The following is a 47,676-nucleotide window of genomic DNA, read 5'->3' on the forward strand; positions in this document are numbered from 1 at the left end:
GCCCAACCCCCAGCCCGCCTCCCAGGCCGGCTCCGGGTGAGCACCTGCAGGCCGGTTCAGGGACAGCCGAGGGCGCATCAGCCAGGCCTTCAGCACCTCCCCCCAAGCCCAGCCCCCCTGACGACGGTCAGCCGCCAGCCGCAACCTCGCGATAGCCGCGGCGACGGCCGCAGCCCAAGCACAGCGACATTCTCACGTGGGTGCAACCGCAAACGCTGGGGCGGCAACAAGACCCGTCAGGGCGCGGACACAACCGCGGTCATCGCCTCGCCGCTTTGCACCGCGACCCAGCAACACCTCGACCCCATCGGGGTGTTCTCCGTGAACCTCACTGGGCCTGAGCGGCGGAGAGGAATGACAGTGCGCCTACGCGCGGCGGCTAGTCGGACCCGACACGCCGGCCTCTACCTTCGCGCGCAGCCACAGTGACGCCGAGGACGGTGCCACCGTCACCCGAACGACATCCATTAGCTCCTCGGCTACGTGGTGGAGGTCGGTCTCTGACCGCAACGCCGCACCGAACGCCTCGACCGCTTTCCTAGCGTCGTAGCGAGCACGGTTGAACCGTCGGTCAACCACGGTCTGAAGGCGACGACGGAGCGGCTGGAACGCCGCGGCCGCGGCCAGCGTGGACGCAGCCACCGCCAGCTCCGACCCGCCGCCGACAAGAGGAGCCAGGAGCAGGTTCCCGCGACGTAGATGGCCGCGAGCGCCCGCGGACAGCAGCGCGTACGACACCGTCCTCGACAGAATCCGGTCGATCTCGTACAGCCGGTGTCGCAGGACGGCCACGGCGATGGACGCCGGAAGCAGGCATCAGGCTGGCCTCGCTCAAGAACGCGGTCCTGAGACCCACGAACCGTCCCAGAAGTTCTGCTGCCAAGAAGCCACCAAAGACCAGTGGAGCGCTGAGACCGACCCACTTCAACTGCAGCCGTTGGACCGGCACGGCTTTGTACCGAACGAGCACGGAGACGACGCCCGCGATGCCCGACACGGCCGCACCCGCCGTGCGTCCAGTGTCAGGATCAACCTCCCCTGGCCCAATGCCAGCGTAGTCCACGTGCTTTCGCCGCGGTACACACCGCGGCACCCAACGCGGTCGGGCGCGCCGAGCAACGAGTTCAGTGGCGGCTGCGTCGGGCGGGCTTGCGTCGGGGCAGTCCTCGACGGACGGCGGGCGGGTCGGCGGTGCTGCGCAGCGTCGTCGGCCGCAGCAGGCCATCGCGCACGAAGGGTCGCAGAGCCGTGTCGACCACGGCGGGCGTGGGTGTGTTGACGTGCGGGCTCGACGCACTGGTCGCCAGGCGGGCGCGCCCCGCGTCGCGCAGGTCGAACAGCGCCGCCGTCATCTCGGTGAGCCGCGCCAGGTCCTCCTTCTGCGCAGGCCGCAGGCGAAACGCCAGCGTGTGCCACCCCCCGTGCTCGAGCAGCGCACCCATCACCGTGGCCCCCGGCGGCAGCCCGGCACGTCGTCGTCGGCGGTGACCGCGGCGACGCCTCGCGACTCAGCTCCAGTACGCCCTCGACAGCCGCATCGTCGTCGAGCAGGCGAAGGGCATCCGAAGAAGCGCGGCCGCGGAGGTGTAGGAGGCGGACGCGGGCGGGAACGGCTACTGCCTCCCGACTCCCATAGGGAGACACCCATGGCACAGGCGCTGCGTGAGATCATGGCCCAAGACCTGCAGACGCTGCCCGCGACCGCGACGGTCGACCAGGCAGCACGGACGATGCGGAACGCCGACGTCGGCGACATCATCGTCGTCGACGACGACGGCACCGTGCGCGGCATCGTCACCGACCGCGACATCACGATCAGGGCGGTGGCGGAGGGCCGCGACCCCTCCACGTTGAAGCTCGAGGAGATCGCCAGCGAGGACCTCGTCACCGTCGAGCCGGACACCGACATCACCGAGGCGGCGCGCATCATGCGCGAACGCGCGATCCGGCGACTGCCCGTGACCGAGGGCGGCAAGCCCGTGGGCATCGTGTCCATCGGCGACCTCGCCATCGAACGCGACGACGACTCGGCGCTGGCCGACATCAGCGCCGCGCCGGGCGACGCGTAGGCCGCCGCTCAAGCGCCACGACGGGGCGTGGGTCGGGTGACCGGCGAGGGGTGACGGCGCGCGCCGGCGCCCCTGCCTGCTCGGTTACACTTCAGCGACACGCTGTTCTCGACGGAGGATCTCCATGGCGAAGCGCCTGCTGGGCGTGATCATCACCGCGTTGCTGCTGTGCGTGGGGGCGCTGCCCGCCCTGGCGGTCGAGCCGGACGACGAGGAGATGGAGGTCGAGCACGAGGAGCTGCCGAGCTACGAGGAGATCGGCAGCGGCAGCGAGATCTCCCAGGAGTTCCGGCCCGAGCCCTACGAACAACCGACGGTGTTCGCCGGCATGCTCTATCCCCTGCTGTTCATCGCTGGCGTCGCGGTGCTCGTCGTCCTCGGGCTGTACCTTCTGTGGCAGCCGCGCTTCGCTCAGGAGCGGGAAGCGAAGAAGCGGCGGTGACGTGACGGTCGAGCCGACCCCCTCCGCGGTGGAGCCGCTCGCGGACTGGGCTCTCGCCGCTCGCGTCGCCTGGCTCGTCGCCTCACGCCCGACGGCAGGGGCCCCGCGCGGTGCGCGCCAGGAGGCGCCCGTCTCCCGGGAGGACGTCGAGGGGCTGCGCGAGGATCTCGTCGGCGTGGTGCGCCGCGCCGACGACCTCGCGCGCCAGGCGACAGGGCTCGGCCAGGACCTGCCCCCCGCCGACGTCCGCGTCGTCGGCCGGCGCGCCTGGATCGAGGCGAACATCGCGAGCATCGCCGACCTCACGAACCCCCTCGCCGAGCAGCTCATGAACCGCAGCGGCGCGGCGCGGGCGACGGCGCGCAAGGCGCTCGGGCTCCAGCTCGGCCTCGTGTTCGGCTACCTCGCTACCCGGGTGCTCGGCCAGTACGAGGTCTTCCTGCCCGGCGGGGAGACGCCCGGCCGCCTCACCCTCGTCGGTCCGAACCTCCTGCACGTCGAGCGGTCGCTGCTCCCGGGCAGCGACGTGAGCGCCGGGGACTTCCGTCTCGGACTGTGCCTGCACGAGATCGCCCACCGCCTCCAGTTCGAGGCCGTCCCGTGGCTGCGCCCGCACCTGAGAGGGCTCCTCGACACCTACCTCGCGGAGACGCGCCTCGACCCGGACCGGGTCAGGGAGGCCATCGGCCGCGCCGCCGAGCTGCTGCGCGACCCGGGCCGCCTCGGCGACCCCCAGGTGCTGCTCGAGGTCGTCCTCACCCCGCGTCAGGCGGCGGTCATCAAGCGCGCCCAGGCGCTCATGTCCCTGCTCGAGGGCCACGGCAACGTCGTCATGGACTGGGGCGCGGAGGTGGCGGCCGCGCACAACGGCAACGGGCTCGACCCCGCCCGGGTGCGCGAGCTGCTCAACCGGCGCCGCAGCAGAGCCCTCGATCAGGCTATGCGGCGTGCGCTCGGCCTGTCGCTGAAGGCCCAGCAGTACCGCGTCGGCGAAGCGTTCATCCTCGCCGTCGCGGAGCGTCACGGGCGGGACGTGTTCAACCGTGTGTGGGAGCACCCCGACCACGTGCCCACCGAGGCCGAGCTCGACGACCCTGACCGCTGGGCCGGACGGGTCGCCACCGAGTCGTGACCAGCCCGCGCCCGACACTGCCAGGAGCGCGGCGCTGATCGGCGCACTCCCACCGGACCAGTCCCGCGCCGCGTTGCTCGACGAGGTGCGCCGCGCGCTGGACGCGGCCCTCGACGCCCACGCGAGGGTGGTGGTGGCGGTCTCCGGCGGACCGGACTCCACGGCGCTCGCCCATCTCGTCACGGAGGCCCGTCCGGACCTCGCCGCCTGCGTGGGCCACGTGCGCCATGGTCTGCGTGACGACGCGGAGGACGCCGCGGTGACCGCCGCCCACGCCCGGGCGCTGGGGCTTGCCTACCACGAGCGGTCGGTGCGGGTGCGGCCGGGCGGGCAGGGACTCGAGGCGGCCGCCCGTGAGGCCCGCTACGCGGCGCTGTGCCGGATCGCACGGACCGTCGACGCCCGCGCCATCGTCGTCGGCCACACCGCCGACGACCAGGCCGAGACGGTGCTCCTCAACATCGCTCGCGGCACCGGCCTGCGCGGCCTCGCGGGCATGGCCCCGTCCCGATCGGGGGAGGCGGACGAGGTGCACGGGGTGCGCATCGTGCGTCCCCTGCTCCGGCTGCGGCGAGCCGATGTGCACGCGTTCGTCAGGGGTGAGGGGCTGCGCTTCGTCAGCGACCCCACGAACAGCGACCCCGAGCAGCGGCGGGCCCGCGCGCGCTTCGAGCTGCTCCCGGCGCTCGCCGGCCTGTCCGGTGGCGGGGGCGACCCCGTCGCGGCGCTGACCCGCCTCGCGGACCTCGCCCGAGCCGACGCCGACGCGCTCGACGAGCTCGCCGCGGCGCACGCCCGGCGGATCGTCGTGGCCTGGGGTCCCGCACGGGCGGTGCGCACGGACGCGCTCGGGGGGCTGCCGGGCGCGCTCGCGAGCCGCGTCGTGCGCCTGCTGTTGCGCGGCGTGCGCGGCGGCGCCGAGGTGCCTGCCCTGACAGTCTCGGCCGTCCTCGCGCTGCGACCCGGGCAGGCGGTGCACGGCCCGGGCGGGGTGTGGGTGACCTCCGGCGGTGGCTGGGTCGCCGCAGTGCCCCCGGACGTCGCGGCCCTGCCCGGGCGGCGACTGCACGCGCCGGGGGCCGTCGCGCTGCCCGAGCTCGGCCTCGTCGTACGCGCCGACCACCCGGCGAGCGACCCGCCCCTCGACCCGGGGGTGGCGCATCGGCCTGGCGAGCCGGCCCCCCGCCCGCTCGCCGACGGTCCGCCGGGCACGAGGGGACCGGCGTGGGCGGTGCTGCCGGGGACGGACGGCCCCCTTGTCGTGCGCGGACCCCGGCCCGGCGACCGCTTCGGTGCCGAGAACCTCGCCGAGGCGCTCGGTGCGGCGGGCGTCCCCCGCGCGCTGCGGGCCCTCCTGCCCGTGGTCGCCGACGCGACCGGGGTGGTCTGGGTTCCCGGCCTCGAGCCGCCACCGGCACCGGCCAGCCCCGCCGCCGGCGAGCCCGGCGCCCGGGTCCGGCTGTGGCTCGCGCCCGCGTGATCGGTGATCGGGGTGCCGGTGCTAGCATCCCCACCCGTGGAGAACCCCGCGCCCGCCTCGGCGCTCGACGCCGACATCGACGAGGTGGTCGTCTCCTCCGAGCAGATCCACGAGCGGCTCGCGGAGCTCGCCGCCGAGGTTGACCGCGACTACGCCGGCTGCAACGTCCTGCTCGTCGGCGTCCTGAAGGGCGCTTTCGTCCTCATGGCTGACTTCGCCCGGTACCTCCGCACGCCCGTGGAGTTCGACTTCATGGCGGTGTCGAGCTACGGCTCGGCGACCCAGACGTCGGGCGTCGTCCGCATCCTGAAGGACCTCGACCTCGACATCGCCGGGCGCCACGTCGTCCTCGTCGAGGACATCGTCGACTCCGGCCTCACGCTCAACTACCTCTTGCGCAACCTGCGGGCCCGGGGGCCGGCGTCCCTGGAGGTCATGGCGCTGCTCTCCAAACCGGGCATGATCCGCGTCGACATCCCCATCCGCTACCACGGCTTCGCCGTCCCCGACGTGTTCGTCGTCGGGTACGGCCTCGACTACGCCGAGCGCTACCGCAACCTGCCCTACGTCGGGACCCTGAAGCCGGAGATCTACGCCGGGGCCGGGTAGGGGCGGTCCGTTCGACCGGTCCGGCGCGGCGGGCCGGTGCTACAGTGACCGCATGAAAGCGCGACGCTTCCTGCGGAGTCCCTATGTCTGGATCGTCCCCGTAGTCGTCGCGGCCTTCATCGTGCTGTCGACGATGGCCGGCGGCGACGACGAGCCGCTGCGCTTCGACGAGTTCATGAACCGGCTGGAGGCCGGCGAGGTGGAGACCGTCGAGGACTTCGCCCGGGACGGGCGCCTCCAGGGCAGCTTCACCGACGGCACCGAGTTCGAGACCTACTACAACGTCAACGTCGACGGGGAGCGCCTGGGCGCCGCGCTCGACGAGGCGCGCCGGGACGGCACGCTCGACGAGCGCCGGGTCGACAACCAGTCGGGCAACGTCTTCCTCCAGTTCCTGTTCTCCCTGCTGCCGTTCCTGCTCATCTTCGGGCTCTTCTTCTTCCTCATGACCCAGATGCAGGGTGGCGGCCGGGGGGTCATGAGCTTCGGGAAGTCGAAGGCCAAGGCGATCTCCAAGGACGCCCCGAAGGTCACGTTCGCCGACGTCGCGGGCTCGGACGAGGCGGTCGAGGAGCTCCGCGAGATCAAGGACTTCCTCGCCAACCCCGCGAAGTTCCAGTCGATGGGCGCGAAGATCCCGAAGGGCGTGCTCCTCTTCGGGCCGCCGGGGACCGGCAAGACCCTGCTCGCGCGGGCGGTCGCGGGCGAGGCCGGCGCCCCCTTCTTCTCGATCTCCGGCTCGGACTTCGTCGAGATGTTCGTCGGGGTCGGGGCCAGCCGGGTGCGCGACCTGTTCGAGCAGGCCAAGGCCAACGCCCCCGCGATCATCTTCATGGACGAGATCGACGCGGTCGGACGCCATCGGGGCGCCGGCATGGGCGGCGGCCACGACGAGCGTGAGCAGACCCTGAACCAGCTGCTCGTGGAGATGGACGGCTTCGACGTCAAGACCGGCATCATCCTCATCGCCGCCACGAACCGTCCCGACATCCTCGACCCCGCCCTCCTGCGCCCCGGCCGCTTCGACCGCCAGATCGTCGTCGACCGGCCCGACCTCGTCGGGCGCCAGGCCATCCTCGAGGTGCACGCGCGCGGCAAGCCGCTCGCCGACGACGCCGACCTGTCGGTCATCGCGCGCCGGACGCCGGGGTTCACCGGCGCGGACCTCGCGAACCTCGTGAACGAGGCGGCGCTCATCTCCGCCCGCCGGGACCGCACCGACATCACCATGCAGGCGATGGAGGAAGCCATCGACCGGGTCATCGCCGGCCCGGAGCGCAAGACCCGGCTGATGGGCGAGGCCGAGAAGCGCGTCATCGCCTACCACGAGGGCGGGCACACCATCGTCGGGCACGCCCTGCCCCACGCCGACCCGGTTCACAAGGTGTCGATCATCCCCCGTGGGCAGGCCCTCGGATGGACGCTGACGCTGCCGACCGAGGACAAGTACCTCGTGTCGCGCGGTGAGCTCATCGACCAGCTCGCCATGATGCTCGGCGGCCGCGTCGCCGAGGAGCTCACCATCGGCGACTTCACGACGGGGGCGGCCGACGACATCTCGCGCGCCACCCAGACGGCGCGCAACATGGTCACCCAGTACGGCATGAGCGCGACGCTCGGGCCGATGACCTTCGGGCAGAAGGACTCGCAGCCGTTCCTCGGCAAGGAGTTCGGGCACGCGCCCGACTACTCGGCCGAGGTGGCGTTCGAGATCGACCGCGAGGTGCGGGCCCTGATCGACGAGGCACATGACGAGGCCCTCGAGGTGCTCGTCGCCAACCGCGAGGTGCTCGAGGAGCTGGCCGACGCGCTCATGGAGCGCGAGACGGTCGAGCGCGACGAGCTCGCCGCGGTCCTTGCGAAGGTCGACAAGCGGCCGTCGCGCAAGATCCAGCCGCTCATGAACGGCGGCGGCAGCCCGGTGTCGGGTCAGGCGGTGGTGAGCCAGCTGCGACGGGCCGAGCAGCCGGCGGCTATGGCGCGCGCCGCCCGCGCGCAGCAGCGCCCCTCGTCGACCCAGTCTGACTGAGGCACCACGACTGACTGACGGAGCGGGGCGATGACCGACTCGGCGACGGGCGCCGGGATAAGGCGCCCGCCGGTGCTCGACGCCGACTCCCGCGTCCGGGCGGCGACCAGCCTCGTGCCAAGCGGGGGATTCGACCACGACAAGATCCGCGCGGGTGTGCGGCTCCTCCTCGAGGGGCTCGGCATCGACGGCGACGCAGTTGGCGTGCGCGACACCCCCGAGCGCGTCGCGCGGATGTGCGACGAGATCTTCGCGGGCCTGCTCGTCGATCCGGCCGACGTGCTCGACGTCGTGTTCGAGGAAGGCCACGACGAGATCGTCATGGTCCGCGACATCCCGCTGGCGAGCGTCTGCGAGCATCACCTCGTGCCGTTCGTCGGCAAGGCCCACGTCGGCTACCTGCCCAACGTGAGCGGCCAGGTGACCGGGATCAGCAAGCTGGCCCGGCTTGTCGACCTCGTGGCGAAGCGCCCCAACCTCCAGGAGCGCCTCGGCAACACCATCGCCGACACGCTCGAGAAGGCCCTTGCCCCACGCGGCGTCTTCGTCATGATCGAGGCGGAGCACACCTGCATGACCATGCGGGGAGTCCGCAAGCCGGGGGCGATGACCGTGACGAGCGCCGTGCGCGGCCTCATGCGCGACGACCCGCGCACGCGAGCGGAGGTTCTCCAGCTCGTGGCCATGGGCGGCGGTCGGTGAGACCTCTGGTCCGCGTCGTCGACGCGGGCCTCGGCGCGGGCGCGCACGTCCGCGTCGTCGTCAGCCGCGTGAGCGACCCCGCGCGACTGCGCTCCACGTGGGCCTCGTCGGGCGCGACGGTCGAGGATGTCGGGGGGCGACTGCACGCCACCACGACTGTGGAGGCGCTGGCCCGCGCCGCGGGTCGCACCTTCGAAGCCGACGAGGCGGGTGCGCTCGACCGGTCGCTCCGGGAAGCGGTGGCCGCCTGGGCCGGGCCCGCCCGCGAGGTTCCCCTGCCGAAGGGGGCGCTGCCGACGGGCCGGCGACCCCTCGTCATGGGCGTCGTGAACGTCACGCCTGACTCCTTCTCCGACGGCGGCAAGCTCTACGGCTCGGGGCGGCCTCATCCGGACACCGCGCGCGACCACGCGCGCCGGCTGCTCACCGAGGGCGCCGACGTCATAGACGTGGGGGGCGAGTCCACCCGCCCCGGTGCGCAGCCCGTAAGCGAGCACGAGGAGCTCCAGCGCGTGCTGCCCGTCATCGAGAGCCTCGACGGTGGCGCGGTCGTGAGCATCGACACGACGAAGCCGGCGGTCGCCCGCGCCGCGGTCAACGCGGGCGCGGTGATCGTGAACGACGTGTCCGGCGCGACGAACCCGGAGCTGCTCGAGGTCGTCGCCGACACCGGAGCGGCGTACGTCCTCATGCACGCCCGGGGGGCCCCCCGCGACATGCAGTCGAGGGCCCGGTACGACGACGTGGTCGCCGAGGTTTACGAGTACCTCACCGACGGCCTCCTGCGCTGCGCCGAGGCCGGCATCTACACCCAGCGCATCCTGGTCGACCCGGGGCTCGGCTTCGCGAAGACCGCCGAGCACAACGTCGCCCTGCTCCGGGCGCTGCGCCAGTTCCGGGGCCTCGGCCGGCCTGTGGTCATCGGGGCGAGCCGCAAGAGCTTCCTCGGCGAGCTCCTCGATGGCGCGGACGCCGCGGGCCGCCTCGAGGCAAGCCTCGCGTGCGCGGTGGTCGCCGTGGAGGCCGGTGCGTCGGTGATCCGCGCGCACGACGTCGCGCCGACCGTGCGGGCCACCCGCGTGGCGCAGGCGATCAGCCGGCGGGTGGACGACTGGCGGTGACCCCCGCGCCGGGGTCCCTCGAGGCCGCGAACGACGCGTTCTACGCCGCCTTCGAGTCGCTCGACCTCGACCGCATGGACGTGCTGTGGGACCACGGCGAAGACGTCTTCTGCGTCCACCCGGGCAGCGAGCTCATCGCCGGCTGGGGGCCGGTGCGCCGGTCGTGGGCGGCGATCTTCTCCGCCACCGACTATCTTCAGTTCATCGTCACGGATGTGCGCGCGCGGGTCGAGACGGGGGTCCTCTCCTGCGTGGAGAACATCCTCACCCCCGGCCCGGACGAGGGCGGGCGCGGCTTCGGGGCCGGCCGGGCGGTGGCGACGAACGTCTTCTCGTGGCGCGAGGGGCACTGGCGGATGACCGCGCACCACGCGTCGCCGATCCTGCGCCCCGCCGCGTCGTAGGCGACGGAAGTGCACCCGCCACGCAAGGACGACGTCGGCGCCGAGGCCTTCTTCGCGCTCGACCTGCGGGTCGGACGGGTCACCGCTGTGGAGGAGTTCCCGCAGGCACGCAAGCCCGCATGCAAGCTCACGGTGGACTTCGGGCCCGCGGTCGGCAGCCTGCGCACGAGCGCGCAGGTCACCAACTACAGCGCCGAGGAACTGACGGGGCGGCTCGTCGTCGGCGCGATCAACCTGGGCCGCAAGACGATCGCGGGGTTCCGCAGCGAGTTCCTCGTCCTCGGGGCGATCCAAGCCGACGGGACGGTCCGCCTGCTCCAGGTGGAGGACGGCGTGGAGCCCGGCGCGCCGATCGCCTGACGTCGCTTCGGGCACAGCCACCGCCGCCCTCCGGGGGGCGCTGCGCTCGGGAGAAGCCCCCCGGGCGGCGGTGGCCCGTCGCCGGTGTGGGGGCCGGCGCCTCGCGGATATGCTGCGCAAGGCCATGGACCGCATCGAGATCTCCGGCCTTCGCGCGTTCGGCCGCCACGGCGTGCACCCCGAGGAGCGGGAGCACGGCCAGACGTTCGAAGTCGACCTCGTCGTCGAGTGCGACCTGTCGGCCGCTGCCGTGTCCGACAGCCTGGTGGACACCGTCGACTACGACGCGCTAGCACGCCGGGTCGCCGAGGGGGTCACAACGACCCGTTTCGCACTGCTCGAGGCGCTCGCGGCCCACCTCGCCGGCGTCGTCCTGGCCGAGCCTGCCGTGTCCGCGGTCGAGGTGCGCGTCTCGAAGCCGGACCTTGTCCTGCCCGTGGAGGTGGGCGACGTGTCCGTCGTGCTGCGCCGCGCGCGGTCGGGGGCGCCGGGGCCCCCGTGAGCGCGGTCATCCCGCCGATCGGCCACGAGGAGGTCGCCTACATCGGCCTGGGCAGCAACCTCGGCGACCGCCTCGACCACCTCCAGCGGGCCGTCGAGCGCCTGCACGCCGACGCGCGAACGGCCGTCGTCGCCGTCTCGAGCGTCTACCAGACCGACCCCGTCGCTGGTCCCGAGGACCAGGAGCCCTACCTCAACATCGCGGTGCGCGTCGCCACGCGCCGCTCGCCGGCGCGGCTGCTGCGCCTGTGCCACGACGTCGAGGCGGCAGGGGGCCGCACGCGGGGCGTCCGCTGGGGGCCGCGGACCATCGACGTCGACATCCTGCTCTACGGTCCGCGCACGGTCGTCACGCGAAGCCTCGAGATCCCCCACCCGCGCCTGACCGAGCGCGCGTTCGCGCTCGTGCCGCTCATCGAGGTCGCGCCCGGCGAGGCGCTCCCCGACGGCACGACCCTCACGACCGCGCTCGCGCGTCTCGCGCCGATCACCGGCGTGACGATGGTCGGGAGCCAGGTCCGCACCCCGTGAAGCGCACCGCCATCATCGGACCCGGCCGGGTGGGGACCGCGCTCGGCATCGCGCTCGACCGCGCCGGCTACGACGTCGCGGCGGTCGCCGGACGCGGCGCCCCCAGCCTCGCCGGGTTCCGCCGGCGGCTGCCCGGCGCCGCCGCCATGCCCGCCGCGGAGGCTGCCCGGACCGCGGAGCTCGTGCTCGTCTGCGTGCCCGACGACGCGCTCGGCGACCTCGTCCGCGGCGTGGCCGCCGCCGACGGCGTGGCGGAGGGCAGCCGCTGGGTCCATGTGGCCGGCGGTCACGGCACGGACGTCCTGCGCCCCGCCCGGCTCGCCGGCGCGCGGGTCGCCGCCTGCCACCCGGCCCAGACCTTCCCCGACCCCGACGCCGGCGCTGCGCGCCTCCCCGGGACCTCCTGGGCGGTGACCGCCGAACCGGCGGACCTCGGCTGGGCGCGGGTGCTCGTCACCGACCTCGGCGGCAGTCCGATGACCCTGCCGCCCGACGCCCGAACGCTCTACCACACCGGCCTGGTGATCGGCGCGAACGCCACGTCCACCGTCGTGACGCTGGCCCGCGAGCTGCTGCTCGGGGCGGGCGTGTCGGACCCCGCCGCCTTCCTCGGGCCCCTTGCCACCACGGCGGCGGCCAACGCCGCCGAGCGGGGTGCCGGGGCCCTCACCGGCCCGGTCCGCCGGGGCGACGCCGCGACGGTCGCTCGCCAGGTGGACGAGCTGCGCACCGCCATGCCCGAGGCGGTCGACGCCTACCTCGAGCTCGCCCGCCTAGCCCTGCGCCACGCCCGGCGCGCCGGCCTCGACGACGATGCCGCCGCCGCGGTCGCCCGCGTCCTCGGGCGGGCCCGCGAGGAGGGCCGGTGAGAGCGGTCCGCACGGTCGGCGCGCTGCGGGCCGCTCTGGCGCCGCAACGGCGGGCGGGGGCGCGCGTGGGCCTGGTTCCCACCATGGGCGCGCTCCACGACGGCCACGTCCGGCTCGTGTCCCGCATGGTCGGGGAGTGCGACGTCGCGGTCGTGAGCATCTTCGTCAACCCGCTCCAGTTCGCCCCGGGGGAGGACTTTGCGACCTACCCCCGTGACCTCGACGCCGACGTCGCGCTGCTCGACCGCCTCGGCGTGGACGTCGTGTTCTGCCCCGAAGCCGACTTCGCCCCCGCCTTGGTCACCGTGCGCGTCGGCGCGCTGGGGGGCGTGCTCGACGGGGTGAGCCGCCCCGGCCACTTCGACGGGGTGGCGACGATCGTGACGAAGCTGCTCAACGCCGTGCAGCCGCAACGCGCCTACTTCGGCGAGAAGGACTACCAGCAGCTCGTCGTGTTGCGGGCGGTGGCGACCGACCTCGCGGTCCCCGTGGAGATCGTCACCTGCCCGACCGTGCGGGACGCCGACGGCCTGGCCCTGTCGAGCCGCAACGCCTATCTGTCCCCCTCCCAGCGGGCGGCCGCCGTGGCGCTGCCGGAATCGCTGCGCCACGTCGCCGGGTCGTGGGCAGGTGACGCCGACGCGGCCCGCGACGCCCTGCGCCGTAGACTGGAGCGCGCGCCCGGTGTCCGCCTCGACTACGCGGAGGTCTGCGACCCCGAGACCCTCGAACCGTTGGAGGGCGTCGTGGAGGGCCCGGCGCAGGCGCTCGTCGCCGCCTACGTGGGTACGACGCGCCTCATCGACAACATCCGGTTGGAGCCTCGACCGGTCGAGCGGCACAGGAGCTCGGCCGAGGACTGACACGGGAAAGTAGCGACACGCATGTTCCGCACCCTCATGAAGTCCAAGCTGCACCGCGCCACCGTCACCGGCGCCGACCTGCACTACGTGGGGTCGATCACGCTCGATCCCGACCTCATGGACGCGGCCGACCTCCTCGACCACGAGCGGGTGCAGGTCGTCGACATCGACAACGGCGCGCGGCTGGAGACCTACGTGATCGCCGGCGAGCGCGGCTCCGGCGAGGTGTGCCTGAACGGGGCCGCCGCACGGCTCGTCCAGCCCGGCGACAGGGTCATCGTGATCTCCTACGCCACCTACACCGAGGCCGAGGCGCGAGCGCACGTCCCGACCGTCGTGTACTGCGACGACGGCAACCGCCCGCTGCGCGGCGCCGCGGAGCAGGCCCGCACGACCGTCGAGGACGCCCTGGCGGCGTCATGACCCACCTGCTGGAGGACGTCGTCGCGATCGCGCTCGCCGAGGACCTCGGCCACGGCGGCGACCGCACCTCGTCGGCCACGGTGGCGGCCGACGCCACGGCGCGCGCCGCGTTCGTCGCGCGAAAGGCGGGCGTCGTCGCCGGCCTCGCCGCCGCCGCCGCCGTCTTCGCCGCCGTCGATGCGACGGTGCGGTTCACCCCGCGCGTGACCGACGGCGCGCACGTCGAGGCCGGCGCCACGATCGCCTGCGTGTCCGGCCGCACCCGGTCGCTGCTGGCGGGGGAGCGCACCGCCCTCAACCTCCTGTCGCACCTGTCGGGGGTCGCGACGATCACCGCCCGCTACGTCGAGGCGGTGGCGGGCACGGGCTGCGTCGTGCGTGACACGCGCAAGACGCTGCCGGGGCTGCGCGCGCTGCAGAAGGCGGCGGTGACCGCCGGCGGGGGGGCAAACCATCGCAGCGGTCTCCACGACGCGTTGCTCGTCAAGGACAACCACGCCGTCGCGGTCGGCGGTGTCGGCGTCGCGACGAAGGCCGCGCTGGCGGGCGCGGACGGCCGGCCCGTGCAGGTCGAGGTGGACGACCTCGACGAGCTCGACGAGGCGCTCGTCGCCGGGGCCCGCGCCGTGCTCCTCGACAACTTCGGGCTCGACGACCTGCGGCGGGCGGTCGCCCGCGCCCGCGGGGAGCCCGAGCACGTGTTCGTCGAGGCGAGCGGCGGGATCGACCTCGACACGGTGCGCGGGGTCGCCGGGACCGGTGTGGACGCGGTGGCCGTCGGGGCCCTCACCCACTCGCCGCGGGCGCTCGACATCGGCCTCGACGTGGTACCCGGCGGGAAGCGCTGACGTGCTGCTCGCCGTCGACGTGGGCAACTCCCAGACCGTGATCGGCGTGTTCAGCGGCGACGAGCTCGTCGAGCACTGGCGAATCTCGACCGAGGCGCACCGCACCCCCGACGAGCTGGCGCTGCTCTTCGGCGGCCTCATGTCGTTCGCCGACCTGTCCTTCTCGAAGAACGTCCACGGCGTCGTCGCGTGCTCGGTCGTGCCCGTCGTCACCGAGATGCTGCGGGTCATGACGCACAAGTACTTTCACTTCCTGCCGGTCTTCGTCGGTCCCGGTGTGCGCACCGGCATGGCCGTGGTCGTCGACAACCCCCGGGAGGTGGGCGCCGACCGGCTCGTCAACGCGCTCGCGGCCTACGAGTTCCACGGCGGCCCGGGCGTCGTGGTCGACTTCGGCACCGCGACGAGCTTCGACGTCTACACGGGCAAGGGCGAGTTCATCGGCGGCGCCATCGCGCCCGGGGTCGCCACCTCCCTCGCCGCGCTGTCGGCCAAGGGCGCGCAGCTTCCGCGCATCGAGCTCGTCGAACCCGCCCGCACGGTGGGCCGCAGCACGGTGGAGGCGATGCGGGTGGGGGCCGTGTACGGCTTTGCGGGCGCCGTCGACCGCATCGTCGAGGAGCTCGCCGCGGAGCTCGACGCGGACCCCGTCGTGATCGCCACCGGCGGGCTCGCGCCGCCGATCGTGCGGGCCTGCCGCACCATCGACCACCACGACCCCTGGCTCACCCTGCGCGGCCTGCAGATCATTTGGGACCGCAACACCTGAGCCGGCCCGTTCGCGTACCCTCGCGACCGATGATCGCTCCACGACTTCGCGCCGTCTGCGACCTCCAGATGCCCGCCGCCCGCGAGAACGCCGGGCTCCACGAGTACGACGGGCGGGTGGCCGACCTGTCGCCCGACGGCGTGAAGGCCTGTCTCGCCGGCCTCGGCGGTCCGCCCCTCGACGACGCCCACGACGAGGCGCACCTCACCGCGTTCGAAGGCTACCTGCGCGTCGTCTTCGACGAGCTCGCCCTCCACCGGCGCAACCCCCGCCTGCTGCTCGCCAACCTCGACGTCTCGTCCTACGCGCGCGAGTACGCCCCCGCCCACGAGCGTGCCGAAGCGCTGCGCCGCCACGTCGCGGGGTGGCCCGACGCGATCGACGCGGGACTCGATTCGCTCGACGCGGTGCCGGCCCCGACCGCCGCGGCGCTCCTGCCCTCCGCGCGCGGGCTCGCGGAGCCCCTCGGCACGGGCACGCCGGAGGAGGCGGCCGCCCACGCCGCGCACGGGCGCTTCGTCGCCCACCTCGAGCGGGCGGCGGCGAGCGGCGACCCCGACCCCGCCCTCGGCGGGCGCCCGCTGGCGCGGCTGCTCGGCGCGCCCGAGGCGATGGCGGTGACCCTCGACGACCTGCTCGCGCGGGCCGAGCGCGAGCGCGAGCGCCTCGACGCGCTCCTCACCGACGCGTGCGGTCGCGTCCTGCCCGGGGTCGGCGTCCGCGCGGCGATGCGACAGCTGACGAGCGACCACCCCGACGCCGGCGGGGTCCTCGACGCGGCGACGGACCTCACCGACGAGGTGCTCGCCTTCACCGCGGAGCGCGGCCTCGTCGGTCACGTCACCGAGGGCGTCGTGCGCGTCGCACCGAGCCCGCCCTCCCGCCGCTGGGCGACCGCGATGATCTCGTGGGCGGCGCCGTTCGAGCCCGACGGGCCCTCCTTCTACCTCATCACCCCGCCCGACCCCTCCTGGACCCCCGAACGCCAGGACGGCTGGCTCGCCGCGTTCAGCCACACGAGCCTGCCGGCCACGACCGCTCACGAGGTCGCACCGGGCCACTTCACCCACAGCCGCATGCTCCGCGAGGCCCCCGGGGACGTCCGCAAGGCGCTGCACTCCCCGGCGTTCGTCGAGGGCTGGGCCCACTACGGCGAGGAGCTGCTCGTCGAGGAGGGCTTTCGCGCCGAGGACCCCCGCTACGCCGCAGGGGTGGCGATGAAGGCCCTGCTGCGCGTCGTGCGCCTCATCGTGTCGATCGGCGTCCACTCCCGGGCCATGGGTCTCGACGAGGCGGTCCGCCTGTTCGAGCGCCACGCGCACCTGCGCGCGCCCGCCGCGGAGGCCGAGGCCAACCGCGCGACCTTCGATCCCACCTACGGTCGCTACACCTGGGGCAAGCTCGTCATCCGCGACCTGCGGGACGAGGCCCGCAGGCGGTGGGGCGCGGGCTTCTCCCTCGCCCGGTTCCACCGGGCCCTGCTCGACCTCGGCGCGCCGCCCCTTGGCCTCGCCCGTGCGGCGCTCGACGACGCACCGTTCGTCTAGTCTCGCGCTCCATGGCCGAAGACCGCGAGAGCCGCCTCGACGCGCTCGTCGCCGACCGGCGGGCGACCGTGGAACGGCTCCGTGCGCAGGGGGTCGACCCCTACCCGGTCGGGGCGCGGGTCACCTCGTCGCCCGCCGCGGTGCGCGCCCGCTGGGACGGAAGGCTCCAGCCTGGCGAGGAGACCGGCGAGCAGGTAAGCGTCGCCGGCCGTCTCGTGCTGCGTCGCGGCCACGGCAGGCTCGCCTTCCTCGTCCTGCGGGAGGCCGACGCCGACCTGCAGGTCATGGCCGAGCTCTCGGCCCTCGGGGAGGAGGGGATGGCGCTCGTCGACCTCCTCGACATCGGCGACTGGGTGGCCGTGACCGGCGAGGTCATCGTCACCCGCCGCGGCGAGCTGTCGGTCAAGGCCAGCACGGTCACGCTCATCGCCAAGGCGCTGCGCCCCCTGCCCGACAAGTGGCACGGCCTCACCGACACCGACACCCGCTACCGGCAGCGCTACGTCGACCTCGTCGTGAACGCCGACGCCCGCCGGGTGTTCGGCATCCGCGCCGCGGCGGTCGGCGCCCTGCGCGCGGAGCTCACGGAGCGCGGCTACGTCGAGGTCGAGACCCCGGTGCTGCACCCCATTCCCGGCGGGGCCGCCGCGCGCCCGTTCGTAACCCGCCACGAGGCCCTCGACCTCGACCTCTACCTGCGTGTGGCGCCCGAGCTGTACCTCAAGCGCCTCGTCGTCGGGGGGATGCCCCGCGTGTTCGAGATCGGTCGCGTGTTCCGCAACGAGGGGCTCTCCCCGCGCCACAACCCGGAGTTCACGATCCTCGAGTCCTACGAGGCCTACGCGGACTACCACGACGTCATGGACCTCACGCAGGGGCTGCTCCAGCGCGCGGCCCGCGACGCGGTCGGCACCCTCGCGCTCGTCTACGACGGGCGCAGGGTCGACCTCGGCGGACGGTGGCCCCGCCGGGCGCTGCTCGACCTCGTCCGAGAGGCCACGAAGCGCGACGACCTGTCCTACACCACGCCGGTCGGCGAGCTGCGCGACCTCTGCGCGGCCTCGGGGGTGCGGACGGAGGGCGCCTGGGGGCCGGGCAAGCTCGTCCTCGAGCTCTACGAGAAGCTCGTCGAGCACACCCTGTGGGACCCGACGTTCGTCGTCGACTACCCCGTCGAGGTGTCGCCCCTCGCCCGCCGCCACCGCGAGGACCCGGCGGTGACCGAGCGTTTCGAGCTCATCGTCGCGGGGCGGGAGATGGCGAACGCGTTCAGCGAGCTCACCGACCCCGACGACCAGCGCGCGCGCCTGGAGGCGCAGGCGCGGGCAAAGGCGGCCGGGGACCCCGAAGCCATGGTGGTCGACGAGGACTACCTGCGCGCCATGGAGTACGGCATGCCGCCGATGGGCGGGCTCGGGCTCGGCGTCGACCGGCTCGTCATGCTGCTCGCAGACGTGCACAGCATCCGCGAAGTGATCCTGTTCCCCACCCTGAGGCCGGAGTAGCGCCTCCGGTGTGCGAGGATGCCTCCGCACGAAGGAGGCAGCGATGTTCGAGCGGTTCACCGACGCGGCCAGGCTGGCGGTCGTGAAGGCCCAGGAGGAGGCGCGGCTGCTCCACCACGACGCCGTCGGGCCCGAGCACCTGCTCCTGGGTTTGCTCCAGGACGAGCAGGCGTCCTCGTCGCTGTTCGCGACGTTCGTCTCGGCGCCGGCCGTCCGGGAGCACGTCGAGGCGACCCTCGGCCGCGGCGCCGGGTCCCCCCCGGACACGCTGCCGTTCGCCCCGCAGGCCAAGGCGATCCTCGAGGGGGCGACGGCCGCCTCGCGCAGGCTCGGCCACCAGCACACCGACAGCGCCCACCTCGTGATCGCGCTGCTGCGTGAGGAGGGAAACCGGGCCAGCGAGGCCCTCGTCGCGCTCGGCGTCGACCTGACCGCGCTGCAGGAGGCCGCCATGGCCGCGGTCGGTGTGGCCGCGACGGTCCCCGGCTACCGCACCTGGGTCGGGGGGGACCCGCTCCACGAGCGCGTCGTGCGGGCCCGCGCGCGCGCCCAGGCGGAGCGCGATCCCGTCCACGAGGGAGGCCCTGGCGGCTGGGAGGTCCTCCTGCGCTCCACCGGCGCGACGCTGCGGGCCCTCGCAGCCGCCCGCCGCCACGCCGCCGACGCGCTGCGCGGGGAGCTCGCGACGATCGACCTCGTCGTCGGGGTGCTCGCCGTCGACGACCCCGCCGTGCGCGACGCCCTCGCAGCCGCCGGGGCCAGCGATCCCCGCCCCCACGACCTCGTGCCCGGGTACCGCGAGACGACCACCCTCGACGAGTCCGTCGTCGGCGTGTCCGGCGCCGCGAAGCGGACCTGCCGCATGGCCGCGCGCCTGGCCGCGAACGCCGAGACGTGTATCAGCCCGGCCCACCTGCTCCTCGCCGCGCTCGAGTCCCTGGGGCCGGTGCGGGCGGCTGTCGCCGCCGAGCGGCTGGGCGCCGACGAGGCCGCACTGCGCCAGGCGCTGCTACGCCTGACGGTGACGGCCCCCACCGACCCGGCGATCCCCGGGTCGGCGAGCTGAGGAGGCGCGCATGTTCGAGCGGTTCACCGACCGGGCGCGGCGGGTTCTCGTCTTCGCGGAGGAGGAGGCCGCCCGCCTCGCCCACGACCACGTCGGCACCGAGCACCTGCTGCTCGGCCTCGCGCGGGAGGGCGACGGGGTCGCGGCCACGGTCCTCGCCGCGCTTGGCATGACGCTGGCTGACCTCCGCACCCGCGTGGACGCCGTCGCGGGACGGGGGGAGGCCGGCGCGGGGGTGGAGGAGCGCTCGTACTCCTCCCCGGCCAAGCACGCCCTGGAGACCGCGCTGCGCGAGGCGCAGGGCCTCGGGGACGACTACATCGGCACCGAGCACGTCCTGCTCGGTCTCGCGCGCGAGGGCGAGGGCACCGCGGCCCGGGTGCTGCGCGACCTCGGGCACGGCCTCGCGAGCATCCGCAGCCAGGTCATCAGGACCCGCAGCGGTCAGCCGAGGGCGGGCTCGGACGCGGGCTTCGATCCGGGGGAGGGCCAGCGCGCCTGGGAGGAGGCCGGCTGGACGTTCCTGGCAAGCGGGGCGGAGACGAGCTGGCGCGCCCTGAGCCTCGCCCGAGAGGAGGCCGCCGGTGGCGGGCACACGACCGTGGAGGTGGGCGACCTCGTCCTCGGGATCCTGCGTGCGGGCGACGAGCAGGTCACGGGGGCCCTGCGCGCTGCAGGGGGGGTCTCCCCCGCCGACGGCGCACCGCAGGCGCCGGAGGACCCGCCGCCCCTGGCGCTGTCGGTGCAGGCGAGGGACGCCTGCCTCGAGGCGCTCCAAGGGGTCTGGGACGGCGCCGGGTTCGTCCGGCCGGGTCACCTGCTGCTCGGCTGCCTGCACGTCGTCGACAGGGAGGGCAGGGACGCGCTGCAGGCCCGCCTCGGCGTCGACGTCGACCGGCTCGTGGCGCACGTGCGGCGGGCCGTCGACGGCGGCGCCGGGTGACCGGCAGACCACGTTCCGTGCCCGAGGCAGGCCCGCGGACGCCCTGAACGATGCCGGGACCGGCGGCAACGGCTATCCTTGTGCCCCGGTGCACGACTGCGATGACGCCACCGCCCGCCCCCTGAGAGGCGTGAAGCGCAAGCGATCAGGGAACATCCGGCGGTCGCACGGCGTTCGCACCATTTCGTTTGCCGGGCCCCGAGGGCGGCTGGCCCCGGAGAGATTCGGGAGGCATCCAGCCAGTCGCCACACCGGCCGATGCTAGAGTTCAGGTAGACGCACCCGACGAGGGGGCAGTGCGATGTTCGAGCGGTTCACCGACCGGGCCCGGCGAGTGGTGGTCCTCGCCCAAGAAGAAGCCCGCATGCTCAACCACAACTACATCGGCACCGAGCACATCCTGCTCGGGCTGATCCACGAGGGCGAGGGCGTTGCGGCGAAGGCGCTCGAATCGCTCGGGATCTCCCTGGAGGGCGTGCGCGAGCAGGTCGAGGAGATCATCGGCCAGGGCCAGACGGCGCCGGCCGGCCACATCCCCTTCACCCCGCGGGCGAAGAAGGTCCTCGAGCTCTCCTTGCGGGAGGCGCTGCAGCTCGGCCACAACTACATCGGCACTGAGCACATCCTCCTCGGCCTCATCCGCGAGGGCGAGGGTGTCGCGGCCCAGGTCCTGCAGAAGCTCGGCGCGGACCTGTCGCGCGTGCGGACGCAGGTCATCCAGCTGCTGTCGGGCTACGCCGGCGGTGAGCCGGGCGCCGGTCCGCAGAAGGCGGGCGTGTCCGGCGGCTCCGCCGACGACCCGAAGGGGTCGCCCGTCCTCGACCAGTTCGGGCGCAACCTCACCCAGTTCGCCCGCGAGGGCAAGCTCGACCCTGTCATCGGCCGTCAGCGCGAGGGCGAGCGGGTCATGCAGGTGCTGAGCCGGCGCACGAAGAACAACCCCGTGCTCATCGGCGAGCCCGGCGTCGGCAAGACCGCGATCGTCGAGGGCCTCGCCCAGATGATCACCGCGGGCAACGTGCCGGAGACGCTCAAGGACAAGCAGCTCTACACCCTCGACCTCGGCGCGCTCGTGGCGGGCAGCCGCTACCGCGGCGACTTCGAGGAGCGCCTGAAGAAGGTGCTGAAGGAGATCACGACCCGGGGCGACATCATCCTGTTCATCGACGAGCTCCACACCCTCGTCGGGGCAGGGGCCGCCGAGGGCGCCATCGACGCGGCGAGCATCCTGAAGCCGATGCTCGCGCGTGGCGAGCTGCAGACCATCGGCGCGACGACGATCGACGAGTACCGCAAGCACCTGGAGAAGGACGCCGCGCTCGAGCGCCGCTTCCAGCCGATCCAGGTCGAGGAGCCGACCGTCGCGCACACGATCGAGATCCTCAAGGGTCTGCGCGACCGCTACGAGGCCCACCACCGCGTGACGATCACCGACGATGCCCTCGTCGCCGCCGGCAACCTCGCCGACCGCTACATCTCCGACCGCTACCTGCCGGACAAGGCGATCGACCTCATCGACGAGGCCGGCTCCCGCCTGCGCATCCGCCGCCTCACGGCCCCGCCGGACCTCCAGGACCTCGAGGAGGAGGCGCAGCGGATCCGCAAGGCCAAGGAGTCCGCGATCGACGAGCAGGACTTCGAGAAGGCGGCGGCACTGCGCGACCAGGAGAAGAAGGTCCTCGAGCGCAAGGCGGGTCGCGAGCGCGAGTGGAAGTCCGACGGCATGGACACCGTCCTCACCCTCGACGAGGAGGACATCGCCGAGGTGCTGTCCAACTGGACCGGCATCCCGGTGTTCAAGCTCACCGAGGAGGAGACCGCCAAGCTGCTGCGCATGGAGGCGGAGCTCCACAAGCGCGTCGTCGGCCAGGAAGAGGCGATCGCTGCGGTCTCGAAGTCCATCCGGCGCACCCGGGCGGGCCTCAAGGACCCGAAGCGCCCGTCCGGCTCCTTCATCTTCCTCGGGCCCTCCGGCGTCGGGAAGACCGAGCTCGCGAAGACCCTCGCCGAGTTTCTGTTCGGCGACGAGAACTCCCTCGTGCACCTCGACATGTCCGAGTACATGGAGAAGCACACCGTGTCGCGGCTGATCGGGTCCCCGCCCGGCTACGTCGGCTACGAGGAGGGCGGTCAGCTCACCGAGGCGGTGCGCCGCAAGCCGTTCAGCGTCGTGCTGTTCGACGAGGTGGAGAAGGCCCACCCCGACGTGTTCAACGCGCTGCTGCAGATCCTCGAGGACGGTCGCCTGACCGATGCGCACGGCAAGGAGGTCGACTTCAAGAACACCGTGCTCATCATGACCTCGAACCTCGGCACCCGGAACCTCGGGCAGCAGGCCCTCGGGTTCGCCGCCGCCGCGGACGAGAAGGACACCTACCAGCGGATGAAGGACCAGGTGGACGAGGAGCTCAAGCGCCACTTCCGCCCCGAGTTCCTCAACCGCATCGACGAGGTCATCGTCTTCCACCAGCTCACCCGCGAAGAGGTCAAGTCGATCGTCGACCTCATGATGAAGCGCGTGAAGAACCAGCTGCGGTCCAAGGACCTCGACCTGGAGCTCACCGAGGACGCGAAGGCGTGGCTTTCGGAGAAGGGCTACGACGCCCAGCTCGGCGCCCGGCCGCTCCGCCGCACGATCCAGCGCTACATCGAGGATGCGATGAGCGAGAAGATCCTGCACGGCGACTTCACCGCCGGGCAGCTCGTCGTCGTCGACGTGGAGGACGACGAGATCGTCTTCCGGGCGGTCGACGCGCCGCCGGACTCCCCGCCCGTCGAGCTGGCCCGATCCTCGGGCACCGAAGGTCAGGGCTCTTCCTGAGCGCGACAAAGGGATAAGATCTCGGGACGAGCTTCCCCGCCACCGACGGGACCGCGGCGCCAAGAGCCGACGGAACCAGCGGGAGGAGCAGCACCCGATAGCGGGCCCGGTGCGACAAGAGCGCCGGGCCCTTCGCTATGCCCCGGACGGTAGGCACCGCGGGCACTTTCCCGGTCGCGCATGCGTCGGCGCGGACACTTTGCCGAGCTCCCCGGTGGGTAACCGTCCGCGATAGGCGCTGGCGGTGCAGTGAAGTGTCCGCGATAGCCCTAGCCTGTGTCGCCAATGCGCCTTGTGATCGCCCGCTGCGCCGTCGACTATGCGGGACGCCTCTCCGCGCACCTGCCGCCGGCGGTGCGGCTGATCATGGTGAAGGCCGACGGGTGCGTGGCGGTGCACGCCGACGGGGGCGCGTACAAGCCCCTGAACTGGATGAACGCCCCGAACACGCTCGTCGAGGAGCCGGGGTCCTGGACGGTCGCCAACCCGAAGGGCGAGACCCTCGTCATCACGCTCGAGGAGGTGCTGTCTGACGTCACCTGCCACCTCGGTGAGGATCCCGGTCTGAAGAAGGACGGCGTCGAGGCGCACCTGCAGGAGCTGCTCGCGAGCCACCCCACCGCCCTGGGGGCCGACCTCACGCTCGTCCGCCGCGAGTACCCCACCGACCTGGGGCCGGTCGACCTGCTCTGCCGCGACGCCGACGGCAACGCCGTCGCGGTCGAGATCAAGCGTCGTGGCGAGATCGACGGCGTCGAGCAGCTGAGCCGCTACCTCGAGCGCCTCGAACGCGACCCGCTGCTCCGTCCCGTGCGGGGACTGCTCGCGGCGCAGCAGATCAAGCCCCAGGCCCGCGTGCTCGCGCACTCGCGCGGCATCGGGTGCGTCGAGGTGGACTACGACGCCCTGCGGGGCCTCGAATCCGACGAGCTCCGGCTCTTCTAGCTGGGGACGACGGCGTAGCGGGTGTAGAGCTCGCTGTCCTGCTCGTAGAGGCCGATCAGCTCGAGGTCGCCGGGACGTGCGAGGTTGCCGAGGATGCGCGGCCCGCGACCGATGAGGCGGGGGGAGAGGGTCAGGCAGAGCTCATCGACGAGCCCGGCGTCGAACAGCGAGTCGTTGAGGACCGGGCCGCCCTCGCAGAGCAGGGAGGCAAGCCCGAGCTCCTCGCGCAGCGCCGCCACCCCGTGGACGGGGTCGACCGCGTCGTCCCCGGCGACGACGACCCGTCCCGCGCGCTCAGCCGCGCGCCGCCGGTCGGCGGGGGCCGCGCTGCAGGTCAGGACGACCGTGGCCACCTCGGCCTCGGTGAACATCGGCGTGGTGAAGTCGATGTCGAGCGAGCGGCTCACCACCACGATCGGCGCCGCACGCGGCCGGCCGTCGGCCACCCGGCGCTCGCGCAGTCGCGCGGACAGGCGGTGGGGGCCGTAGCCCTCGACCCGGACGGTCCCCGCCCCGACCAGGATCGCATCGGCGAGTGCGCGCAACGCGCGGAAGATCTCGTGGTCACCGGTCCCCCCGAGTCGACCGGTGCGCCCCTCCTCGTCGGTTGCGGCGCCGTCGACGCTCGCGACCATGTTCACCCGCAGCAGCGGCGCGTGGGGGTCGCCCGGCCGGTACGCGTCGTACGGGTCGACCTCGTCGAAGGCGGTTGGCAGCAGCTGGCGCATGAAGGGCAACGCTACCCGGTGGGCCGAGGCGGGCTTGCGGGGGCCCCCTGCCTCTGCCAGCCTCCCGACCATGACCTCGTCCCCGTCCGACAGCGGCGTCGTCGTCCTCGAGGGCCGCCCGCTCCGGTTTCAGCGCCTGCTCCAGGCCTGGCACCACTCCGAGAGCCGCCCGCTGCCCTGGCGCGACACGCACGATCCCTACCGCATCCTCGTAAGCGAGATCATGCTCCAGCAGACGCAGGTGGACCGGGTGGAGCCGGTCTACCACGCGTTCCTGCGCCGTTTCCCCGACATCCAGACCCTCGCGTCTTCTCCCCTCGCCGACGTCGTCCGTGCATGGCAGGGCCTGGGGTACAACCGGCGCGCGGTCAGCCTCCACCGGGCGGCCCGCGCCGTCGTCGAGCGTCACGGCGGTCGCGTCCCCTTCGACCTCCTGAGCCTGCGTGCCCTGCCCGGCGTCGGCGACTACACCGCGCGGGCCGTGCTCGCCTTCGCGTTCGGGCAGGACGTCGGCCCGGTCGACGTGAACGTCGCGCGGGTCCTCGCGCGGGCTGCCGCCGGCCGCGCCCTCAGACGAAGCGAGGTCCAGCACCTCGCGGACACGCTCGTCCCGCCGGGGCAGGCCGCGACGTGGACGGCGGGCCTCATGGACCTCGGCGCCCGCTACTGCACCGCCCGTGCGCCGCGCTGTCCGGCCTGCCCGGTGGCGGCCGCGTGCGCCTGGAGGACCGACGGCGGTCCGGACGCGGGTGGGCTCTGCGACCCCGCAGCGACGACCGCCGTCCGCACCCGCGCCCAGCAGCCCTTCGCCGGCTCGGACCGCTACCACCGGGGACGGCTCGTCGAGACGCTCCGGCGCGGCCCGGTGGAGTGCGACGCGCTCCCCGACGCCGCCGACCTCGACGACACCGGCCGGCTCGCCGCCCTGACCCGTTCCCTGGTCGACGACGGCCTCGCCGAGTGGAACGACGGGTCGTTGCGCCTGCCCACTGACAGCGGAGCCTAAAGCGGGCAGCGAGCGGGGAGACTCCCGCTCGCCATGACGAGCGAGATCTCGCTGCGCGGGGCGCCCGTGCCCCCCGAAGACCCGACCGACCTCACCGTCGAGGACTACAAGGCGGCGCTCGAGTCCACCGTCGAGGAGATCAAGCGCGACGACGTACCCTCGCTCGCGGCCGGGGTGGCGTTCAAGATCTTCCTGTCGCTGTTCCCCGCGCTCCTCGCCGGGGTTGCGGTCTTCAGCATCGTCACCACCCCCGCGGACCTCCTCCGCCTCTTCGGCTACCTCTCCGGGATCCTGCCCGCGGAGGCGCTCAGCCTGCTCGAGGAGCCGCTGGTGAACCTGGCCGAAGGCGGGGGCGCCAGCGCCGGCGGTGTGGCGGCCGCCGGTGTGCTCGCCGGACTGTGGGCGGCCACCTCCGCCGCGGTGACGCTCGTCAAGGCTCTCAGCCGCGCGTACGACGTCGAGGAGAGTCGCAAGTTCGTCGCGCAGCGGCTCGTCGCGCTCGCCATCACCCTCGCGCTCTTCCTCACCATCGTCGGTCTCATCGTGCTCGTCGTCGCGGGCCGGCCGATCCAGGAGGCGCTCGTGCCCCCGCAGTTCGGTGCGGTAGCCGGTGTGCTGCTCGGCATCGCCCGAGTAGCGGTCGCCATCGTCCTGCTCGTGATGCTGTTCGCCTTCGTCTACTGGATCGGGCCGGACCGCGAGCGCCCCGAGTGGGCATGGCTCAGCCCCGGCGCGGTCGTCGGCGTGATCGGGTGGCTCGTGCTGTCGGGCGCCTTCACCCTCTACGTGCGGCTGGCCGGCGACTACGACGCCACGTACGGGGCGCTCGGCGGGGTCATCGTCCTGCTGCTGTGGCTGCAGCTGTCGATGGCCATGCTGCTGATCGGCGCCGAGCTCAACCGCGAGATCGAGCGCATCCACGACATCAAGGCCGCGGTCGCTGAGGGCGCGGGGTTCGCGCTCGCCGAACCCCTGAGCGAGGCGGCCAGCCAGGCGCCCGACCCCGGTGCCAGCCTCGTCTTGCCGGCCGTTCCTCCTCCCGCAGCCGGCGATCCCCCACCCGGGCTCGAGCGGCGGAGCCGGAACGGCGCAGGTGGCGTGGCGCGCGTCGGGATGGCTGCCGCAGCCGTGGTGAGGACCCTGGCGGTGAGCAGGCGCCGCCGGCGTGCGCGCACGCGGTGACGGCCGGGTTCGTGGTCGCGGTCACCCGGGCGGTAGCCTCCGGAGGGCTCACCACCGGCCTCGGCCGCGTGAGTGACCCAACCGCGACGACCTGACCCCCGGAGCGTTCGTGCTGTTCGCCCTGCTGGGCCTCCACGCGCTACTCGCCGTGGTGGCTCCCCTCCTGGCCCGCCGCCTGGGTCGTGGGGTCTTCCTCATGTGCGCTCTGGCCCCGGCGGCCACGACGGCCTACGGGGCGGCGCACGCGCCGGCGGTGCTCGCCGGCGGCGAGCTGCGCGAGACCCTCGCCTGGGCGCCGTCCCTCGGCGTTTCCGGTGACCTGCGCCTCGACGCGTTCGCGCTGCTCATGCTCGCCCTCGTCTCGGGCATCGGCACGCTGATCTTCCTCTACGCCTACGGCTACTTCTCCACCCCCCGCGGGGACCTCGGCAAGTTCGCGGCCACCCTCACCGGCTTCGCCGGCTCCATGCTCGGCCTCGTCCTCGCCGACAACCTCCTCTTCCTGTTCGTCTTCTGGGAGCTCACGTCGATCACGAGCTACCTCCTCATCGGCTTCGAGGACCGCAAGGCCCCCGCGCGGGACGCCGCCCTCCAGGCCCTTCTCACGACCGGTGCCGGCGGTCTGGCGCTGCTCGGCGGTGTCGTGCTCATCGGCGAGGCCGCGGGCACCTACAGCCTGTCGGCGGTGCTCGCCCAACCCCCGAGCGGTCCGCTCGTCACCGCCGGGCTCGTCTGCTGCCTGCTCGGCGCGTTCACGAAGTCCGCGCAGGTGCCGTTCCACACGTGGCTCCCAGGAGCGATGGCCGCGCCGACGCCGGTGAGCGCCTACCTGCACTCCGCCACCATGGTCAAGGCCGGCGTGTACCTCGTCGCTCGCTTCGGTCCGGCCTTCGCCACGGATCCGGCCTGGCGCCCGCTCGTCATCACCGTGGGCGTCCTCACCATGCTCGTCGGCGCCTACCGGGCGCTGCGCCAGCACGACCTCAAGCTGCTGCTCGCCTACGGGACGGTCAGCCAGCTCGGGTTCATGATGGTGCTGTTCGGTGTCGGCACCGCCAAAGCCACCTTCGCTGGCACGGCACTGCTGCTCGCCCACGGCGTGTTCAAGGCCGCGCTGTTCATGGTCGTCGGCATCGTCGACCACGAGGCCCACACCCGCGACCTGCGCCGGCTCAACCGCCTGTACCGCGGGATGCCCGCCACCTTCGCCGTGGCGGCGGTGGCCGCCGCCTCGATGGCGGGCCTGCCTCCGCTGCTCGGCTTCATCTCCAAGGAGGCGGCCTTCGAGGCGTTCGTTCGGGCAGGCTTCGGCCCCCTCGGCGTACCGGCCCTGGTCGGGGTGGTCATCGGCTCGATCCTCACCTTCGCCTACAGCGCCCGGTTCCTGTGGGGGGGCTTCGGGCCCGCGCAGGGCGAGGACCTCGTCGGCCCGCGCGTGCACCGCCCGCCCTGGTACTTCCTCGCACCCGCCGCTGTTCTCGGCCTGCTGACCGTCGCGCTCGGTCTCGTGCCGGAGCCGGCTGACCCGCTCGTGAACCAGGGCGCGGTCGCGCTGGACCCACGGTGGACGCCCGAGGCCCTCGCGCTGTGGCACGGCCCGACGATGGCCCTCTGGCTGTCGGCCGTCGTCGTCGGTGTGGGCCTCGGCTTGTTCCTCGCCCGGCGCACCGTGGAACGTGTGCAGCAGCTGCTGCCCCCCCTGCCGGGATCGAAGGAGGCCTACGAGGCGAGCGTGCGCGGCCTGCTGCGCAGCGCGAGGACCGTCACCGGCATCGTCCAGAACGGCTCGCTGCCGATCTATCTCGCGGTCATCAGCCTGACGCTCGTGATCCTGCCCGGCAGCGCCCTCGTGAACGTGCTGCGCCTCCCGGGCGCGCCCGCGTGGGCGGCCAACCCCGCACAGGGCCTCGTCGCCGTCCTCGTGATCGCCGCCGCCATCGGCGCGGTTGCCGCCGAGCGCCGGTTCGCCGCCGTGCTCATGCTCGGCGCCGCCGGCTACGGCGTCGCGCTGCTGTTCGTCATCCACGGGGCACCTGACCTGGCCCTCACGCAGGTGCTGGTGGAGACGCTGTCCATCGTCGTGTTCGTGCTCGTCCTGCGCCACCTCCCCGCCCGCTTCGGTCGCCCGGGCGGCCCGTTCGGCGCCCGCCTGCGCGCCCTCGTCGCCGGCATGGTGGGGCTCTTCATGTTCGCCTTCGCCCTCGTCGCGGCCGGTGCCCGCAGTGGTGTCGAGGCGCCGCCCGTCTCCGCGGAGTACCTGGCCCGATCGCTGCCCGAGGGCTCGGGACGCAACGTCGTCAACGTCATCCTCGTCGACTTCCGCGCACTGGACACCCTCGGGGAGATCGTCGTGCTCCTCGTCGCCGCCGTAGGGATCATGGCGCTCGTCTCCGCCGGTCGCCGCGACGCGGCAGCCGAGGCCGACCCTGCTGACGAGCAGGCACGCCGCAAGGCCCGCGACCAGCAGGCCGAGGAGCCGAGCGTCGGAGCGCGGGAGGTCGGCCCGTGAAGTCGCTGATCCTGGAGACCGGCACCCGCGCGGTCTTTCACACCATTCTCGTCTTCAGCGTGTTCCTGCTGTTCGCCGGCCACAACTCCCCCGGCGGGGGCTTCATCGGCGGACTGGTCGCCGGGGCCGCCCTGGTGCTGCGCTACGTCGCGTACGGAGCCCAGGACGTGCACCGGCTGGTCCCCCTCGCCCCCGAGGCGATCCTGGGGGTCGGCGTCCTCCTCGCGGCGGGCACCGGCGTGGGCGGCCTGCTGCTCGGCGGCGACTTCCTCGAGGCGGGCTACCTGTTCCGCCGCGAGCTGCCGCTGCTCGACACCGTTGCGCTGCACAGCGCGGTGATCTTCGACATCGGGGTCTTCTGCGTGGTGGTGGGCCTCGTGCTGGGGCTCGTCGCAAGCCTCGGTGCGGAGCGCTACAACCCGGAAGGCGGGTCCCGGTGAACCTCGCGCTCGCCGCCACCGTCGCGACGCTCTACGCCGTCGGGACCTACCTCCTGCTGCAGCGCACGCTGACACGCATCGTCATCGGCCTCGCGATGATGGGCCACGGCGCGAACCTGCTCCTGCTCATGGCCGGCGGCGACCCGGGGGTGCCCCCCCTCATCACCGCCGACCAGCCACCCGCCGCGGCGGCCGACCCGCTCCCGCAGGCGCTCGCACTGACCGCCATCGTCATCACCTTCGGCGTGATCGCCTTCCTGCTGGCCCTCGCCTACCGCAGCTGGGTCGTCACCCACGACGACACCGTCGAGGACGACGTGGAGGACCGCCGCATCGCCGCCCGTGACGTGGAGGACCGCCGCATCGCCGCCCGTGACGAGGAGGACCGCCGCATCGCCGCCCGTGACGAGGAGGCCCGCCGGTGAGCGTGCTGCCGGCAACGGTCTTCGTCCCCCTCCTCGGCGCCGCGGTGGCCCTCGTGGCCCATCGCCACATGCAGATCCAGCGGGTGGTGTCCGTCGCGACGGTGGCGGCGACGCTCGCGGCCTGCGTCGCTGCGCTCGTGCGGGCGGAGGGGCAGGGCACCCTCGTCGCGACGCTCGGAGGCTGGCCGGCGCCCTTCGGCATCGTCCTCGTGGGCGACGTCTTCAGCACCCTGCTCCTCGCCGTGTCGATGGCCACGGTCCTCGGGGTGCTGCTCTTCGCACTCGGCCAGCTCGAGCCCCACGTCGAGGCGCGCTACTTCCACCCCCTCTACCTCGTGCTCGCCGCGGGCGTGAGCGCCTCGTTTCTCACCGGCGACCTCTTCAACCTCTTCGTCGCGTTCGAGGTCATGCTCATCGCGAGCTACGCCCTGCTGACGTTGGGCGGCGCCCGCTCAGACGTGCGGCCCGCCATGACCTACGTGGTCGTGAGCCTGCTGTCCTCGACGCTGTTCATCACCGCCGTCGGTCTGATCTACGCCGCAACCGGGACGGTCAACCTGGCGGACCTGGCCGGGCGCATGGCGCAGGTGCCGGCCGGCCTCCAGCTCGCGTTCTCCTTGCTGCTGCTCGTCGTCTTCGGGATCAAGGCGGCGATCTTCCCGCTGTTCTTCTGGCTGCCCGACAGCTACCCCACAGCCCCGACCGCGGTGACCGCCGTCTTCGCGGGCCTGCTCACCAAGGTCGGCGTCTACGCCATCATCCGTACGCAGACCATCCTCTTCGGCGGCGTCAACACCGGCCCGGACACCCTCCTGCTGTTCATCGCCGGGGCGACGATGCTCGTCGGGGTCCTCGGAGCGATCGCGCAGGATGACGTCAAGCGCATCCTGAGCTTCCACATCGTGAGCCAGATCGGCTACATGCTGCTCGGCCTCGGCCTGTTCACCGCCGCCGGACTGGCCGGCGCCACGCTGTTCATCGCGCACCAGATCCCCGTCAAGACCTCGCTCTTCCTCGTCGGCGGCATGGTGGAGAAGGTCACCGGGACCGGGGCGCTGCGCCGGCTCGGCGGCCTGGTCCGACGCATGCCCGTCGCCGGCGTCCTGTGGATGCTCGCTGCCCTGTCCCTGGCGGGCCTCCCGCCGTTCAGCGGGTTCTTCGGCAAGCTCGCCCTCGTCCAGGCGGGGTTCGCCGCCGAGCGCTACGTCATCGTCGGCGTGGCGCTGTTCGGCAGCGTCCTCACGCTCTTCTCCATGATCAAGATCTGGAACGGCGCGTTCTGGGGAGTCCCCGACGAGGATCCGCCGCTCGAGTCCGCTCGCGGTGAGGGGCGCCTGCGGGCGCCGGTCATGATGACCGGGGCCGCCGTGGGCCTCGTGGGCCTGACCCTCGGGATCGCCGTCGCCGCCGAGCCGCTGTGGAGCCTGTCGCAACGCGCCGGCGCCGAGCTCGCGGACCGTCAGGTCTACGTCGACTCCGTCCTCGGGCCGCCTGGTGTGGCGCGGGAGGGCGGATGATGCGCGGCCGGCTGCTCTTCGTCGCGTGGCTGCTGGTGGTGTGGCTCGCGCTCTGGGGGGACCTGAGCGTGGCCAACGTCCTGTCCGGCGTGGTGGTGAGCGTGGCGCTCGTCCTGCTGTTCCCCCATGCGGGCCCGACCGCCACCGGCCCGATACGACCGCTGCCGACGCTCGTGTTCCTCGGCTACTTCCTCTACAAGCTCTTCGAGGCCAGCGTCGTGGTCGCCTGGGAGGTCATCACCCCACGCAACGAGGACGTGAACCTCGGGATCGTCGCCATTCCCGTCACCGGGGCGTCCCCCGCGGTGACCACGATCGTGGCCAACGCCGTCTCCCTCGTCCCCGGCACACTCACCCTGGAGGTCCAGAGGGACCCGACGGTGCTGTTCGTCCACGTGCTCCACCTGCGGGAGATCGAGGCCGTCCGTCGGGACGTGATGCACCTGGAAATGCTCGCCCTGAGCGCGTTCGGGAGCAAGGAGGCCCTGGCCAACGCCATGGGGCTCGTCGAGGCGCGCAAGGACGGGTCCGCCGTCGTCGCGGAGAGCCCGGGCGATCCCTCCGTCCCGGAGGACGGGCACGGGCCGGAGGGGCGCGCATGACCACCGTCGTCGACATCGGCCTGCTCCTCATCGGCGCATCGGCCAGCCTCTGCGTGCTTGCGGTCCTGCGCCGTCGTTCCCTGGCCGACCGCATCGTCGCGCTCGAGACCCTGCTCATCACCGTCGTGAGCGGGGTCGCCCTGCTCACGATGCGCACGGGCAACACCGCCTTCCTGCCCGTGCTCGTCGTCGTTGCGGTCGTCGGCTTCACAGGTGCCGTGACGGTGGCCCGCTTCATAGAACGGCGCGGCGCGTGAGCGCCGCGGAGCGTGGCGTGCAGCCACGGGAACGGCGCGGCGCGTGAGCGCCGCGGAGGTGCCGCTCGCCCTGCTCGTGCTCACGGGGGCCGGCCTCACGCTGCTCGCGACCGTGGGCCTGCACCGGTTCCCCGACGTGTTCGCCCGGATGCACGCTGCGACGAAGTCCGCGACCCTCGGCCTGCTGCTCGTCCTCCTCGCCACCGCGTTGGCGCTCGCCGACGCAGTCGCCACCTCGAAGATCGCGCTCGTTGCCGTCCTCCAGTTCGTCACCGCACCCGTGGCCGCCCACATGATCGGGCGCGCCGCCTACCGGGCGGGTACCGAGCTCAGCCCCGAGACGCAGATCGACGAGCTCGGGGAGGCGGGGGTGCTTCCCCCGCTGCCCTCCTCGCCCGAGCCGCCGGGGGCCACGCCTTCCTGACGCCGCGCTCCCGGGCGCTTGCCACTCGCGTGCAGCAATGCTCCGTGGCCCGGGCGGGTAGGCATCTCTCGTCCGGCCCACGAGGGAAGCACCATGGCGCAGACGGAGCAGGACCGCCCACGCGCGGGCGCGGGCGACTGGCACGCTTTCGACCCCGGCGAGGTCACGGAGCTGCTCGGGGTCGAAGAGCGGGGGCTGTCCTCCTCGGAGGCCGCAGAGCGGCTGGAGCGAAGCGGCCCGAACGAGCTCGAGGGGGAGGAGCCACCGAGCTCGGCCGAGATCCTCCTCGACCAGTTCCGCAGCCCGCTGATCGCCATCCTCCTCGTCGCCGCGGTGGTCACCGCGGCGCTCGGCGAGTACGTCGACATGGGTGTCATCGCCGCGGTGCTCGTCCTCAACGCCGCCATCGGGTTCGTACAGGAGCGCCGCGCGGAGCGTTCCATCCAGGCGCTCATGCAGCTCGCCGCGCCCTCGGCCCTCGTGGTCCGCGACGGCGAGGAGGTCGAGGTGGTGGCTCGCGAACTCGTGCCCGGCGACCTCGTCATCCTGCGGGCGGGGGATCGGGTCCCCGCCGACGTGCGGCTGCTCGCCACCACAGGACTGGACGTCGACGAGTCGCTGCTCACCGGCGAGTCCACCAGCGTGTCGAAGCAGACCGAGCCGGTGGAAGCCGACGCCGTCGTCGCCGAGCGGACGTGCATGGCCTTCATGGGGTCGAACGTGGCGGGGGGGCGCGGCCGCGGCGTGGTCGTGGCCACCGGCATGGACACCGAGCTCGGGTCCATCGCCGAGCAGGTGCACGGCGAGGAGGAGCCCGAGACGCCGCTGCAACAGCGCATGCGCCGGTTCGCCAACCTCATCGGCGTCGCCGTCGTGCTGTCGGCGGCGCTCGCCGCCGCCGTCGGTTTCGTGCTCGGCTTCTCCCTCGACGAGGTCGTCCTCGTCGCCGTGGCCCTCGCCGTGTCCGCTGTTCCCGAGGGGCTGCCGGTCGCGTTCACCGTCGCCCTCGCTCTCGGTGTGCGGCGCATGGCCGCCCGGGAGGCGGTCATCCGCAGGCTCCCGGCGGTGGAGACCCTCGGGTCCACGACGGTCATCGGGTCGGACAAGACCGGCACGCTCACCGCCAACGAGATGACCGTCGAGGAGGTCTGGGCCGCCGGGCGGCGCGTGGACCTGCGCGAGGACGGGGAACCCGAGCTGGACGAGCCGCTGCGTCTGACCCTTCTCGCCGGGGTGCTCACCAACCAGGCGTCGTGGAAGACGGACGGCGACGACGACCGGGTTGAGGGCGACGCGACCGAGGTCGCACTCCTGCGCTCCGCGGCCCGGTGCGGCGTCGACCCGGCGCGCGCGCGTGCCGACCACCAGGTGGACGCCGACCGGCCGTTCGAGGCGACGCGGAAGTTCTCCGCGACCGCGTGCACCGACGCCGAGGGGCGCCACCTCCTCTTCGTCAAGGGCGCGCCGGAGACGGTGCTCGAGATGTCCGACGACCAGCTGACCGCGGACGGTCCCACCGGCCTCGACGCCGACGCCGTGCACGCGGAGATGGAGCGCATGGCGGACGACGGGCTGCGGGTCCTGGCCATGGGTTACACGACGCTCGAGGAGCCGCCGTCGCGGGACGCGGAGCTCGAGCCTTCCCGGCTCACGTTCCTCGGCCTGCAGGGGATGATGGATCCGCCGCGGGAGGGCGTGGCGGATGCCATCGCCGGGTGCCGGGAGGCCGGCATCCGCGTCGTCATGATCACCGGCGACCACGCGCGCACCGCCCGGGCGATCGGCGCGGAGCTCGGGATGGCGGCCGACGACGACGCGGTCCTGACAGGTGCCGAGATCGAGGGGATGGACGACGCCGCGCTGCGCGACCTTGTGACCGAAGTGGCGATCTACGCGCGTGTGAGCCCCGAGCACAAGCTCCGCATCGTGCACGCCCTTCAGGAGCACGGGCATGTCGCCGCGGTGACGGGAGACGGCGTGAACGACGCCCCGGCGCTCAAGGCCGCGGAGATCGGCATCGCCATGGGCCGCAGCGGCACCGATGTCGCGAAGGAGTCGGCGGACATGGTCCTGACCGACGACGACTTCCGGTCCATCTACGCCGCGGTCGAGGAGGGCCGCGTCACGTTCGACAACGTCCGCAAGGTGACGTTCTTCCTCGTCGCCACCGGAGCGGCCGAGGTGCTCGCGATCTTCACCGGCCTCCTCACGGGCCTGCCGCTGGTCCTGCTCCCGGCGCAGCTGCTGTGGCTCAACCTCGTCACGAACGGGCTGCAGGACGTCGCCCTCGCGTTCGAACCGGGGGAGAAGGGGGCGTTGCGCCGCGCGCCCCGCAAACTCTCCGAGGGCGTGTTGTCGCGCACGCTCTGGGAGCGTGTCGCCGTCGTCGGCGTCGTCATGGCGGCGCTCACCGTCGGGCTGTTCGCCTGGACCTACGGCGAGAACGGCGACCTCACCCAGGCGCGCTCGGCCGCCCTCACCGCCCTCGTGGTGTTCACCGCCGTGCAGGTCCTGAACTCCCGCGCCGAGCACGCGTCGGTCTTCTCGATGAACCCGGTGGCGAACCGTTTCCTCACCGTGGCGCAGATCGGGGCGCTCGGGGTCCACGCCGTTGCGCTGCACCTGCCGTTCACGCAGTTCGTCCTGCGCGTGGAGCCGATCCCGCTCGCCGCGTGGGGGCGCATCGTGCTGCTGTCACTCGCCGTGGTCGTGGCCAACGAGCTCCACAAGCTCGCCCGGCGGTGAGGCACGCGCCTACGTGCGTGGGTACGGGGCGCGGGCGATCAGCTGTGGGGCGGTCTGGTCAACCAGTGGCGGTGGCGCCGGCCGGGCGAGGTGGAACCCCTGCGCGTAGTGCACACCGAGTTCCTTGAGCTTGGTCAGCTCCTGCTGGCCCTCGACGCCCTCGGCGACGATGCGGATCCCGGTCTGGTCGGCGAACGCGACGAGCGATTCCGCGAGGGACTGCCGCACGGGGTCGATGTGGATGTCGCGCGTGAGCGTGATGTCGAGCTTCATGATGTCGGGGCTGAGCCGGAGGATGTGGCGCAGGCTCGCGAAGCCGGCCCCGGCGTCGTCCACGGCCAGCCGCACCCCCTGGGAGCGCAGGCGGGCGACGGCCCCCGTGAGCCGCCGATAGTCCGCCACGGCGGCGTGCTCGGTCACCTCCACGACTACCCTGTAGGCGTCGACGTCCGCCAGAGCACGCGCGAGGCGCTCGTCGACGAGCAGATCAGGTGAGACGTTGACGCTCAGGTCGACGCCCGGCGGCAGGTCGGGCAGCATGCGCAGCGCCGCGTTGACCGCCGCGAGCTCCAGCTCGCGCCCCAACCCGCATGCCGCGGCCTCAGCGAACCACACGTCGGGACCCTGCCGGGGCTCCGTCGCGAACCGGGCGAGCGCCTCGGCCCCGACGATCCGGCCCGATGCGAGCTCGTAGACCGGCTGGAGCACCATGTCGGGTCCTCCCGCGGCCAGCACGTCCCTGATGCGGCGGCACACCGCCGGATCGACCGGCCGCTCATCGGCTCCTGCGTGGAGGGCGGCAAGGTGGAGCTCCTGTGCCAACCGCTCGGCCAGCCCGCGCTCGTGGCGGCGGAGGGTGCGGAAGGTGCCCACGAACTCCGTGAGGAGTCCCATCGCGGGGACGAGGAACTGCGCCGCCCGGAAGGGGGTGCTCGCCCACCACGCCGCGTCGAAGAGACTCCCGGCACCGACGGTCAACCCGAGGTCACCGACGAGGAGCACCAGACCGACCGCCACCCAGGCCTGCGGGCATGAGGGGTGGCGCAGGACCACCACCACGAGCAGCACGCTGACGACCGCGGCGGACGCGAGCAGCATCGCGGTCGCGCCCCGGTACATGGGGGTGAACGTTCCCTCACCGGTCACGAGCTCGGGCACGGGCGGCAACGGCAGGTCCCACACCGCCGCGCCGATCGAGACGCCGAAGCCGACCGTCAGCCAATGCCGCCACCTCGCCGACCCGCCCCGGCCGGCCCAGAGGGCGCCCGCGACGAACGTCGGCAGGGCGGCGTGCCAGATGAGGTAGAGCCTGCCCGAGCCGCTCGGTGTCGTGCCGAAGACGTCGTGCACGGCAAAGCCAGAGAGCGTGAACCCCTGGGCCAGCATGGCGACGGCGGCGAGCGCGAAGCCGGCACCCAGCCAGCGAAGGCGGTTGTCGTCGAGCACGGACGCCCGCGCGTAGAGCAGGTAGGCGACCAGCCCTCCGGCCGCCACCGCGAACGCATAGAGGACGGGCACCGCGAGCACGCCCGCAGCGACCCTCTCGGGCCACATCCTCCCGGCGACGTACACCACGCCGGCCAGCAGGGTCGGCACGGCCAGCACCCGCTGGACGAGCCGGCCCTCCCCGACAAGGACCCCGGCGGTGTCCTCGAACCGCAGGAGCTCCCGCGGGCGCGTGCCAGAGCGGTCTTCAGCGCCCAGGTCCAAGAAGCCTCCGCCGTCAGTGGTGATCACGAAAGGCCAGCGGCCATCCGTATCGTTCCGTCTGCACCAAATCTACGGTTTGGGGCGGCATTCGACAACTCCTCAGCCTGCCCCCGCATCGGACGGCGTGTCACTGCGCGGCCGTAGGCTCCCGGAATGGGCAGGGTGCGGATCCGGGCTCGCTGCGAGCAGTGCGCCCACATCGAGGCCAAGTGGCTCGGCCAGTGCCCGGGCTGCCGGGCCTGGGGGAGCATGGTCGAGGAGGCGGCGCCGCGACAGCAGGCCGGGCGCCCGGACACCCCGCGCGCCACCGGCCCCCCACGGCGTCCGGCGCGGCCGATCCGCGACGTGCCCCTCGATGCGGAGCAGTGCACGCCCACGGGGCTCGGCGAGCTCGACCGGGTCCTCGGCGGAGGCTTCGTGCCAGGCTCCGTGACCCTGTTCGGCGGGGAGCCCGGGGCCGGCAAGTCCACCCTCCTGCTGCAGGCCGCCGACGCGCTCGCGCGGTCGGGCCGCAGCGTGCTGTACGTGTCCGCCGAGGAGTCCGCCGTGCAGGTGCGGCTCCGCGCCGAGCGCCTGGGGACCCTTTCGGAGCGGCTGCTGCTCGCGAGCGAGACCGACCTCGACGTCGTCATCGGCCTCGTAGAGGCGCACGGGCCCGACGTGCTGCTCGTCGACTCCGTGCAGACCATCCGCGACCCGGACACGCCGGGTGGCGCGGGCGGGGTGAGCCAGGTCCGCGAGTGCGCCGCCGCGCTCACCCGCTGCGCGAAGCAGCGGGGCATGGCCTGCGTGCTGGTCGGCCACGTGACGAAGGACGGCCAGCTCGCCGGCCCGCGCGTCCTCGAGCACATCGTCGACACGGTCTGCGACCTCGACGGCGACCGCCACCACGCCCTGCGGCTGCTCCGCGCGACGAAGAACCGCTTCGGTCCCGTGGGCGAGGTCGGCTGCTTCGAGATGACCGCCCGGGGCATGGTCGGCATCGCCGACGCCGGGCGGCTGTTCGTGGGCGAGGCGGTGGACGGTATCCCCGGCGTGGCGGTCACGCTCGCGCTCGAGGGGCGCCGGCCGTTGGCCTGCGAGGTGCAGGCGCTGACCGCGCCGACGAGCCAGGTCAACCCCCGCCGTGTCGCGAGCGGCCTGGACGGGGCCCGCCTGAGCCTTCTCGTGGCCGTGCTCGACCGCCGCGCGAACGTCCCACTGCGCAACCACGACGTCTACGCGTCGAGCGTGGGCGGCGTGCGCCTGTCCGAGCCGGCGGTCGACCTCGCGCTCTGCCTCGCCCTTACGTCCGCGGCCACCAACCGTGCGGTCCCCCGCGACCTCGTCGCCGTCGGGGAGGTCGGCCTCGCCGGCGAGCTGCGCCTCGTCGCGCAGACCGAGCGGCGCCTCGCCGAGGCGGCAAGGCTCGGCTTCCGCAGTGCCGTTTTGCCCGCTGCGTATGATGGGGGTGCCTTCGGCCTCCGGCTGCATCGGGCGCGTGACCTCGTCCAGGCCGTTGCGGCCGGGCTCGGCTGAGGGAGTACCGAGAGGGAGGAAGAGGCCAGATTGGCGCCGCCGCGGGACGACCGGATGCTCGCCGTGCTGCAGAAGGTCGCGCCCGGGACCGCCCTGCGGGAGGGCATCGACCGGATCATCCGCGCCGGCAAGGGCGCCATCATCGTGCTCGGCAACACCGCGCAGGTGGACGCGCTCGTGTCCGGCGGTTTCAGGATGGACACGAAGTTCACCGCCCAGCGTCTGTCCGAGATCGCGAAGATGGACGGGGCGATCGTGCTCGACGAGGACGTCGAGCGCATCATCTACGCCAACGTCCACCTCGTGCCCGACCCGAGCATCCCGACGGCGGAGACCGGCACCCGTCACCGCACCGCGGAGCGCGTCGCCCGCCAGACGAGCAAGCCGGTCATCAGCGTCAGCGAGTCCATGCGCACCGTCACCCTCTACATCGACTCGGCGAAGCAGTCGCTCGAGGAAATCAGCTCCATCCTGTTCCGCGCGAACCAGGCTCTCGCGACGCTGGAGCGCTACCGCACCCGCCTCGACGAGGTCTCGAGCGCGCTCTCGGCGCTGGAGATCGAGAACGTCGTGAGCCTGCGCGACGCGCTCACCGTCGTCCAGCGCGCCGAGATGGTCCGTCGCATCTCCGACGAGATCGAGGCGTACGTCGCCGAGCTCGGCACCGACGGCCGGCTCCTGCAGCTGCAGCTCGACGAGCTCATGGCGGGAGTGCAGAGCGAACGCGTGCTCGTGGTCCGCGACTACATGCCTGACCGCCGTCGCCGGATGGAGACCGTCCTCGCGGCGCTCGACCAGGTGCCCCCCCAGGAGCTGCTCGACCTCGAGAACCTCGCGCGGGTGATCGGCTTCGACATCGGCGAGGACGGTATCGACCAGGCGCTCCAGCCGCGCGGCTACCGCCTGCTGTCGCGCATACCGCGCCTGCCCGACCGCACCATCGACCGGCTCGTGCTGCGCTTCGGCAACCTGCCGCGGCTCATGGAGGCGAGCCTCGCCGACCTCGACGACGTGGAGGGGATCGGCGAAACCCGCGCCAGGACCATCCGTGAGGGCCTCACCCGCCTGGCCGAATCGTCGATCCTCGAGCGCTACACGTAGCCCTCGACGGTCCAAGCGGCGCCTGCCCGTCGCGCCCTCCGGCGCACCGCACCTGTCCGGCGGTAGACGCAACCCCCGATCGGGGGTGGCCAAGAAGGCGCTGACCAGCGGCTTTGCCTTTTGGGCGCTCCGTCATCTGTGATACGGTCGATGCCCTCCACGAGTCGCGCCGTCCGACGCCCGCCATCCGGGCGACGGGAAGAGCGCCGGGAAGGACTGCCCGCATGAGCTACCGCGTTGGTGACACAGTCGTGTACCCGCACCACGGTGCGGCGATCATCGAAAAGCGCGAGAAGCGCAACCTCCAGGGGGAGGAGCGCGACTACCTCGTGCTGCGCCTCACCTACGGAGACCTGACGCTCATGGTGCCCGCCGACGCCACCGACGAGGTGGGCCTGCGCAGCGTCGTGAACAAGAAGCAGGTCGAGGAGGTCCTCGACGTGCTGAAGAGGCGTGACGGGTCGATGCCCACGAACTGGTCCCGGCGGTTCAAGGCCAACTACGAGAAGCTGCGCTCCGGCGACATCTTCCAGGTCGCCGAGGTCGTGCGGAACCTCGCCCTGCGCGAGCGCGACAAGGGCTTGTCGGCGGGGGAGAAGCGCATGCTCACCAAGTCGAAGCAGATCCTCATCTCCGAGCTCGCCGCGGCGATCAAGAAGACCGACGAGCAGGCCGAAGCTCTCATCGACGAGGTGCTCGCCAGCTAGCCCGCGCGGCGCAGCACCCGAGCCGCCCGCCTCCCGCGGGCGGTCGCCGGCGATGCTGGAGCCGCTGTGCCCGACGCTGCACCTGCCCGCAGGGGCGGGACCGTCCTCGTCGAGCTTGTCCGCCTCGCCGTGGTCGTGCTCGCCACCGCCACGGCCTTCGAGCTGTCGGCGTTGATCGAGCCGCTGCGCTCCCTGCGCGCGGCCCCCGAGGCCCCGCTGGCGGTCACCGTGCTCGGCGCGGGCTTCGGCTACGTCGCGGGCGGGGTCTTCGGACGCTTCGCCCTGGGCCGAATCGACGCCGCCGAGCGCAGCCTCCACTCGCTGTCTGCCGGTGAGCTGCTCGCCGCAGCACTCGGCGGCTGCGCCGGACTCGCCCTCACCCCCGCGTTCGCCTGGCCCCTGCTGCTGTTCGACAACCGCACGGTGACGGTGCCGCTCGCCGCGCTCGCCGCCCTGCTGCTCGCCGGCACCGGTGTCCGCGTCGGCGCGGGGCGCGGCGGGGACCTGCTGCGCTTCCTCGGCGCGAGCGGAAGGCTCGAGGTCACCACGCCGAGCCACGGTTCGGGCGCGAAGCTCGTCGACACCTCCGCCCTCGTCGACGGACGCCTCGTCGACGTGTGCCGCTCGGGCTTTCTCGAGGGAACCCTCGTCGTCCCGCGCTTTGTCGTCTACGAGCTGCAGGGACTCGCCGACGCCGCCGACGAGCAGCGCAGGGCGCGTGGCAGGCGCGGTCTCGACGTCCTCGCCGCGCTCCAGCGATCGGCCGGCGTCGCGGTCGAGATGACCGACCGCGATCATCCCGATGTCGACACGGTCGACGCGAAGCTCGTCGCCATGGCCCGCGAGCGGGGCGCGCGGCTGCTGACCGTGGACAGTAACCTCGGCCGGGTCGCCGAGGTGCAGGCGGTCAAGGTGCTGAACCTCCACACGCTCGCCGAGGACCTGCGCCCCCCGGTCCTGCCCGGCGACGAGCTGTCGCTGCGGGTCGTCAAGGCCGGCAAGGAGCCCCGGCAGGGTGTGGGCTACCTCGCGGATGGCACGATGGTCGTCGTGGAGGGCGGTCGCAACCGCCAGGGCGAGCATGTGCACGCGGAGGTGACGAGCATCCTGTCGACCGGCAACGGGCGGATGGTGTTCGCCACGCTGCGCAGCGACGCGCCCCGGCTCGTCGCGCCGACCGCCGCAGAGCGGTGACCGCCCGCGCCGTCGGCCTCGTCGTCGCGGCAGGAACGGGTCAGCGCCTCGGCGCCGCGACCCGCAAGGGGTTGGTGAAGCTCGCCGGCGAGCCGCTGCTCGTCCACGCGGTACGTGCCTTCACGGCCTGCGACGCGATCGGCGAGATCGTGCTCGTCGTTGCTCCCGCCGACCTCGACGGGGCGGCGGCCGCCCTGCGCGGCGCCGGCCTCGCGGTCGGGGCCGTCGTCGCCGGTGGCGACACGCGCCAGGAGTCGGTGCGCCTCGGTCTCTCCGCGTGCCCGCCCGATGCGGAGGCGGTCGCCGTCCACGACGCCGCGCGGCCCCTCGTGAGCGCCGACCTCGTGACCCGCACCGTCCGCGCGCTCGTGGCCCCCTGGGCCGCGGTGGCGCCGGGCCTGCCCATCGTCGACACGATGAAGCTCGTCGACGCGGTCGCCGCCCCGCTCACGACCCCGGTCGCCGTCGTGCGGACCGTCGAGCGCCACGGCCTGTGGGCCGTGCAGACGCCGCAGGTGTTCGGCGCCCGGACGCTGCGGCGCGTCCACGACCGGCTCGACAGCCTCGCGACGGACGACCTCGTCCTCGTCGAGCAGGCCGGCGGGCGGGTCCGCCTCATCGAGGGCGACCGGCGCAACTTCAAGATCACCTTCCCCGAGGACCTGCTGATCGCGGAGGCGCTGCTCGCCGGGGAGCGCCTTCCGTGACGCCGGCCGTGCGGGTCGGCCAGGGCGTCGACGTCCATCCGTTGAGCGACGACCCGGCGCGGCCCCTCGTGCTCGGCGGCATGCGCATCCCCGGCGCGGCCGGTCTCGCCGGCCACTCGGATGCCGACGCCCTCCTGCACGCCGTCGTCGACGCCCTCCTCGGGGCGGCGGGGTTGGGCGACATCGGTGCGCTGTTCGGATCCGAGGACCCCGACTACGCCGGCGCGGACTCGCAGGTGTTCCTCGCCGGCGCGCTCGCGCAAGTCGTCGAGCACGGCTGGGCCGTCGGCAACGTCGACGTGACGATCGTCGCGCAACGACCCCGGCTCGCGCCCTACCGGGAGGGCATCGCGCGGTCGCTCGCCACGCTCCTCGGCGTGCCGGCCGCCGCGGTCAACGTGAAGGCGACGACGAGCGACGGTCTCGGCTTCACCGGCCGGGGAGAAGGCATCGCCTGCCTCGCGATCGTGCTCCTGGAGGCCCGTTAGGCTGTCGGGCACATGGAAGGCAGCCCGCACTCGTCGTCCCTTCGCCTGCACAACACCCTGACGCGCCGCGTGGAGGCGTTCGTCCCCCGGGAGCAGGGACGCGTCGGCATGTACGTGTGCGGCCCGACGGTCCAGGGTCCGCCGCACTTCGGGCACGCGCGCGGCGCGATCGTGACCGACGTGCTGCGCCGCCACCTCGAGTGGTCGGGCTACCGCGTCCTTCACGTGCGCAACATCACCGACGTGGAGGACAAGATCATCGCGCGCGCCGAGGCGGAGGGCCGCACCGCCGCGGAGGTGGCCGAGGACTACGCACGGGTGTGGGAGTCCCAGATCGGCGCGCTCGGCGTGCTGCCGCCGCACATCGTGCCTCGGGCGACGGGCCACATCCTCGAGATGATCGAGCTCATCGAGGAGCTCATCGAGGCGGGCGCCGCGTACGAGGCCGCAGGCGACGTGCTGTTCCGCGTCCGCGCGTTCGAGGGGTACGGCAAGCTTTCGGGCCGGCGGGTCGACGAGCTGCGCGCCGGCGCCCGCGTCGAGCCCGACGAGCGCAAGGAGGACCCGCTCGACTTCGCGCTGTGGAAGGCGGCGAAACCCGACGAGCCGTCGTGGCCCTCCCCGTGGGGTCGGGGCCGCCCCGGGTGGCACATCGAGTGCTCGGCGATGGCGGCGAAGTACCTCGGACAGGGCTTCGACCTCCACGCCGGCGGCATCGACCTCGTCTTCCCCCATCACGAGAACGAGGTCGCGCAGTCCGAGGCCGCAACGGGTGCGCCGTTCGTCCGCCACTGGCTGCACCACGGGCTGCTCAACCTCGGTGCGGAGAAGATGTCGAAGTCGGTCGGCAACATCATCTCGCTCGGGGAGGCGCTGGAGCGCTACGGACCGACCGTGCTCCGCCACTTCTATCTCGGCGCGCACTACCGCTCGCCCGTCGAGTTCAGCGAGGAGCGTCTCGACGAGGCCCGTGCCGCGTTCGACCGCTGGGCGGCGTTCGTGCGCGCGACGGCGGGGCTGCGGGGCGCGGGCGCCGCAGCCGACGCGGACCCGGCTGAGGCACAGCAGGCGCGCCGGGCGTTCCGCGCCGCCCTCGACGAAGACCTCAACACCCCGCAGGCGCACGCGGTGCTGTTCGCGCTCGTGAGCGCCGGCAACCGCCACCTCGAGATGGGTCGTCGCGCGGAGGCGGCGCGGCTCGCCGAGGTCCTCGTCGAGCTGGCGGGCGTGCTCGGCTACGGCTTCGCGCCGGCGCAGGCGGACCGCGCCGGCCTCCTCGGCGCCCTCGTCGAGGAGCTCCTGCGACTGCGGGCGCAGGCCCGGGAGCGCCGGGACTTCGCCACCGCCGACGACATCCGGGCACGGCTGGCGGGGCTCGGCGTCGTCGTCGAGGACTCGCCTGAAGGCGCCCTCTGGCACCTGTCCTGACGGTGGCCTCCTCCCGGGGTTCCGGCCAGCCGGTTGCGGTCATCCCGGGCCGGCGTCCGGTCGCCGAGGCGCTGCGCGCCGGCCGTCGGCTGCGCGAGGTCGTCGTCACCGACCCCGGTGCGGTGGCGGACCTCGCCGCCGCCGCGGGCCGCGCCGGCGTCCCCGTGCGAACCGCGTCGGCGGGCAGCCTCGACGAGCTCGCCCGGGGGGTGCGCCACCAGGGCGTCGTCGCCGTCGCTGCGGGGTTCCCCTACGTGGGGCTCCATGAGATCGGCGACCCGGACCTCGTCGTCGTGCTCGACGGCCTGAGCGACCCGCAGAACCTCGGCGCGATCGCGCGCAGCGCCGAGGCCGCCGGCGCCGGCGCGCTCGTGCTGCCGAAGCGGCGCGCGGCGCACGTCACCCCCGCCGCGGAGAAGGCCTCCGCCGGCGCCTTCAGCTGGCTGCGGGTCGCGCTCGTGCCCAACGTCGCCCGCGCCCTCGCCGACCTCGCCGACCGTGGCTACTGGTCGGTGGGTCTCGACGGGGAGGCCGACGAGGCGCTGTGGGACTCACCGCTGCTCGACGGCAGGGTCGCGCTCGTGATCGGCGCGGAGGGGGCTGGGATGTCCCGGCTCGTCACCGAGCGGGTGGACGCTCGCGTGGCCATCCCGCTGCGCGGTCGCGTCGGCTCCCTGAACGCGAGCGCCGCCGCCGCCGTGGCCCTGTTCGAGGTGACGCGCCGGCGTCGGGGAGCCTGAGCCGCGCCGTTCCCCCGGATCGTCGGCTTCCGCCCGCATCCTTCTGGCGGGACGCTCGTTGGGACCGCAAAGGCCCCATCTGCCTGCCGCCGCAGCTCGACGGAGGGACCCTTGAGACGCCGCGCGGCCCCTCTGGGGGCGGCCCCAAACTGGACGGCCGATGCCGTCGACGACCAGCTCGTCGAACGCGTCTTCACCGGGGACCACACCGCGCTCGACGAGCTGCTGGAGCGCTACCGCGGCTTCGTGCGGAGCAAGGCGCGTTCGTACTTCCTCGTCGGCGCCGACCGTGAGGACGTCATGCAGGAGGGCATGATCGGCCTCTACAAGGCGATCCGCGACTTCGACCCGGCACGCCAGGTCACCTTCCGCGCCTTCGCCGAGCTGTGCGTCACCCGCCAGATCATCACCGCGGTGAAGGCCGCCACCCGCCACAAGCATGGCCCGCTGAACACCTACGTGTCGCTGCACCTGCCGACCCACGACGACGACTCCGACCGGGAGCTGCTCGACGCGTTCGTGTCCCCTGCGGTGGATCCCGCGGAGAGCGTCGTGTCGTCCTCCGAGCTCGAGCGGCTCGAACGCTACTGCGCGCAGATCCTGTCCGACCTCGAGGCGGAGGTCCTCGAGCGCTACGTCGACGGGCAGACGTACTCGGAGATCGCCGTCGAGCTCGACCGGCACGTGAAGTCCATCGACAACGCGCTGCAGCGCATCAAGCGCAAGGTCACCGACCACGTGCACACCCGGCAGCGCCTCGCCGAGGCCTGACGCTCAGGGCGCTCCGGGCGGCACGAACGGCAGCCCGGGCGGGGCGCCGTCCTCGAGCAGCCGCAGCACGGCCGCGGTGTCGAGGTGGTCGGCCACGAGGTCGCCGAGCGCGTCGAGCCTGGCCTGCCGGACGTCCTCGAAGGCGCGCGTGCCCGGCGCCCACTCGCGGCCGCACGCCTGCGCCACCTCGGCGAGCAGGGCCCGCCGGACGCCGTCGCTCTCCAGCGCGCCGTGCCAGACCGTGCCGAGGACGGCGCCCGACCGGCAGCCCTCCCCCGGCATGAACAGCGCCTCGCCGCCGTCGACGGTGATGCGCCCGTGGTGGATCTCGTAGGCGGTGGTGACCGGGTGCGGGCCGTAGGAGCCGGTCGGCCGGCCGAGCACCTTGTCCGGGCCGAAGACCGTGCGCACCGGCAGCAGCCCCAGCCCGTCGACGGCGCCCGCCCTCGACTCGACGTCGTCCTCGATGCGGGTGCCGAGCATCTGGTAGCCGCCGCACACGCCCAGCACCGGCCGGCCCTCGGCGGCGCGCGCGGCGAGCTCCGCGTCGAGGCCGCGGGCGCGCAGCCAGGCGAGGTCCGCCACGGTGGCCCGCGTGCCGGGCAGCACGACAAGGTCAGCGTCCGCGAGCTCCTCGGGCGTGGTGGCGAAGCGCACGAGGACGCCCGGCTCGCTGCGCAGCGCGTCGACGTCGGTCCAGTTCGACAGCCGCGGCAGGCGCACGACCGAGACGCGCAGCACGTCCCGGCCGACCGGCGGCAGCGGCGCGACCGGCGCCGACAGCCCGAGGGAGTCCTCGACGTCGAGCTCGAGCCCCTCGGTCCACGGCAGCACGCCCAGCACCGGCCGCCCGGTCAGCCCGCGCAGCATGTCGAGGCCCGGCTCGAGCAGCGCGACGTCGCCGCGGAACTTGTTGACGACGAAGCCGGCCACCAGCGCCTGGTCCTCCGGCGACAGCAGCGCGAGGGTGCCGAACAGCGCCGCGAAGACGCCGCCCGGGTTGATGTCGCCCACGACGAGCACCGGCAGGTCGGCCGCGCGGGCCAGGCCCATGTTCGCGATGTCGGTGGCGCGCAGGTTGATCTCCGCCGGGGAGCCCGCGCCCTCGCAGACGACGACGTCGTAGCGGGAGCGCAGGTCCGCCAGGCACTGCAGCGACACCTCGAGCAGCGCCGCCTTGTGGTCGCGGTACGACAGCGCCGACACGTCGGCGTACGGCGTGCCCATGACCACCACCTGCGAGGTGCGGTCGCTGCCGGGCTTGAGCAGCACGGGGTTCATCGCGGCCTCGGGGGCGACGCCCGCCGCGGCCGCCTGCATGGCCTGGGCGCGGCCGATCTCGGCGCCGTCGGCGGTCACCGTGCTGTTCAGGCTCATGTTCTGCGCCTTGAACGGCGCGACGCGCACCCCCTGGCGCGCCAGCCACCGGCACAGGCCGGCCGTGACCACCGACTTGCCGGCGTCGGACGTCGTGCCCGCGACGAGCAGCGCTCCGCGC

General features: G+C 73.2%; 47 protein-coding genes. 42 read left to right on the top strand and 5 right to left on the bottom strand.

All coding sequences use genetic code 11. The features are described from left to right. Positions 1-366: 366 nt before the first annotated feature. Positions 367-792, bottom strand: a complete 426-nt coding sequence (locus VM324_02040; GenBank protein HVL98055.1) for a hypothetical protein — start codon at positions 790-792, stop codon at positions 367-369. 332 nt (positions 793-1,124) lie between these two features. Continuing rightward, complete coding sequence (locus VM324_02045; protein ID HVL98056.1) at positions 1,125-1,442, bottom strand: hypothetical protein; 318 nt, start codon at positions 1,440-1,442, stop codon at positions 1,125-1,127. 204 nt (positions 1,443-1,646) lie between these two features. On the opposite strand from VM324_02045, the gene VM324_02050 reads away from it, so the two are divergent. From VM324_02050 to nucS, 23 genes are all read left to right on the top strand, one after another. Beyond that, on the top strand, positions 1,647-2,069 hold the full coding sequence (locus tag VM324_02050; GenBank protein ID HVL98057.1) for a CBS domain-containing protein: 423 nt from the start codon (positions 1,647-1,649) through the stop codon (positions 2,067-2,069). Positions 2,070-2,193: 124 nt separating this feature from the next. Continuing rightward, the gene (locus tag VM324_02055; GenBank protein ID HVL98058.1) at positions 2,194-2,511 is read left to right on the top strand and encodes a hypothetical protein; all 318 of its coding nucleotides are present in this window, start codon (positions 2,194-2,196) and stop codon (positions 2,509-2,511) included. 1 nt (position 2,512) lies between these two features. Continuing rightward, on the top strand, positions 2,513-3,643 hold the full coding sequence (locus tag VM324_02060; GenBank protein HVL98059.1) for a zinc-dependent metalloprotease: 1,131 nt from the start codon (positions 2,513-2,515) through the stop codon (positions 3,641-3,643). Between the two features lie 85 nt (positions 3,644-3,728). After that, the gene (tilS, locus tag VM324_02065) at positions 3,729-5,123 is read left to right on the top strand and encodes a tRNA lysidine(34) synthetase TilS (GenBank protein ID HVL98060.1); all 1,395 of its coding nucleotides are present in this window, start codon (positions 3,729-3,731) and stop codon (positions 5,121-5,123) included. Between the two features lie 36 nt (positions 5,124-5,159). Then, positions 5,160-5,732: a hypoxanthine phosphoribosyltransferase gene (gene hpt / locus VM324_02070; GenBank protein ID HVL98061.1), complete on the top strand. Its 573-nt coding sequence runs from the start codon at positions 5,160-5,162 to the stop codon at positions 5,730-5,732. A gap of 52 nt (positions 5,733-5,784) precedes the next feature. After that, positions 5,785-7,761: an ATP-dependent zinc metalloprotease FtsH gene (gene ftsH / locus VM324_02075; protein HVL98062.1), complete on the top strand. Its 1,977-nt coding sequence runs from the start codon at positions 5,785-5,787 to the stop codon at positions 7,759-7,761. 30 nt (positions 7,762-7,791) lie between these two features. Beyond that, the gene (gene folE, locus VM324_02080) at positions 7,792-8,463 is read left to right on the top strand and encodes a GTP cyclohydrolase I FolE (GenBank protein HVL98063.1); all 672 of its coding nucleotides are present in this window, start codon (positions 7,792-7,794) and stop codon (positions 8,461-8,463) included. Then, positions 8,460-9,584 carry a dihydropteroate synthase gene (gene folP, locus VM324_02085; GenBank protein ID HVL98064.1) on the top strand — a complete coding sequence of 375 codons (1,125 nt, stop codon included), beginning with the start codon at positions 8,460-8,462 and terminating at the stop codon, positions 9,582-9,584. Before folE ends, folP begins: the two co-directional genes overlap by 4 nt. After that, positions 9,581-9,988 carry a nuclear transport factor 2 family protein gene (locus VM324_02090; protein ID HVL98065.1) on the top strand — a complete coding sequence of 136 codons (408 nt, stop codon included), beginning with the start codon at positions 9,581-9,583 and terminating at the stop codon, positions 9,986-9,988. Before folP ends, VM324_02090 begins: the two co-directional genes overlap by 4 nt. 9 nt (positions 9,989-9,997) lie before the next feature. Next, entirely contained in the window at positions 9,998-10,348 is a 351-nt protein-coding gene (locus tag VM324_02095) for a tRNA-binding protein (protein HVL98066.1), read from the top strand. 124 nt (positions 10,349-10,472) lie between these two features. After that, complete coding sequence (folB, locus tag VM324_02100; GenBank protein ID HVL98067.1) at positions 10,473-10,850, top strand: dihydroneopterin aldolase; 378 nt, start codon at positions 10,473-10,475, stop codon at positions 10,848-10,850. Further along, complete coding sequence (gene folK, locus VM324_02105) at positions 10,847-11,380, top strand: 2-amino-4-hydroxy-6-hydroxymethyldihydropteridine diphosphokinase (GenBank protein ID HVL98068.1); 534 nt, start codon at positions 10,847-10,849, stop codon at positions 11,378-11,380. The genes folB and folK overlap by 4 nt, the downstream gene beginning before the upstream one ends. Continuing rightward, a complete protein-coding gene (locus tag VM324_02110) occupies positions 11,377-12,249 on the top strand; it encodes a DUF2520 domain-containing protein (protein HVL98069.1) in 873 nt (290 codons plus the stop codon). Before folK ends, VM324_02110 begins: the two co-directional genes overlap by 4 nt. Continuing rightward, positions 12,246-13,112, top strand: a complete 867-nt coding sequence (gene panC / locus VM324_02115) for a pantoate--beta-alanine ligase (GenBank protein HVL98070.1) — start codon at positions 12,246-12,248, stop codon at positions 13,110-13,112. The genes VM324_02110 and panC overlap by 4 nt, the downstream gene beginning before the upstream one ends. Before the next feature lie 21 nt (positions 13,113-13,133). Beyond that, positions 13,134-13,535, top strand: coding sequence for an aspartate 1-decarboxylase (panD, locus tag VM324_02120; GenBank protein HVL98071.1), 402 nt, complete (start codon positions 13,134-13,136; stop codon positions 13,533-13,535). After that, positions 13,532-14,383, top strand: a complete 852-nt coding sequence (gene nadC, locus VM324_02125) for a carboxylating nicotinate-nucleotide diphosphorylase (GenBank protein HVL98072.1) — start codon at positions 13,532-13,534, stop codon at positions 14,381-14,383. The genes panD and nadC overlap by 4 nt, the downstream gene beginning before the upstream one ends. 1 nt (position 14,384) lies before the next feature. Further along, positions 14,385-15,152 carry a type III pantothenate kinase gene (locus VM324_02130; protein ID HVL98073.1) on the top strand — a complete coding sequence of 256 codons (768 nt, stop codon included), beginning with the start codon at positions 14,385-14,387 and terminating at the stop codon, positions 15,150-15,152. A 29-nt stretch (positions 15,153-15,181) separates the two neighbouring features. Beyond that, the gene (locus VM324_02135) at positions 15,182-16,699 is read left to right on the top strand and encodes a DUF885 family protein (GenBank protein ID HVL98074.1); all 1,518 of its coding nucleotides are present in this window, start codon (positions 15,182-15,184) and stop codon (positions 16,697-16,699) included. Between the two features lie 11 nt (positions 16,700-16,710). Beyond that, complete coding sequence (gene lysS / locus VM324_02140) at positions 16,711-18,204, top strand: lysine--tRNA ligase (GenBank protein ID HVL98075.1); 1,494 nt, start codon at positions 16,711-16,713, stop codon at positions 18,202-18,204. Positions 18,205-18,247: 43 nt separating this feature from the next. Then, positions 18,248-19,270: a Clp protease N-terminal domain-containing protein gene (locus VM324_02145; GenBank protein HVL98076.1), complete on the top strand. Its 1,023-nt coding sequence runs from the start codon at positions 18,248-18,250 to the stop codon at positions 19,268-19,270. A gap of 10 nt (positions 19,271-19,280) precedes the next feature. After that, positions 19,281-20,213, top strand: a complete 933-nt coding sequence (locus tag VM324_02150) for a Clp protease N-terminal domain-containing protein (GenBank protein HVL98077.1) — start codon at positions 19,281-19,283, stop codon at positions 20,211-20,213. A 301-nt stretch (positions 20,214-20,514) separates the two neighbouring features. Continuing rightward, entirely contained in the window at positions 20,515-23,034 is a 2,520-nt protein-coding gene (locus tag VM324_02155; GenBank protein ID HVL98078.1) for an ATP-dependent Clp protease ATP-binding subunit, read from the top strand. 285 nt (positions 23,035-23,319) lie between these two features. Next, positions 23,320-23,979, top strand: coding sequence for an endonuclease NucS (nucS, locus tag VM324_02160; protein HVL98079.1), 660 nt, complete (start codon positions 23,320-23,322; stop codon positions 23,977-23,979). Here the strand turns inward: nucS and VM324_02165 are convergent. Beyond that, positions 23,976-24,707 carry a dihydrofolate reductase family protein gene (locus tag VM324_02165; GenBank protein HVL98080.1) on the bottom strand — a complete coding sequence of 244 codons (732 nt, stop codon included), beginning with the start codon at positions 24,705-24,707 and terminating at the stop codon, positions 23,976-23,978. The two genes, nucS and VM324_02165, sit on opposite strands and share 4 nt — an antisense overlap. Positions 24,708-24,777: 70 nt before the next feature. Here VM324_02165 and VM324_02170 point away from each other — a divergent pair, with 70 nt between their 5' ends. The 10 genes from VM324_02170 (at position 24,778) to VM324_02215 (ending at position 35,814) form a co-directional block, all read left to right on the top strand. After that, positions 24,778-25,713: an A/G-specific adenine glycosylase gene (locus VM324_02170; protein ID HVL98081.1), complete on the top strand. Its 936-nt coding sequence runs from the start codon at positions 24,778-24,780 to the stop codon at positions 25,711-25,713. Positions 25,714-25,746: 33 nt separating this feature from the next. Further along, positions 25,747-26,895: a YihY/virulence factor BrkB family protein gene (locus VM324_02175; protein HVL98082.1), complete on the top strand. Its 1,149-nt coding sequence runs from the start codon at positions 25,747-25,749 to the stop codon at positions 26,893-26,895. A gap of 109 nt (positions 26,896-27,004) precedes the next feature. Beyond that, a complete protein-coding gene (gene mbhE / locus VM324_02180; protein HVL98083.1) occupies positions 27,005-29,404 on the top strand; it encodes a hydrogen gas-evolving membrane-bound hydrogenase subunit E in 2,400 nt (799 codons plus the stop codon). Then, complete coding sequence (locus tag VM324_02185; GenBank protein HVL98084.1) at positions 29,401-29,844, top strand: MnhB domain-containing protein; 444 nt, start codon at positions 29,401-29,403, stop codon at positions 29,842-29,844. The genes mbhE and VM324_02185 overlap by 4 nt, the downstream gene beginning before the upstream one ends. Then, complete coding sequence (locus tag VM324_02190; GenBank protein HVL98085.1) at positions 29,841-30,269, top strand: Na(+)/H(+) antiporter subunit C; 429 nt, start codon at positions 29,841-29,843, stop codon at positions 30,267-30,269. The genes VM324_02185 and VM324_02190 overlap by 4 nt, the downstream gene beginning before the upstream one ends. Then, positions 30,266-31,786 (top strand): proton-conducting transporter membrane subunit, encoded by a 1,521-nt coding sequence (locus tag VM324_02195; GenBank protein HVL98086.1) that lies wholly within the window; start codon positions 30,266-30,268, stop codon positions 31,784-31,786. The genes VM324_02190 and VM324_02195 overlap by 4 nt, the downstream gene beginning before the upstream one ends. Next, positions 31,783-32,388, top strand: a complete 606-nt coding sequence (locus VM324_02200) for a Na+/H+ antiporter subunit E (GenBank protein ID HVL98087.1) — start codon at positions 31,783-31,785, stop codon at positions 32,386-32,388. The genes VM324_02195 and VM324_02200 overlap by 4 nt, the downstream gene beginning before the upstream one ends. Then, a complete protein-coding gene (locus VM324_02205; protein ID HVL98088.1) occupies positions 32,385-32,645 on the top strand; it encodes a monovalent cation/H+ antiporter complex subunit F in 261 nt (86 codons plus the stop codon). Before VM324_02200 ends, VM324_02205 begins: the two co-directional genes overlap by 4 nt. A gap of 43 nt (positions 32,646-32,688) precedes the next feature. Further along, the gene (gene mnhG, locus VM324_02210) at positions 32,689-33,069 is read left to right on the top strand and encodes a monovalent cation/H(+) antiporter subunit G (GenBank protein ID HVL98089.1); all 381 of its coding nucleotides are present in this window, start codon (positions 32,689-32,691) and stop codon (positions 33,067-33,069) included. A 93-nt stretch (positions 33,070-33,162) separates the two neighbouring features. Next, entirely contained in the window at positions 33,163-35,814 is a 2,652-nt protein-coding gene (locus tag VM324_02215; GenBank protein HVL98090.1) for an HAD-IC family P-type ATPase, read from the top strand. A 9-nt stretch (positions 35,815-35,823) separates the two neighbouring features. Here VM324_02215 and VM324_02220 read toward each other — a convergent pair whose 3' ends face one another. Next, positions 35,824-37,524, bottom strand: a complete 1,701-nt coding sequence (locus tag VM324_02220) for an EAL domain-containing protein (protein ID HVL98091.1) — start codon at positions 37,522-37,524, stop codon at positions 35,824-35,826. A gap of 153 nt (positions 37,525-37,677) precedes the next feature. Here VM324_02220 and radA point away from each other — a divergent pair, with 153 nt between their 5' ends. The 9 genes from radA (at position 37,678) to sigH (ending at position 46,178) form a co-directional block, all read left to right on the top strand. Further along, positions 37,678-39,042 (top strand): DNA repair protein RadA, encoded by a 1,365-nt coding sequence (gene radA / locus VM324_02225; GenBank protein HVL98092.1) that lies wholly within the window; start codon positions 37,678-37,680, stop codon positions 39,040-39,042. Positions 39,043-39,072: 30 nt separating this feature from the next. Further along, a complete protein-coding gene (gene disA, locus VM324_02230) occupies positions 39,073-40,143 on the top strand; it encodes a DNA integrity scanning diadenylate cyclase DisA (GenBank protein ID HVL98093.1) in 1,071 nt (356 codons plus the stop codon). A 224-nt stretch (positions 40,144-40,367) separates the two neighbouring features. Next, positions 40,368-40,850, top strand: coding sequence for a CarD family transcriptional regulator (locus VM324_02235; GenBank protein ID HVL98094.1), 483 nt, complete (start codon positions 40,368-40,370; stop codon positions 40,848-40,850). Positions 40,851-40,916: 66 nt separating this feature from the next. Beyond that, positions 40,917-42,044: a PIN domain-containing protein gene (locus tag VM324_02240; GenBank protein ID HVL98095.1), complete on the top strand. Its 1,128-nt coding sequence runs from the start codon at positions 40,917-40,919 to the stop codon at positions 42,042-42,044. Next, the gene (gene ispD, locus VM324_02245; GenBank protein ID HVL98096.1) at positions 42,041-42,751 is read left to right on the top strand and encodes a 2-C-methyl-D-erythritol 4-phosphate cytidylyltransferase; all 711 of its coding nucleotides are present in this window, start codon (positions 42,041-42,043) and stop codon (positions 42,749-42,751) included. The genes VM324_02240 and ispD overlap by 4 nt, the downstream gene beginning before the upstream one ends. Continuing rightward, positions 42,748-43,239 carry a 2-C-methyl-D-erythritol 2,4-cyclodiphosphate synthase gene (gene ispF / locus VM324_02250; GenBank protein ID HVL98097.1) on the top strand — a complete coding sequence of 164 codons (492 nt, stop codon included), beginning with the start codon at positions 42,748-42,750 and terminating at the stop codon, positions 43,237-43,239. The genes ispD and ispF overlap by 4 nt, the downstream gene beginning before the upstream one ends. Before the next feature lie 12 nt (positions 43,240-43,251). Continuing rightward, complete coding sequence (gene cysS / locus VM324_02255; GenBank protein HVL98098.1) at positions 43,252-44,667, top strand: cysteine--tRNA ligase; 1,416 nt, start codon at positions 43,252-43,254, stop codon at positions 44,665-44,667. A 2-nt stretch (positions 44,668-44,669) separates the two neighbouring features. After that, positions 44,670-45,407: a 23S rRNA (guanosine(2251)-2'-O)-methyltransferase RlmB gene (gene rlmB, locus VM324_02260; protein HVL98099.1), complete on the top strand. Its 738-nt coding sequence runs from the start codon at positions 44,670-44,672 to the stop codon at positions 45,405-45,407. A 111-nt stretch (positions 45,408-45,518) separates the two neighbouring features. Then, positions 45,519-46,178, top strand: coding sequence for an RNA polymerase sporulation sigma factor SigH (gene sigH, locus VM324_02265; protein HVL98100.1), 660 nt, complete (start codon positions 45,519-45,521; stop codon positions 46,176-46,178). Between the two features lie 3 nt (positions 46,179-46,181). On the opposite strand, the gene VM324_02270 is transcribed toward sigH, so the two are convergent. Then, a partial coding sequence (locus tag VM324_02270) for a cobyric acid synthase (GenBank protein HVL98101.1) occupies positions 46,182-47,676 on the bottom strand: 1,495 nt, incomplete at its 5' end.

This window comes from Egibacteraceae bacterium (assembly GCA_035540635.1).
Taxonomy (GTDB): domain Bacteria; phylum Actinomycetota; class Nitriliruptoria; order Euzebyales; family Egibacteraceae; genus DATLGH01.

Coding starts and splice junctions, on each gene's coding strand:
- VM324_02045 (HVL98056.1), bottom strand. CDS start 1,442: ATGGGTGCGCTGCTCGAGCACGGGGGGTGGCACACGCTGGCGTTTCGC.
- VM324_02050 (HVL98057.1), top strand. CDS start 1,647: ATGGCACAGGCGCTGCGTGAGATCATGGCCCAAGACCTGCAGACGCTG.
- VM324_02055 (HVL98058.1), top strand. CDS start 2,194: ATGGCGAAGCGCCTGCTGGGCGTGATCATCACCGCGTTGCTGCTGTGC.
- ftsH (HVL98062.1), top strand. CDS start 5,785: ATGAAAGCGCGACGCTTCCTGCGGAGTCCCTATGTCTGGATCGTCCCC.
- folE (HVL98063.1), top strand. CDS start 7,792: ATGACCGACTCGGCGACGGGCGCCGGGATAAGGCGCCCGCCGGTGCTC.
- folB (HVL98067.1), top strand. CDS start 10,473: ATGGACCGCATCGAGATCTCCGGCCTTCGCGCGTTCGGCCGCCACGGC.
- panD (HVL98071.1), top strand. CDS start 13,134: ATGTTCCGCACCCTCATGAAGTCCAAGCTGCACCGCGCCACCGTCACC.
- nadC (HVL98072.1), top strand. CDS start 13,532: ATGACCCACCTGCTGGAGGACGTCGTCGCGATCGCGCTCGCCGAGGAC.
- VM324_02135 (HVL98074.1), top strand. CDS start 15,182: ATGATCGCTCCACGACTTCGCGCCGTCTGCGACCTCCAGATGCCCGCC.
- lysS (HVL98075.1), top strand. CDS start 16,711: ATGGCCGAAGACCGCGAGAGCCGCCTCGACGCGCTCGTCGCCGACCGG.
- VM324_02145 (HVL98076.1), top strand. CDS start 18,248: ATGTTCGAGCGGTTCACCGACGCGGCCAGGCTGGCGGTCGTGAAGGCC.
- VM324_02150 (HVL98077.1), top strand. CDS start 19,281: ATGTTCGAGCGGTTCACCGACCGGGCGCGGCGGGTTCTCGTCTTCGCG.
- VM324_02155 (HVL98078.1), top strand. CDS start 20,515: ATGTTCGAGCGGTTCACCGACCGGGCCCGGCGAGTGGTGGTCCTCGCC.
- nucS (HVL98079.1), top strand. CDS start 23,320: ATGCGCCTTGTGATCGCCCGCTGCGCCGTCGACTATGCGGGACGCCTC.
- VM324_02165 (HVL98080.1), bottom strand. CDS start 24,707: ATGCGCCAGCTGCTGCCAACCGCCTTCGACGAGGTCGACCCGTACGAC.
- VM324_02170 (HVL98081.1), top strand. CDS start 24,778: ATGACCTCGTCCCCGTCCGACAGCGGCGTCGTCGTCCTCGAGGGCCGC.
- VM324_02175 (HVL98082.1), top strand. CDS start 25,747: ATGACGAGCGAGATCTCGCTGCGCGGGGCGCCCGTGCCCCCCGAAGAC.
- VM324_02200 (HVL98087.1), top strand. CDS start 31,783: ATGATGCGCGGCCGGCTGCTCTTCGTCGCGTGGCTGCTGGTGGTGTGG.
- VM324_02205 (HVL98088.1), top strand. CDS start 32,385: ATGACCACCGTCGTCGACATCGGCCTGCTCCTCATCGGCGCATCGGCC.
- VM324_02215 (HVL98090.1), top strand. CDS start 33,163: ATGGCGCAGACGGAGCAGGACCGCCCACGCGCGGGCGCGGGCGACTGG.
- radA (HVL98092.1), top strand. CDS start 37,678: ATGGGCAGGGTGCGGATCCGGGCTCGCTGCGAGCAGTGCGCCCACATC.
- VM324_02235 (HVL98094.1), top strand. CDS start 40,368: ATGAGCTACCGCGTTGGTGACACAGTCGTGTACCCGCACCACGGTGCG.
- cysS (HVL98098.1), top strand. CDS start 43,252: ATGGAAGGCAGCCCGCACTCGTCGTCCCTTCGCCTGCACAACACCCTG.